Below are 56893 nucleotides of genomic sequence, written 5' to 3'. Positions count from 1 at the left end.
TGCCCATGCTGCAGTCGGGTGTGCTTCGAAGTGATCAGCAAGCCCAAACGTGGCGCTTATCAACTCATCAAAGGCTTGTTCGAGCTTGGCTAATAGCTGGTATTGAAGGTCCACTATGATTCCTTACAATTTTTATACCGTTACCTTAAAACTCAATAAGCCATACTGTATGCATATACAAAAACCGTTGCAAGCCCTGACAGGCTGCAACGGTTATCCAAGCTGATTCCTAATCTTTTTGAAGCGTCTAGCGCCGATCGAGGTAACGTTCGGTCAGGTCGCTGTAAGCATCGATGCGACGATCACGCAGATAAGGCCATATGCGGCGTACGGATTCGCTGCGTGAACGATCTATGCTGACCAGCAGATGGGCTGTTTCCGTATCGCCATGAGCCAGGAGCTCGCCTTGGGGACCGGCAATGAAGCTTCCACCCCAGAACCTGATACCTTCACTTGTACCGCTAGGGTCAGCTTCATGACCGACGCGGTTGGCAACAATGACAGGCAAGCCATTGGCTACCGCATGCGAGCGTTGAATCAATGTCCAAGCCTCTTTTTGGCGAGACTTTTCAGCGTCATCATCGCTGGGGTCCCAGCCAATCGCGGTGGGATATAGCAACACATCAGCCCCAGCCAGCGCCATCAAGCGTGCTGCTTCTGGATACCATTGATCCCAGCAGACCAAAACGCCAAGTTTGCCCACTGAGGTCTCGATGGGCGCGAAGCCGCGCCCAGCACCTTGGCCCGCGTCCCCCGGCGTGAAGTAGAACTTCTCATAAAAGCCGGGATCGTCAGGGATGTGCATCTTGCGATAGGTGCCCACTAGCCCCTTGTCGCGGTCAAGAACCACCGCCGTGTTGTGATAAAGGCCCGGTGCACGACGCTCAAAAATTGATCCGACGATAACAAGATTAAGTTCACGCGCAAGCGTTGCCAGGCGCGTCGTTGTTGGGCCATCGAGTGGCTCGGCCAGGTCGAAGACAGCGGTGTCCTCGGTCTGACAGAAGTATTGGGTTGCGTGCAATTCCTGTAGCAATACAAGCTCGGCGCCACGCTCGGCAAGGGCGCGAATGCCGCGCTCACTTTCGGTGAGGCTCTTGTCCTTGTCCGGCCAGGCGGGCTGCTGAACAAGACCCACATTTAAGGTCATCGACATCAATCTCTCCTTAAGCAAGCGTGCCGCATGGTAGCTGCATGGTCAGACAGTGAAGGCTGCCATGTTGGCGGATCACGCTACGACAATCGATTGGAATAATAGTTCTGTCTGGAAACGCTGCTTCAAGCGCCTTTAACGCTTCGATATCAGCAGGGTCGGCATAAGTGGGTAACAACACGGCATCGTTGATGATCAGGAAGTTGGCATAGGTAGCCGGCAGGCGATGGCCATCTTCCGGGTCGAAGCAGGCGCGAGGCCAAGGCAGCGGTATAAGGGTATACGGCGTGCCATCGTTCTGGCGTAGTGCGTGAAGCTCTGCTTCCATCGCTTTCAAATCAGGGTAGTGCGGATCTGACGGTTCATCGCAGCGCACATAGGCGATGGTATGTTCATTGCAAAAGCGCGCCAACGTATCAATATGACTGTCTGTATCGTCACCTTCAAGATGGCCATGAGAGAGCCACAGTACACGCTTTATTCCCATCGTCTCGCTCAGGTGAGCTTCAATCTGCTCACGAGATAGATGCGGGTTGCGGTTTTTATTGAGAAGGCAGGCTTCTGTCGTCAGCAGGGTGCCCTGACCGTCGCTTTCCAGTGCGCCGCCCTCAAGGACGATCTCGTGGGTTTCGACATCATTCGCAAATATGCTTTGGTCACGTAACGCACGGGTTAATGCGTTGTCACGTTCGGCAGGAAACTTGCCGCCCCAGCCAGTAAAGCGATAGTCAAGCAGGGTGATGTGGCCGTCGCGCTCGACGGCAAGCGGGCCATGGTCGCGTGTCCAGGTGTCGTCACTCGGAGCAACGGCAATAATGAGCTGTCCGTTGTCTACTCCTAAATTGGCGAAGCGAATACGCAACTGCTCTGCTGTGGCCTCATCACCTGCTGCGATCAAGACGCGCTCATGCCTTGCAACGGCCACTACAATCGCTTCAAGGGTCGCCTCGATGCGATCCAGCAAAGGCGCCCAGTCGCTTTGCGGCGTGGGCCATGTCAGTTGCACTCCGTCCTGGCGGTGCCACTCGGGTAATAACGTGGTTGGCATGGTATTCTCCCAAAAGTTGGCGCGCATTCTAGCAGCTGCGGCAGGATTCAAAACGCCTAAACAGAGAGGATTGATAGAGATTTTATGTGAACAGTGCACCGGAGGAGAAAAGTTCGTACCATGGGCGATCCTCTAGACAGGAACAAGACTCAATGCTGGATCGCATACCCTTCCTGATTGGCCTGCGCTATACACGGGCCAAACGACGAAATCACTTTATCTCGTTTATTTCTTTGACCTCAATGCTTGGGCTCACCCTCGGGGTGGCCGTGCTGATTCTCGTTCTTTCCGTCATGAATGGCTTTGATCACGAACTGCGTAGTCGTGTGTTGGGGATGGTGCCGCATACCCGTATCGAGGCTCAGAACGGTATTGATAACTGGCAAGCGCTTGCCGATAAGTTAAAGCGTTATCCTCACGTTCAGGCTGCCGCGCCTTATGTCGAGCAACAGGGCATGTTCTCGGTGGGCGGACGCACCCAGGGCGCTATGGTTGAAGGTATTGAGCCAGCCGCGGAGAGAAACGTCTCGATACTCGGTGATCATATGATTGCCGGGAGCCTGGATGACTTAAAGCCGGGGCAGTGGAACATTGTGCTTGGCGAACTGCTGGCCCGGAACCTCGGCGTTGGTCTGGGTGATCGTGTCACGTTGCTTGTCCCTGAGGCATCGATTACGCCAGGAGGCGTCTTTCCACGCCTCAAGCGTTTTACTGTTTCCGGTATATTCAAGGTAGGCGCGCAGATTGATGGAAGTCTAGCCTATGCCAGTATTGACGATATGCAGGCATTGGCACGAATGGATAGCCCGCAGGGGATTCGTCTCAAGCTCGATGATCTCTTCCAGGCGCATGCGGTTACGCGTGACATCGTTAATGATCTGCCGCCGGGGTATCGCGGTATCGACTGGACTTATACCCAGGGCAACCTGTTCCAGGCGATCCAGATGGAAAAGCGCATGATTGGGCTGCTATTGATGGTGATTGTTGCTGTGGCAGCGTTCAACATCGTTTCTACTTTGGTCATGGTCGTTACCGATAAGCATGCCGACATCGCCATACTGCGCACCCTCGGCGCGAAGCCGCGGACCATCATGGGCATCTTCATTGTTCAGGGTCTGACGATTGGGCTGATTGGCATTGTGCTAGGTATCGTGATTGGCGTCATCCTGGCATTGACAGTAGCCGATATTATTGCCTGGGTTGAAGCCGTGTTCGGTATTCAGTTCCTTGATCCCAATGTTTATTTCATAAGCTACTTGCCTTCACGTCTGGAAGCCTCCGATGTTGGGATAGTCACGGCTGTCGCTTTTGTGCTGAGTTTCCTGTCTACGCTTTATCCGGCATGGCGCGCCGCTCGTGTCCAGCCTGCGGAGGTCCTGCGCTATGAATGATGTCATGTTGCAATGCCACAATCTGGTCAAGGTCTACCGTGAGGGGCCGCAGGATTTGACTGTCCTCGATCAGCTTTCATTGGAGGTGCGTGCTGGTGAGCGTGTTGCCATTGTCGGCACGTCGGGCTCGGGCAAGACGACATTACTGAATTTGCTCGGGGGGCTGGATAGCCCAAGCTCTGGTGATGTTCGTATCGCTGGCAAGTCATTGCTTGGCCTGTCAGAGACCGCAAAAGGCACTTTCCGTAATCGTCATATCGGTTTCGTCTATCAGTTTCATCATCTACTGGCCGAGTTTACTGCGATCGAGAATGTGGCGATGCCTTTGATCATTCGAGGTCAGACGCGTGCACAGGCCAAGGTCCGGGCAGTAGAACTGCTTGGTCAGGTGGGGATGCAGGCGCGCGGTGAGCATAAGCCGGGCGAGCTATCGGGCGGTGAGCGCCAACGCGTTGCCATTGCGCGCGCCTTGGTCACTGATCCGAGCTTGGTGCTGATGGATGAGCCAACCGGTAATCTGGATCAGACCACAGCGGCAAATATTCTTAGGCTGATGGATGGTATTGCTGAAAACAGCAAGAGTGCCTTTGTGATTGTCACCCATGATCCTGCACTCGCGGCTCATCAGGATCGCATCCTGCATCTTGATAATGGTCGACTGACACAAACGCCATAAACTGTGCCGGTGCATGATCATGCACCGGTATCTTTTCTCCCTCCATCTAGTTTATTTCGCCTGGTTACGCTGCCGTCTTTTTTGACGGCGGTGCCAGCTCCACATGATATGCCAGCGCCAGAGCAGACGAATCAAGATGTTACTGGTAAGGCCGATAGTTATTGCACAGACCAGTGAGCCTAGAAACAGCGCTGGCATGATATCTGCCAGTTGGGTGGCGAACCATTGCGCACTCAAATGATCCGGCATGTGTCGTGGCGGGGTGTTGAGCAGCCATGTGCCAGCCATGTACGTCATATAGAACACGACGGGCATTGTCAGCGGATTGGTTACCCATACGAGGGCCACGGCCAGCGGTAAATTGCATCGCAATAGCCAAGCACCGAAAGCGGCGACCAGCATCTGGCCAGGAATCGGCAGCAGCGCACAAAATAGCCCGACCATGAATGCATTGCCCACGCTCTGTCGGGAAACCTGCCATAGCAACGGATTGCCTATCAAGTGACGCATAAAACGCAGCGACTTGTGGCTGTGAAGCGTTTCCGGAGCTGGCAGATAACGTTGAATCAATCGACGAGGCATAGCGAAGGTCGTGGCAAAGTGACAGGGTCCATTATCCATAGTTACCGCTTCAGCGGCTATTCATTGATGTTTCTAGGCGTTTCTGGCTTCTCTACACCGGGAAACGTATGTCCGTTATAGCCCGAGTCGGCATTTTGCCCTTGTTGGCATTATCGGCACTTACAGGTGCCTGGTTGAGCGCCCATGTTCAATCGTCATGGCTCACGTTATGGGCGATGATATGCCTTTTGGCACTTGCCGGTCGCCAGTGGCTGTTTCTTTGTTGCTTGCTCACCCTGGCATGGTGTAGCGGGTCATCCATGATTGCCCAGGATTCCCGACTCGCCGATGGGTTGGCGGGGCAGGATGTGACCTTATCAGGGCGCATAGAGGCGTTATCCGTTCAAGCGCAGAGTACACGCTTAAGTGTTCGCGTCGAGCAGTGCCAGCCTGGCGAGAATGATTTGCGGCCCTGCCATCGTCTGGGACGTGTCCGGCTCAACTGGCATCAGGCACCACCGCTTAATGTAGGCGAGCGTTGGCAACTTGTCGCTCGGCTGAAGCCTCCCCATGGTTATGCCAATCCTCACGCATTCGATTATGCCGCTTGGCTCACCCACGAAGGCTATGGCGCGACAGGCTATGTACGGTTGGCAGAGCAATCGCGTCTGCTATCCAGTCCTGAGGGATGGAGGGTGGCAGCTCGTGCTTATCTTGCACGCCATGTCGATAACGAGAATACGCGGCGCTGGCTGTCCGCGCTGACCCTCGGCGAGGGCGAGGCGTTATCCCGTGATGAGTGGGATCTGCTTGCCGATACCGGAACCACGCATTTAATGGTGATTTCCGGTCTTCACGTTGGACTAGTGGCCTTTGCCGCATTATTTCTGAGTCGTCTGATGGCTCGGCTGGCTTTCCCTCGTCGCTGGCGAGCCATGGATTGGCCCTGGCTCGTTGCAGGTATTGCGGCGTTACTCTATGCCGGGCTAGCGGGTTTTGGTCCGGCTGCCGTGCGGGCTGCGATCATGGTGTCTGTGGCGCTATGGGTCGCCAGCGGTCGCCATGCGCCAGGTGTCTGGCAGGGATGGTGGTTAGCGCTGCTGCTGATCATGGTGCTTACGCCGAATGCTATTCATCGCAGCGGCCTATGGCTCTCCTTCGGTGCCGTCGCTGTCTTGATTCTAGCCTGGCGCTGGCGGCCACCGCCTAGCAAGAGCGTGGCACTTTTACGCACGCAGTGGCTTTTAACGCTGGCGACAGGGGCCGCTGTCCTGCTGATATTTGGTCGTTTAGTCCCGCTATCGTTTGTGATTAATCTGGTTGCTGTGCCCTGGGTCACTTTCGTGCTGGTACCGTTGGGACTACTTGGGTGGGTGCTGGCCGGGTGGCCGTTACTGGCCGAAGCGTGCTGGCAGCTGTTTGGCTGGGCGCTGGAAGGCATGCTCTATGGGCTCGACTTACTGGCGGGTCACATGCCAGCTTGGCAATTGCCGGCATGGCAGGTGCTTCCCTTCGCTTGTGTGCTTGGGTTATGGGCGGTTCTTGCCTTGCTTCCCGGGTTGAGCTTTCGCTGGCGATGTCTCGCCGCCCTTAGTCTCGTTCCCGTTTTGTTTTGGGCGGCACCGCCCAAGGTGGAACCCGGAGTATTTGATGTCACGGTTCATGATGTAGGGCAGGGTGAGCTTGTGGTGGTCGAGACCACTCACTACCGCCTGATGTTCGATACGGGGCCAAAGCTTCGCTCAGGATTCACACCGTTGAGTACGCTATGGGCAGCGCGCCAGCATTTCGATACCGTCGTTGTCAGCCACGCTGACAACGATCACTCCGGTGGTGTGGCTGCACTGCAATCATTACATGATGTCGGACAGTGGCGTGCGCCTACACAGACGACTATTGCCGCTTCTGATGTCAAACCGTGCCGTGCCGGAGAGGCTTGGCGTGTCGATGGCGTCACCTTTCGTTTTCTCTGGCCATTGTCGCCACGCATGTTGCCTGAGGGTGAGAACGATCGCTCATGTGTACTCTTGATTGAGAACAGCCATGCGCGCGTATTGATCACCGGTGATGCTGGCATTGACATCGAAAAGCGACTTTTCGAATTTCTGGATGAACCTGTCGATCTCTTGGTGGCGGGACATCACGGTAGCAATACAAGCTCATCGCGTGCCTTCGTTATCCGCGCCAAGCCGCGTCATGTGATATTTAGTGCAGGCTACCTCAGCGCGTATCACCATCCTCATGATGAAGTGGTGCGTCGCTTCTCGCGTCAGGGAAGCTGTCTGTGGAATACGGCCATTGATGGAGCGGTAAGATTTCACTTCAACGCAGGCGTTATCAGCGTCGATGCGATGCGGTCACAGGCCGGTGTCGAAGGAGGCTGCGTTGGGGTAGAATCCGCGTTCTGACGGTCATTAAAACATGAGGAGCAAGCCTTGCTCGATGCGCTGATTTCTGGTGGCGTCTTGATGCTGCCTATCATTGCCTGCTCTCTGGTGGCCTTGGCTATTATTCTGGAGCGGTTGTGGGCACTGCGTCCTGAGCGTATTGCGCCAAGGGGTTTAGGGCAGGAAGTCTGCGAACAGATTGGTCGTGGTCAGGTCGATCTCGATCAGCTTGAACACCACTCGCCGCTAGGGCGTGTGCTGGCGGCTGGACTGCGCAATACCCGCCTTGGGCACGAACAGGTTCGCTCACGTCTTGAAGATGCTGCACAAGCTGTGATCCATGATATGGAGCGTTTTTTGAGTCCGCTGGGCACGATTGCATCGATTGCTCCGCTGCTTGGGCTTTTAGGTACGGTCGTGGGGATGATCGAGGTCTTCCAAGTCATTGTCGATGCGGGTAGCGCTGAGCGTGCCAGTCAGCTTGCAGGTGGAATATCCCAGGCATTGGTGACCACTGCGGCAGGGTTGTGTGTGGCTATTCCCGCATTGATATTTCATCGCTACTTCGAGCGTCGTGTCGAGTTCATCACGGTACGTATGGAGGAACAGGCAGGCCAGGTTGTGGAGTTTCTGGCCCACCACTCGGGGGAGTTAACCTTGGCTGGGCGGCGGGAGATGAACACGTGAAGTTTGCTAGGCGCCGCCGTACACCGGTTGAACTCAATCTGACGCCACTGATCGATGTCGTCTTCCTGCTGCTGATCTTTTTCATGGTGTCGACCACCTTTGATGCGCGCAAGGCGTTGGAGCTGGAACTTCCTTCTGCTTCCAGTAGCTCTGCCGTTGAAGCGGCACCGATTGTCATCGAGATTACTGCAGATGGCCGCTATCGCTTGAATGAGCAGCCTGTATCTGCCGATACGTTGCGTTCGGCATTGGAAACGAAGCGAGATGCGGCGCGCGCGCATGGCGTAATCATCGAAGCCGATGGACATACTGAACATCAGCGTGTTGTCACGGTAATGGATATTGCCGGTACGCTGGGAATCCAACATATTCGTATCAGCACCCGTTTGGGTGATGACTCCCGCTAGGAGCATTCGTGAAGCAACCCTCTAGCTGGACCCTTTATTTGCGTCTGTTGCGCTATGTCAAACCGCACTGGAAGGCATTTGCAGCTGCGGTAGTGGGATACATTATTTATGCCGCTTCAAGTACCGCGCTGGCAGAAATGATGAAGCGCCTGATCAATGGCATTCAGGAGCCGACGGCTGATTTTCGTCTACTCATGCCGTTGTTCGTGATTTGCATGTTTGGTGCGCGAGGTGTCGGCACATTCCTCGGTACCTATTTCATGGAGTCCGTGGCCCGAAATGTCGTTCATGCGCTGCGTATGTCGCTGTTCGGAAAGATGTTGAAGCTGCCGGGACGTTTCTTCGATGAGCACTCCAGTGGTCATCTGATTTCACGCGTCACCTACCATGTCGAGCAGGTAACCGGCGCCGTAACCAAAGCATTAACGGTTATCTTGCAGGAAGGCTTTTTCGTGCTGGGATTGACGGGTTATCTGTTTTGGACAAACTGGAAGCTGACCCTGATATTCATTGCGGTGACGCCGATTATCGGTGGCGTGGTGGCTTATGCCAGCAGGCGGTTCCGGCGCTTGTCGCGGCGTATTCAAAAATCTGTCGGTGATGTGACCCATGTTGCCTCCGAGGCTATCTCGGGCTACCGCGTGGTTCGTACGCACGGCGCTGAAACGTTCGAGTACGAGCGTTTCAATGCCGCCAGCGAATACAACCGTGCACAAAGCATGAAAGTGGCATTGACCAAGGCGGTCAGTGCGCCCGTTATTCAGACGCTGGTTGCTGTATCGCTGGCTCTGCTGGTCTGGTTGGCCATGGCACCAGAGCTGATGGCTAACATGAGTGCAGGCGCGTTTGTGGCCTTTATCACTGCGGCATCAATGATGGCCAAGCCGATCAAGTCATTGACCGAGATTAACGGCTTGATTCAGAGAGGCCTGGCTGCGTCACAGGAAATATTTTCTCTGCTCGATAGTCAGACGGAACCTGATGAGGGAAGCTACGACCCTGGTCGTGCCAAGGGCGAAGTGACACTGGAGCAGGTCAGCTTCCGCTATGCGCCTGAACAGAGCGATGCTTTGAAAAATATCGACCTCACAGTTTCGCCAGGTGAGATGATTGCGCTGGTAGGACGCTCTGGTGCGGGGAAGTCGACTCTGATTGGGCTAATGCCACGGTTCTATCAGCCTACCTCGGGACGTATTCTGATCGATGGTGTGAAGCTTGATGATTATGATCTCAAGGCGTTGCGGCGTCAGATTTCCCTCGTCACGCAGCAGGTAACGCTTTTCAATACCACAGTGGCTGAAAATATTGCCTATGGGCAGCCGGGCGCATCGCATGAGCGCATTATTGCCGCTGCCAAGGCTGCATATGCCGATGAGTTCATCAGCCGCTTGCCGAAGGGCTATGACACCGTTATCGGCGATAATGGTGTCATGCTCTCCGGAGGGCAGCGCCAGCGCATGGCCATTGCGCGTGCGATTTTCAAAGATGCACCTATCCTGATTCTGGACGAGGCAACATCTGCCCTGGATACGGAATCTGAGCGTTATATTCAGCGTGCCTTGGAGGAGGTATGCAAGGGACGCACAACTTTCGTGATCGCACACCGGCTTTCGACCATTGAGCGCGCCGATCGTATTCTGGTCATGGATCAAGGCGAGATCATCGAATCGGGAACGCATGCCCAGCTGCTTGAAGAGGGCGGAGCATACGCTGCGCTGTACAATATTCAGTTCAGTGAGCAGGGGGCATGAATATCATGGGGCGCCGGGAGAGCAAATGAGCTGGCTGGAAAATGCCTGGTATACTGATGCTGCCTGGCTGAAGGCCTTGACGCCTCTGGAAGCTATATATAGCCGGGTTGTGACGCGGCGGCGCGAAAGCTATGTCAGCGGGCGTCGTCCTATCTGGCAAGCTTCTGTACCGGTCATTGTGGTCGGCAATATTACCGTAGGCGGGACAGGCAAGTCGCCGCTGGTGGCTTGGCTGGGGCGATGGTTGGCTGAGCGAGGCTGGCGGCCGGGCATTATATCGAGAGGATATGGCGGCCGTGCGCCGCGTTATCCTTTTTATGTCGATGCAAGCGCCAATACCGAGTATGCCGGTGATGAACCGGTAATGCTGGCGCAGCAGACCGGGCTGCCGGTTGTGGTTGATCCTGATAGACCTCGGGCGGCGCGCAAGTTGATTGCCGCAGGATGCGATATTTTGCTGTCTGACGATGGTCTACAGCATCTCCAGCTGGGTCGGGATATTGAGCTGGTCGTGGTTGATGGTGAAAGGGGCTTCGGCAACCATCACTGCCTGCCAGTGGGACCTTTAAGGGAGCCTTTGTCTCGGCTGGCGGATGTCGATGCCGTTATCACCAACGGCGCGCTTGACGTTAAAATACCTGCTTCGCAGTATTCGATGTCGCTGGTGCCGCGTGCCTGGCGTCATCTGATCGATAACGTCTGCTACGGTATCGATGAACGGCCGTTTTCAGGACACGTGCATGCCACTGCAGGTATTGGAAATCCGCAGCGCTTTTTCCGCACGCTGGAGCAGTTGGGTATTGATTTTGAGCGGCATCCTTTGCCTGATCATCACCGTTTCACGGCGACAGATCTTAAATTTGCCGATAATCTGCCGGTCATCATGACAGCAAAGGATGCCGTAAAGTGCCGACATTTCGCTAACGAGCGCTGCTGGGCGCTAGATGTCGAAGCGCAGCCTGAAGCGCCTCTGATTGATTGGCTAGTCAAGCGGCTTGATAAGCTCGAAGGCTGATAGCGCGTATACGGTTCGACTACATTAAGGGATGCAAGATGATAGACAAGCAATTACTCGCCATGCTGGTGTGTCCACGCAGCCAAGGCAAGCTCGAATACGACCGTGATGCCAATGAGCTCAAGTGTCGCGAGAGCGGTTTGGCCTATCCCGTGCGCGACGGTATTCCCGTCATGCTGGAAGAGGAAGCACGACTCATGAGCGTTGAAGAAAAGCTTGGTAAAAACAAGGTAGGCAGAGATCATCTGGCATGACGGATGAATTCATCGTCGTGATTCCGGCGCGTTACGCGTCGTCTCGCTTGCCCGGCAAGCCATTGGCTGATATCGCAGGGCGGTCGATGATTGAACACGTCTGGATGCGCGCTACTGAATCGAATGCTTCACGAGTAATCATCGCCACCGACAGTGAGCAGATCGAACGTGTTGCCTGCGGCTTTGGTGCCGAGGTAATGCTGACCAAGTCCGATCATCCCAATGGGACGGCCCGCCTTGCGGAGGTGGCTGCGCGGTTGCAGTTACCCGCCGATGCCCAGGTAGTCAATGTGCAGGGCGATGAACCGCTGTTGCCTCCAGCACTAATCAATCTGGTCGCATCGCGTCTTTCTGCCGATAAGCAGGCCTCGATTGCGACACTGGCAGAAACGATTGACGATTTCGATACCATGATGCGCTCCAGCGTGGTCAAGGTAGTACGGGATGTTGGGGGGCGGGCACTTTATTTTTCTCGTGCACCCATTCCATGGGATCGTGATCGCTTCGCAACTGGACGGCCGACTGCTGGCCTGGGTGAGGGCTGGCTACGTCACATCGGTATCTATGCTTATCGTGCTGGCTTTCTGGCTGAGTATGTTAAATGGACATCAGCGCCAATTGAAGAAATTGAACAGCTTGAGCAGTTGCGGGCGATGTATTACGGCCATCGTATCCAGGTCGCCATTACTCCGCTTGACTATCCGGCTGGTGTTGATACGCCAGAGGATCTTGAACGTATTCGTATACTGATGCAGGACAAACAATGATTAAGGTGTTGTTCGTCTGCCTGGGCAACATCTGTCGCTCTCCGACAGCGGAGGGTGTTTTTCATGCCAAGCTTGCCTCTGCGGGATTGACGCATGTCGTATCAGTCGACTCCTGCGGTACAGGACATTGGCATGTAGGCAAGCCGCCGGATGAGCGAGCCTGCAATGAAGCCATGATGCGCGGTTTATCAATCGATACACTGCGGGCTCGCCAACTTGAAGATAGTGATTTAATGACGTTTGATTACATCTTGGCGATGGATCAAGATAATCTTGATGTATTGATGTCGCGAAGGCCTGCCGATTGCCAAGCCCACATTGGTTTACTGCTCGATTTTGCAGAAACCCCCGCTGTTCGTGAAGTTCCTGACCCTTATTATGGTGGTCGCGAAGGGTTTGCCTATGCTTATGAGTTGATTGAGTCGGCCAGTGATGGGTTGATTGCTCATCTGCGTACACGGCATGAGGTATAAGCGGTGCGAGTACGCCATAATGTCGCGTTGACCGACGCTAATACACTTGGTTTTTCTGCGCTGGCTTCTCGTTACGTTGAAGTGGCAACTCTGGACGAGGCGTGTCAGGCATTGGCGCTGGCGCGTCGTTACTGCTGGCCACTGACAGTGTTGGGCGGTGGCAGCAATGTCATCATGCAACATTATCTTTCCGGCTTGGTATTGCGTCCGGTAGGTCAGGCCCGCTGGATTGAGGCACTTGACGATAAGCGGGCATTATTGCATGTCGAAGCGGGTGTGCCTTGGCATACCTTGGTCGTCGAGCTTGCTCAGGCCGGCTGGTGGGGAACGGAGAATTTGGCGCTGATTCCCGGTTGTACCGGTGCGGCTCCCATCCAGAATATTGGTGCCTACGGTGTCGAGCTTGCTGATGTACTCGAGGCGGTTCATATCGTTCATCTTGAAGACGGCCGCTATGAAATACTCACCCGTGAGGCGTGTTGTTTTGGTTATCGTGACAGTATCTTCAAACATGCCCTGCAGGATCGCGTTGTTATCGTTCGTGTAGTCTTGCGTCTGGAGCGTGAGCCCAAGCCTCGGCTCGAATATGGTGGGCTCAGTCAGCGAGTACCCGTTAAACCAATACCAATTGATATTGTCGACGCTATTTGCGCTCTGCGTCGGGAAAAGTTACCTGACCCGGCGGTGTTGGGTAATGTCGGGAGCTTTTTCAAGAATCCTGTCGTTGCCGAATCATTGGCATCGCGTCTGTACCAGTCATATCCTGATATGCCGATATATCCGACCGTGACGGGAGATGCCAAGCTGGCTGCTGGCTGGCTGATTGAACGCTGCGGTTTCAAGGGATATAGGGAGCAGCACGTTGGTGTACACGACCGTCAGGCACTCGTTTTAGTGCATCATGGCGGAGGAAACGCCAGAGAATTGCTTGATTTAGCCGAGCGGATAAAGCTAGCAGTGTACGAATGTTTCGGGGTGATGCTTGAGCCGGAGCCTCGTGTTATAGGCAATGAAGGCCATTAAAAGCTGTTGAAAGGACTTTAGCGCGATTGGCTGTAGAACATCGATAAAAAGCCCGCCAATTGGCGGGCTTTTTTGTTACTGATGTTCAGGATGAAACTAATGCTTCTTGAACATCAGTCTTTTTTCTCCTGCATTTGGCGACGACGCACTTCGCGTGGATCATTGTATGCCCGGCGGCGACGTGTCGGCGCTTCACTTGCGGCACTGGCATCCGCTTTTTCAGCAGGCGAGGGCTGCTGAGAGCTATCGTCTGCCTGCGTTGTGGACGTATTTTCCTGTGCTGAAGCGGAATTGACGTTTGCAACGGCTGCCTCTTGACCTTGCTCACTCGCCTCGATATTGCGCTCATGAGGCTGCTCCGTCAGCATTGGTTTACTACGCGGCTTCGCCTCTTCAGCGGCACTGCTTTGTTGTGGTGCGGTGTCAGCTGGCGCGGTACCTTCGGCAGCAGCCGTCGTGGTATCTTCACGCTTGGTAGCTCTATTGCCCATCGTTCGAGGTTTGCGGCTTTCACGCGGATGGGGCGCCTTGGGCTGAGCTTCTGGCTGCTTCTCGTTGTGCTGCTCTGGCGAGTCTGGCTTAGCCGGAGCAGAGCTCTCAGTTTCCACCTTGGTCTCACGCTTGCCTGGCATTGCAGCTATGCTGTCGTCCTGCCTGACTAACGCTGTGCCGGTGGCCTTGGGCATTTTCTGCTCGGCGCTCTCGGGCTTTTCTGCTTTTTCAGCCTGCTGCTGGTGGCGTTCACCCATGGCACTCGCCGCGGGTTCAGCGGTGGTATCTAGCGCTGCGGTTTCGGCAGGCTGATCTGGCTGAGTCTGCTTCGGGGCATTCGCTTGCAGGGAAGTATCATTGGCGTTTTCGCTCGGTGTCTGTTTTTCGACATCCTGCGTCACGCTGGCTCCCTGCGCTTCCTGGGGAGTGTCACTGCCTGAGGCTTGGCCGGCCGCACGCTGATCCGTATTGCCTGCTGGGCTTGCACCGTCGCGAGCAGATTCTTCACCATTTGACTGGGGCGCTGAGGCCCCAGTATCGGCTACTGAACGCTTGGATTCAGCCTTGGCATCTTTGGCAGGCCTTGAGGGCTTCTCTTTCTTGGGCGCCGTGGGCTGAGACGTAGCGGATGAGTCGTCTTCCTGAGTGGTAGCTTCCGCTTGCAAACGTTCCTGCTCAGCAATGGCCGCTGGATTTAGTGCCTGAGTGCGGGTCCGCTGGCGCGGATTATTGCGCGTACGCTTGGGCTTCTTGTTACTTTCTTCTCGCGTATCATTTTGCGCGTGTTCACCGCGTTCTGTTGTTGCTCCCTTGGCGTCATCATCCTTGCCTGGCTCAGCCTTGGAGGGAGCATGATCCTGACGAGGCTTGTCCTGCACCTTATCGCTGCGCGTTTCCTGACGGTTGCTGCGCCGTTCGTTACGGCCATTATCGCTATTTTTCTCGCTGCGTTGACGTTCACCGCGCGGGTTTTCGTTGCGCTGGTTATCGCGCTTCTCATCACGGCTCGGCTGTTCGTCACGCTTGCTGCGATTGGGGCGGTCGCTACGCTCATTCCGCTGACGGTTGCCACTCTGGCTACGCGAATTATCATCCTGAGAAGAGGTGTCGCGTTTGGTAGCAGTCTGCGCTGCGCTTTTTGCAGATGACTCCTGAGAGGCACTCGGGCTGGGCGAAGAAGGGGCTTTTTGTTCATCTGGCGTAGCAGCGGACTCACTGCCGCCCAGCAATCGATTCACTCCCTTGAATAGCCGGCTGATAAAGCCACCACCGCCGCTAACCTCATTTGACGGTTCCGTGACAGTATCCTGGGTCAGCGAGGGAGGAACCGGTGCGGTATGAGCAACGGTTTTTACAGCGGCTTCAGCACGTACCGCAGGTTTCTCGAAGGCGGTTTCTTCAGTGGCAATGGCATCAGAGTCAACTGAAAGCTCGAAGCTCGACTTGAGTGCGTCATCTTCATCTACTTGGTCATCACGCAGACGCTGAACGTCATAATGCGGCGTATCCATGTCAGGATTAGGCAGCAGCATGACCTTGACGCCCTGGCGCTTCTCGATAATACCAAGCACTTCACGCTTTTCATTAAGAAGATAGGTCGCTACAGGAACCGGCAGGATGGCGCGAATCTGAGAGCTGCGCTCTTTCATCGCTTCTTCTTCGATCAGACGCATCACGGACAGGGCCAGTGAGCGCACATCACGAATCGTGCCTTGTCCATCGCAGCGTGGGCAGACGACGCCACTGGTTTCGCCAAGCGAGGGACGCAGTCTTTGGCGTGACATTTCCATCAGGCCAAAGCGTGAAATGCGTCCGATCTGAACGCGGGCGCGGTCGAGCTTGAGCGCTTCGCGAACACGATTTTCGACATCGCGCTGATTCTTGGCGGGAGTCATATCGATGAAATCGATCACCACCAGACCACCGATATCACGCAGACGCAGCTGACGCGCTATCTCGTCGGCAGCTTCGAGGTTGGTCTGCAAGGCGGTTTCTTCAATGTCACCGCCACGCGTGGCACGCGCCGAGTTGATGTCGATGGACACCAATGCTTCGGTGTGGTCGATGACAATTGAGCCGCCAGAAGGCAGTTTGACTTCACGCTGATAAGCCGTCTCGATCTGTGATTCAATCTGGAAACGAGAAAACAGCGGTACATCATCCACGTACAGCTTAACTTTCTGCTGATAGGATGGCATTACCTGCTGGATGAAGCCGAGCGCCTCGCCATGCGCGTCGGGATTATCGACCAGTACCTCACCGATATCCTGGCGCAGATAGTCACGCATCGCGCGGATGATAACGTTCGATTCACGATAGATAAGGAAGGGCGCTGCGCGTTTGCTGGCCTCTTCGGTGATCGATTCCCATACCTGAACGAGATAATCCAGATCCCATTGCAACTCTTCAGCGCTGCGGCCAATACCTGCTGTGCGGACGATTACGCCCATCTTTTCAGGCAGGGTGAGCTGATTCATTGCATCTTTGAGCTGAGTGCGTTCCTCACCTTCGATGCGACGTGAAATACCACCGGCACGCGGGTTATTAGGCATCAGGACTAAAAAGCGCCCAGCCAGACTGATGAACGTCGTTAGTGCGGCACCCTTGTTGCCTCGTTCTTCCTTGTCGACCTGGACAATGACTTCCTGGCCTTCCTTGAGGACTTCGCGGATGTTGGGACGTCCGGACTGGGACGGGTCCTTGAGAAAATATTCTCGCGAAATTTCCTTGAGAGGAAGAAAGCCGTGACGCTCGGCACCAAAGTCGACAAAGGCAGCTTCGAGACTCGGTTCGACACGAGTAATCTTGCCGCGGTAAATATTGGCTTTCTTCTGTTCTCTAGCCCCGGATTCAATATCCAGGTCATACAAGCGTTGTCCATCGACTAGCGCGACCCGTAATTCTTCGGGTTGGGTCGCGTTAATGAGCATCCGTTTCATGTCGTCTCGCTGACTGAACGCGCCGGAAGGCGCCGCTCGATAACGTCGGCGACGGCGAACCGCTACTGCTTTGTGTTGTGCTCAGCGCATGTCGAGGATGCGTGTTACACGCTCTCTTTTCCCGTTCGGCAAATGCTGAGAACGTGATGTGATCATGTTGAGTACGCGGCGGTGTCAGGACATGTCACGGTGGCGTTTTGACGCTCTACCGGTCCTTGAAGTCAACCGCCAGACACCTGCATTCGTCGATTCGGCGACGCCGGCCTCCGGCACGGTGGTGGTTTTACCCCGTGATCATTTGGAACCCGGGCGTTGCAATACGTTGTTACTTCTATCCAGCAATACGTGGTCTTGCGCTACTTCTGATACGTGACTGTTTAACGTTTTCAGTATTCGTCGCTTCGGCCTGCATGTCCTTTAAGGGCAGGCGCTGTACTTGGGCATTTATCGCCCATCAAAGCGAGTTTGGAATATAACAGTAAAGCCTACCCCCAGCAATTGGGGTCAAGGCGTCTCGAATCAGCTAGAATGCCGAGTTTTACAAGTTATGTGTCCACTTGCCGAAGGCAGGTGGCTTTTCGCGATAAGTGAAGGTGAAGGTATGGCCGAAGGGCGTGAGGTTCAGTGGCTCGAAGTGACCGAGGGCCAGGTCGGGCAACGGCTCGACAATTTTCTCCATACCCGTTTGAAGGGTGCGCCGCGTGCGTTGGTGTATCGCATCGTTCGCCGGGGCGAAGTGCGCGTCAATGGCAAGCGCGCCAAGGTTGATCAGCGGTTGGCGGTGGGTGACAAGGTGCGCGTCCCCCCGTTGAGGCTGGCACCCGAGGAGGCGGTGCGCGAGGTGAGCGATAATTTGAAGAACTTGCTTGCCGGTAACGTGTTGGCGGAGTCCAAGGATTGGCTGGTCATCAACAAGCCTTCCGGTCTAGCTGTGCACGGTGGCAGTGGCGTCAAGATTGGTTTGATCGAAGCGTTGCGTCAGATTCGTGACGATCTCTCTTTTCTTGAGTTGGTGCATCGGCTTGATCGCGATACATCGGGCTGTCTACTGCTCGCTAAATCGCGTGAGTCATTGTTGTCGCTGAATGCAGCGCTAAAAGAAAAGAAAATGGAGAAAATCTATCTGGCCTTGGTAGCCGGGCGTTGGCCGGAGCGGCGTGACTGGGTTAGTGCACCCTTGTCACGCTACGATGCGGGCAATGGAGAGCGGCGCGTGAAAGTCGATAAGGGAGAGGGCAAGCGTTCACGGACGCGGTTTGCTGTACGTGAAGTCTTCAAGGGAACAACGCTGATCGAGGCTGAGCCGATCACGGGACGTACTCATCAGATTCGTGTGCATGCGCAGCATGCCGGTTATCCGCTGTTGGGTGACGCCAAATATGGTTCGCGTGACACCGAGCGGCTTGCGGCTCAGCTGAAGCTCGAAAGGCTGTTTCTACATGCCTATACGCTGACGTTTCCTGATCCGAAGAGCCAACGACCGATTACCGTCAAGGCTTCGCTTGATGGCGCACTGGAAGGGGTGTTGGCAAGGGCGAGAAGCTTGAGTTGATGGTGAGCTTGTTCATCACGCCATGTAGCCGCGCGTTAGATTGATCTGACATGCTGCCCGCTTGCATATGAATGTAATCATTAAGGAAGCCACTGTGCGCTATCGACTCGTCATTTTTGACTGGGATGGAACGTTAATGGATTCCGAGGCGCGTATCGTTGCCTGCATGCAGGCTGCTGCACGCGATATCGAGTGGCCAGCGCTTTCACATGAGGCCGTACGTGACATCATTGGGCTGGGCTTGCCGGAAGCCATCGCACGTTTGTGTCCAGGTATCGATAGCAGACGTGCTGAATTGATGCGCCAACATTATGCAAATCATTTCGTTACGGCTGAAGAAGCGTTGCCTTCAATGCCTTTCTTTGCAGGCGTTGAGTCAGGCATTGCGAGGCTGCGTCAGAATCCCTCGCAGTTGCTTGCTGTGGCAACGGGCAAGAGTCGACGCGGGCTTGATCGCATCTTTAACAAGACAGCGTGTGGCCCCTGGTTTCATGCCAGTAGGACAGCGGACATGACGCTCTCCAAACCGGACCCGCTAATGCTTGTTGAACTGATCAGTGAACTTGATGTGGCGGCGGATGAGGCGCTGATGGTGGGTGACAGCGAATATGATATGGGGATGGCTGTCGCGCTGGGTATGGATTGCGCTGCAGTGACTTACGGCGTTCATAGTCGGAAGAGACTGGAAGCTTTCAAACCTGTCATGGTGGCGGATCATTTTACGGAGCTGGTCGATTGGCTGGTGGCTGATAAAAGAGTCATTGGTCCCATGGAGAGTGAGTTAATAGAAGGAAGTGGCAAGCATGAGTGATGAACGTTCGCATGATCCCTGGACTGATGAGCGCATAGAAGGTGCGCATGGCAATGCAGCATCTGATGGGACGGGACAGGAACGGGAATCTCCCGCCGTGTTGCGTGAACGTCAAATGCTTGCCCAGACCGAGATGATGGATCGCTGGCTGGGGGAAATGGTCAAGGAACGTCGGCGCAGTCGGCGCTGGAAGATATTCTTTCGACTGTTTCGTTGCCTGGTGATTCTTTTCATTGTCGCCGTGATCGCCTTTGGCGTTTGGACGGCGGATGGTGAAGACATGCCATCCACGCCACACGTGGGCGTGATCGAGGTGAAGGGAGTCATTGATGGCGATGCTCAGGCCAGTGCTGAACGCATTATCGAAGGGTTGGATCAGGCCTGGAATAATCCAGCAGCCAAGGCGGTGGTATTGCACATCAATAGCCCCGGTGGATCACCTGTACAGTCGCAACGTGTCTATGACGAGATCCGTCGCCTTCATGACCAGGGCGGCAAGCCGATCGTTGCGGTGATCGAGGATATCGGTGCCAGCGGTGCTTACTATATTGCATCTGCGGCTGATGATATCTATGCGGCCCCCGCCAGTTTAGTTGGCTCGATTGGCGTGATCTACTCAGGCTTTGGCCTGCAGGGAGCTATCGATAAGCTGGGTGTTGAGCGCCGAGTGTTTACTTCCGGAGAGAACAAGGATTTTCTTGATCCCTTCACGCCTATCGGGGATGAGCAGCGCCAGTTCTGGCAGGAAGTCCTCGATACGACCCATCGTCAGTTTATTGACGACGTCAAGAAAGGACGTGGTGACCGTCTAAGTAACGATCCGCAACTGTTCTCAGGTCTGATCTGGACGGGAGAGCAGGCGCTGCCACTGGGCCTTATTGACGGCTTGAAGGGGCTTGATCAGTTTGCTCGTGAAACGGTGGGTTCCGATGAAACCGTTGACTATACGCCCGATATCGATCCATTCGAAAAGCTTTCACGCCAGTTCGGTCGCGTTGCTGCCGAATGGCTCGGGCTCGACACGATCAATCATGCCTCACCGCTTAGATACCAGGCGCCATGATAAATACGTTGACCCTCGGGCTATGCCTTAGCTAATAGAGGGTCTAGACCTGCCTCTCTGAGCATCGCACACAGGCGTATGAGCGGCAGGCCAATCAGCGTATTAGGGTCATTGCCTTCAAGGCTTTCAAACAGGGTGATGCCTAACCCTTCCATGCGGAAACTGCCTGCGCTATCGAGAGGTTGCTCTCGGGCGACATAAGCTTCTATCTCGGCGTGACTTAAGCAGCGAAAGACTACATCGTAGGATTCCACGCTGACCTGATGGGTGTTTTTAGTGCTGTCAATCACGGCCAGGCCGGTTAAAAAGCGTACCCGTTGTCCCGAAAAACGCGCTAGTGTCCTGCGCGCGGTTTCTGCGTCGTGCGGTTTGCCAAGAATAGTATTTTCGAATACGGCAACCTGATCAGAGCCGATAACTAGATGGTTTTTGTGCTGCTCGGCCACTGCAGTGGCCTTGGATAGCGCCAGGCGGTGGACCAGTGCGTGTGGTGTCTCGCCTGGGCGAGCTGTTTCATCGATATCCGGACTGACGCATAAGAAGGGGAGGCCCAGCCGTTCAAGAAGCTGACGTCTCCAGCGAGACCCTGAAGCAAGTATGAGCTGTGGCATGCGCTACCCTTAAATTAACGATGAGTTTGAAATACGTGGCTGAGTAATATGCGTTATGAATGGTTTTCCAATACGAAAACCAAGATGAAAGCCAGTAAATGATGTAAATGACCGGCTTGATACTGCAAGTACTTTGACACGAACACTGACAATCCCTATTATTGCGCGCCTATGTCAACCACGCGATTACCGAATACCGTCGAGCCTTACCGACTCGCCGCCAGTGCCGAACGTCTGGAGGGAAGCGTCAAGCTTACCGACATGCCTAGGCTTGTCGAGGCGATTGGTGCTCAGGAGGGTGACTGCCTTGCCAGGCTCTCATTTGATATTGATGCGCAGCGTCAATATTTCATTGAGGGCGATCTGACGGCTGATGTCATGCTGCCTTGTCAGCGTTGTCTTCAGCCTATGCCTGTCAGTCTCAAGAGCGACTTCCTGCTCGGGATGGTAACCAGCGATGCTCTGGCTGCCAACCTGCCCGGACGCTACGAGCCGGTGCTCGTGGAGGACGAGAAGCTTGATCTTCTGCCGGTTGTCGAGGATGAAATTCTTCTGACGCTACCGCAGGTGGTTTACCACGATGAGGCGGATTGTGCTGTCTCTCGCGATCAGCTGCAAAGCGGTGAAGACGTAGATGGCTCAGACGATACCGCTCCCAACCCGTTCAGTGTGCTGCGTACGCTGAAGGATAAAACCTGATTCCTTTCGACCTACGACTGGAGAAGAAACATGGCTGTTCAACAGAATCGTAAAACCCGTTCCAAACGCGGCATGCGCCGTTCCCATGATGCCCTGACTGCGCCTGCGCTATCTCAGGACAAGGAAACCGGTACTACTCATCGCCGCCATCATGTGGCTCCGGATGGCTACTATCGCGGTCGTAAAGTCATCGATACTGAAGCCTGATTCGGCTTTAGAGCGTACGCACTTTGCGTATCGCCGTCGATGCAATGGGCGGGGACTACGGTCCCCGCGCTACTATGCAGGGAGCAGCGCATGCATTGCAGCTTCATCAAGATATTGAAGTGTTGTTGTATGGTCCGCGCTCGTTGCTTGATGATGCTTTAAAGTGTTTACCTAAGCGATACTGGTCTGTTCGCTCACGTATCGTGCTTGTAGATGCCAAGTCGGTTATTTCTGCTTCGGCGCGTCCCTCCAGTGTTCTGCGATCCCCTGAAAATTCAAGTCTGCATTGTAGCCTTCGCGCCCTGCGTGATGGCGAGGCAAGCGCATGTGTTAGCGCTGGTAATACCGGGGCGCTGATGGCTATAGCACGCCGGTATCTGGGTATGACCGAAGGGATTACTCGACCCGCCATCAGTACAGCCGTGCCGACGGTTTCCGATGGTCGCTGTTATATGCTTGATTTGGGCGCAAATGTTGATTGTCAGCCTTTTCATCTCGTGCAGTTTGCACGGATGGGGGCTGTCATGGCCCGTGTTGTTGACGGCCTCGAAATGCCGCGTGTCGCACTTTTGAATATCGGTATCGAAGATGTCAAGGGTGAGCGACGCGTTCGTGAAACGGATCATTTGTTGCGTGAGAGTCTTTCTTCGATGTTCCACTATGTAGGGTATATCGAAGGCGATGATATTTTTGCTGGCACTACGGATGTAGTAGTGTGCGATGGTTTCGTGGGTAACGTGGCGCTCAAAAGCAGTGAGGGCCTTGCACGTATGCTGGGGCAGCGCCTGCAGATGACGTTCGAAGCGAATTGGCGTACGCGGCTGGTGAGCTTGTTGGCTCGACCGGCATTGTCGCGTTTTAAGCAGGAACTCGACCCGGTACGTTACAATGGCGCAAGCCTGCTTGGTTTGGCGGAGACTGTAGTGAAAAGCCATGGTGGAGCTGATGCTCTGGGATTTTCATTTGCGATTTCTCGAGCATACAGCGAGGCTTTACAGGCATTACCGGTGCGGTTGGCACAAGGTCTCCGCCAAGAGGCAGGATGAGTAGGGTTCGTGCATTCTTTCTTGAGCCGCGTGCGGTTTAATGAAGAATGGGCATGCGCCCCGATTCGATCAACCTAATATGGATAGGTGACCGTCATGACCGATACCCTGGCCCTCGTATTTCCTGGTCAGGGCTCTCAGCAGATAGGGATGCTGCGAGAGCTGGCCGAGCGTTACAGCGTGGTGCGCACGACTTTTGAAGAAGCCTCTGGTGCGCTGGGTTACGACCTGTGGAACGTCGTTCAGGAAGGCCCTGCTGAAGCATTGAACGCGACGGCATGTACACAGCCGGCCCTTTTGGCGTCAAGCGTTGCTATCTGGCGCGTGTGGCAGGAACTGGAAGGCCCTCGCCCAGCGGTAATGGCAGGCCATAGCCTGGGTGAATATAGTGCATTGGTATGCTCTGGCGCGATCGGCTTTGCCGAGGGGCTACGCCTGGTTCGCCTGCGTGGCGAAGCGATGCAGGCAGCCGTGCCTGAGGGTGAAGGCGCCATGGCCGCTATTTTGGGATTAGACGATAGTGCAGTCGAGAAGGCCTGCCGTGATGCGGCACAGAATGATATTGTCGCGGCGGTAAATTATAACGCGCCAGGGCAAGTCGTGATTGCCGGGCAAAAGGGTGCCGTTGATCGTGCGATTGCGCTATGTCAGGAGGCTGGCGCCAAGCGAGCCATGCCACTGCCTGTATCCGTGCCGTCCCATTGTGATTTGATGAAGCCTGCTGCGGAACGGTTGCTTGAAGGCATTCATGCCATTGAGATCAAAACGCCGCGCTATCGTGTTGTGCAAAATGTCGATGCAAGTGCGCATGAGGACACTGAGGCGTTAACCGAGCGGCTGGTGGCGCAGCTTTATTGCCCCGTGCGCTGGACGCAATGCGTCGAAAGTATGGTGAGCAGCGGGGCGCGTGTATTTATTGAGTGCGGGCCGGGCAAGGTATTGACTGGCTTGGGTAAGCGTATCGACCGTCAGATAAGAGGGCTTGCAGTGAATGATCCTGAAAGCCTGAGCGCTGCGCTGGAGCTAGCACGCGAAACTATCGCCGAAGACAATAAGTGAGTCTTATCATGACAAGCGAAGCTAAAGTTGCATTGGTAACCGGTGCAAGTCGAGGTATCGGCCGCGCAATTGCGCGTGAGCTGGGACGCCAGGGCCATGTGGTCATTGGTACTGCAACCAGTGAAAGTGGCGCCGAGCGTATCAGTGAAGATCTTGAGGCGCAGGGTGTCACCGGTGCCGGACGCATGTTGAATGTCAATGATAGCGCGGCGATCGATGCTTTATTGAAGTCAATCGAGGCTGATTTTGGGGTGCCGACTATCGTCGTCAACAATGCAGGCATTACTCGTGATAACCTGCTGCTGCGCATGAAAGATGGTGAATGGGACGAAGTGTTGGATACTAACCTGAAATCCGTCTACCGTGTATCAAAGGCCTGCTTGCGTGGTATGACGCGTGCAAGATTCGGACGCATCATCAATATCAGCTCAGTTGTGGCTACGCTGGGAAATGCCGGCCAAGCCAACTATGCTGCTGCCAAAGCGGGTATGGAGGGATTTACGCGTTCTTTGGCACGTGAGGTCGGGTCGCGTGGCATTACAGTCAATGCTGTGGCGCCGGGCTTTATTGCCACTGATATGACCGAGAATTTGCCTGAAACGCAGCAAGCGGCACTGAAAGCGCAAATTCCTCTGTCTCGCCTAGGTCAGCCGGAAGAAATCGCTGCAGCAGTGGCTTTTTTAGCAAGTGATGCGGCGGCTTATATCACAGGCGAAACGTTGCATGTCAATGGTGGCATGAACATGCGTTGATAAGCATGTGATGTGCGGTTGCGTCGTTTAAAAGCGGCCTATAAACTACCCGCAGCTTTTGGAGCAAGCGGATTCGTACCACTAGGAGTAACGAGATAATGAGTACCATCGAAGAGCGCGTAAAGAAGGTTGTGGCTGAGCGCCTTAATGTTAAGGAAGAAGAGATCCAGAACAGCTCTTCCTTCACTGAAGACCTCGGCGCTGATTCGCTCGACACCGTCGAATTGGTAATGGCGCTTGAAGAGGAATTCGATACTGAAATCCCCGACGAGGAAGCAGAAAAGATCACTACCGTACAGGAAGCGATCGACTACATCGTCGCTCATCAGTAATAGCGTTTGAGCGGCTTTTACGCCGCTTGCGCGTTATAAAGCCGCTCTGGAAACAGAGCGGCTTTCGTTTTGTATGCAGAGAAAATGATGAGTATTTCATCATTCAACTCATGCGATAAGCAGTATAATGTTGCATTCTTAATCGTGCGTAATCATCAGTTGATGGGCGCGCATTGAACTTACGGCGACGCCGTATTCATCTGGTTGTTTGGAGGAGTGCCAATGCCTCGCAGAAGGGTCGTGGTAACCGGACTTGGCCTGGTGACCCCGGTTGGTAATACCGTCGAGGAAAGCTGGAGCAATATAAAGGCCGGCAAGAGCGGTATTACTCCGATCGAGCATTTTGACGCTAGCGGCTTTAATACCCGGTTCAGCGGCTCGGTGAAGCATTTCGAACCTGGCCTTTATTTCAATCCCAAAGAGGCCCGCAAGATGGACCTCTTTATCCAGTATGGTGTAGCTGCGGCGGCGCAGGCGATCAAGGATGCTGGAATTGAGTGCACCGAAGAGAACGCTGAACGTATCGGTGTAGCGATAGGGTCAGGAATCGGCGGGTTGCCGATGATCGAAAACAACCACGAGTCCTTGAATCGTGGTGGACCACGAAAGATTTCACCGTTTTTCGTGCCTGGTTCGATCATTAATATGATCTCTGGCAATCTGGCGATTCAACATGGCTTTAAAGGGCCTAATATCGCTATCACTACAGCATGCACGACCGGAACCCACAATATCGGCTACTCGGCGCGTACCATTGCTTATGGCGATGCCGATATCATGGTGTGCGGTGGCGCGGAGATGGCGACAACGCCCCTGGGGTTGGGTGGGTTTTCTGCAGCACGCGCGCTTTCAACACGCAATGACAGTCCAGAAACGGCCAGTCGCCCTTGGGATCGCGATCGTGACGGCTTTGTGCTGTCCGATGGGGCCGGTATCGTCGTGTTGGAAGAGTATGAGCATGCCAAAGCTCGAGGCGCACAGATTTATGCGGAGTTGATAGGTTTCGGCATGAGTGACGATGCTTATCATATGACTGCGCCCAATGGTCATGGTGCCGAACTTGCCATGCGCAATGCGATCAAAGATGCCAAGATCGATCCCGACCAGCTTGATTACATTAACGCTCACGGTACATCAACCCAGGCGGGTGATGTTGCCGAGAGTCAGGCGATCGAGCGTGTTATGGGAGAGGCATCCAGGCATGTTGCGGTCAGCTCGACCAAGTCGATGATTGGTCATCTGCTTGGCGCTGCCGGTGCTGTTGAGGCCATCTTCTGCATACTGGCGCTGCGCGATCAGGTTGCACCACCGACGATTAATCTTGATAACCCCGACGAAGGCTGTGTACTTGACTATGTTCCGCACAATGCACGGGATATGAAGATCGAGTATACGTTGTCGAACTCGTTCGGTTTTGGTGGAACCAATGGCTCGTTGATCTTTTCCAAGGTCTGAGTCGCAGCGCATCAGGGGCCCGAGATGCTTGATGCATTTCCTTTCGATGACCGTGGCGTTGCCTACGGCGACGGTGTGTTCGAAACGGTGTTGGTCCGTGATGGCCGTCCCATGTTATGGGAGGAGCATATCGCGCGTCTGATTCGAGGCGCCGAAAGGTTGGGGTTTCCTCCGCCATCACACGATAGCCTTGATGCGTTGCCTTGCCAGGCTGGGCCGGGTCTCTCTGTCTTGAAAATCATTGTGACTCGTGGCAGCGGGGGACGTGGCTATCTCGTTCCTCGCCCCGCCGAGCCGCGCCTGCGTTGGAAGGCAATGCCTTTCATACCTCAGACGATACGATGGGAACACGGCGTAGTAGTGCGTCATTGTCGGCTCAGACTGGCTATTCAGCCGATCCTTGCCGGTATTAAACATCTTAATCGGCTTGAGAATGTTCTGGCGCGTGACGAGTGGCATGATAACGATATTTCCGAGGGTCTGCTCAGTGATAGCGCAGGCAGAGTAGTCGAGGCAACGGCAATGAATCTGGCCTGGTGCCATAAACAGCGCTGGTATACGCCGCGTATGGACCAGTGCGGCGTGGCGGGCACTTTGCGTCAGGCGTTGCTTGAGCTGGATTGCCTGGAAGAGGCCGAAGCCCGTGCTGCAGATATAGCGGGAGCTGATGCGCTTTGTGTTTTCAACTCCGTACAAGGCGTATGGCCTGTCGTTCGGTTACTCGAACCTACGGGTGACCTGATCGCGAACTGGGCCGTTGCCGAGAATCAGCGTCGTTTTCAAGCCCAAGCCCATGCGCTGCTGGGCTATCCCGCCACTGTCTGAACCCGTATCGCCATAGGAGTTTGCATGCGCTGGTTGAAGCGGATGTTTATCGTGTTGATTGTGCTAGGTGTAGCAGTAGGCGGTGGCTATGTTTACTGGCATGCCCAACTGACAGCTCCGATTGCGCTTAAGCAGGATACCTTTTATGAAGTCGAGCGCGGTGATAGCGTTCACCATGTACTTGATGAGCTTGCCTCACGTAACGTTATTGATCATGTCTGGCCCTATCAGCTCTTGGGCATATTAGAACCTGAACATCTTAGTAAGCTGCGTGCTGGTGAGTTCAAGCTTACGCCTGATATGAATGCCTATCAGCTTTTGGCCAAGCTTTCGAGTAATGATGTGGTGACCTACCAGCTCACTATTCCCGAAGGGCGCACCTTTGCTGAAATGCGACACCTGATCGATGAAGCGCCGAAATTGAAGCATGAAACGGCGGGCCTCAGTGATGAAGCGCTGATGACAAGGCTTGGCCATGGCGATGAAGCGCCTGAAGGCCGTTTCTTTCCTTCGACGTATCGTTATCACAAGGGAACGAGCGATCTCGTGCTCTACCGCCAAGCTTACCAGCATATGCATGATGCGCTGGCAAAGACCTGGGAGAAACGCCAGGAAGGTTTACCGCTGGATAACGCTTACCAAGCATTGATTCTTGCTTCTCTGATCGAAAAGGAAACCGGAGCGCCTGAAGAGCGTCGTGAGATTGCTGGCGTTTTCGTACGTCGTCTTGAGCGTGGCATGCGTTTGCAAACCGATCCCACCGTTATTTACGGCTTGGGTAATGCGTATGATGGGTCACTGACGCGTGCTGATCTTACCAAGGCGACGGCGTACAATACGTATGTCATTGATGGTTTGCCTCCCACGCCTATTGCATTACCGGGCCTGGCCGCACTCGAAGCGGCTGTCGATCCCAAGCAGGGTGACAGCCTCTATTTCGTTTCGAAAGGTGATGGGCACCATCATTTTTCCAGCACCCTTGCTGAACATAACGCGGCTGTGCGTCGCTACATATTGAATCGTTGATAAACATGATTGCCGATAGGAACGCCTAACATGACTCAACCCCGCGGGCGCTTCATTACGCTGGAAGGCAGCGAGGGGGTGGGTAAAAGCACCAATGTCACCTTCGTCAAGGATTACCTAAACGCGCGCGGCATCAATGTCGTGACGACTCGTGAGCCGGGGGGGACCGAACGAGCAGAAGCCATACGGACATTGCTGCTTGATCCGCGCCCGCAGGAGAAGCTCGCTGACGATGCCGAGCTACTGCTGGTCTTTGCCGCTCGCGCGCAGCACTTGGCAACGTTGATTCACCCAGCGCTGGCGCGTGGAGACTGGGTCGTCTGTGACCGTTTCACGGATGCAACGTTTGCCTATCAGGGCACCGCACGGGGGATAGCGTTGGAACGTATCGCTGCGCTGGAAGCGTTTGTGCAACAAGGACTTTCGCCCGATCTAACCTTACTGCTCGATATGCCAGTTAGTGTTGCAAAAGAACGTTTGCTGGCGCGTGGTGGTGTGCCTGATCGCTTCGAAAAAGAGAATGGCGTCTTTTTCGATGCTGTGCGGCGCGGTTATCTCATGCGTGCTGAAGAGGCACCTGAGCGTTTTGAAATCATCGATGCATGTGCGCCACTTGAGGGTGTGCAGGCTCGTCTTGCCGATGTGCTCAATGACCGGCTTGCCGCATGGATATGAAGCCGTTTCCCTGGCAGCACGCTTTATGGCGTCAGATAATCGATCTGGCAGACCGTAACCGCTTTCCGCATGCGCTGATGCTTTCCGGTGCCGGTGGGCTAGGCAAGGAGCAGTTTGCCAAGGCATTGACGGCACGTATGCTGTGTCGTACTCCGGGTGAGTTCGCCTGCGGTGAATGCCGTAGCTGTCGTATGCTGACAGCCGGTCATCATCCTAACCTGCTGACGATTGAGCCAGCGGAAAAAGGTCGATTGATCCGTGTGGATAGTGTGCGCGAGGCTAACGATTTTGTTGCTCAAACGGCGCAACAAGGCGGCTATCGCGTTATCTATCTGCAGCCCGCCGAGGGCATGACTATCGCGGCAGCAAATGCGTTGTTAAAAAGTCTTGAAGAGCCAGGCAGCAATACGCTCTTCATTTTGTTGGCCGATATCCCTTCGCGGGCTTTGCCCACCATACGCAGTCGTTGCCAGCGCTGGACCTTTGCTATTCCCGATGAGGCAGAGTGTTTGCCCTGGCTTCGTGAGAAGCTTGGCAATGACGAGGATGCCAGATTCTGGTGGCGCGTGGCTGGAGGTCAGCCGCTTCTGGCGGTTGAACTTGGTCAGGGGGAGTCTCGACAACTGCGCCAGACATTGCGCGAGGTGTTTGAAGCGCTGGTTCGCGGTGCTGAACCGGTTGCCGAAGCGGCTCGAATCGATCGCCAAGCGCTAAGCTCAGTGCTGTGGTACGGTATTGCTTGGCTTGAGGATTTGATTCGATTGGGCCTGTCGGGGGAGACGGCACAAATACGCAACTCCGATTTGCTTCCTCTCTATCGGCAGGCGGTAAAGAACGGCCGAGTGCGTGACTGGTTCAGGTTGCTCGATTACGCCCGGGAGCAGCGCCGTCTTCTTGCCGCTGGCAGCAATCCTAATGCGCAATTGGTGCTTGAATCTTGGTTAGTGCGCTGGGCGGCACTGTTGCGCTCCTGAAGTAAGCCAATCCGTCAGGGTTCATCCAGTCGTGGTGGGCATGGACCAAACGATGAGAATAGATTGATGACTGCTCAAAAATCCTTGGCACTGACATTCGACAACAGCAAGACATTGCTGGCCGCCTACATGCCTGTGTTTGAGCGAGGTGGTATTTTCGTGCCGACTCGTGAGCGCTTCGAGCTTGGCCAGCGGGTTAATTTGCGATTACGCCTGCCAGGCGAGCAGGAGTACATCTCTGCCGTTGGCGAGGTGGCGTGGGTATCACCGGCAGGTGCTTCGGGGCAGCGCGCGCCAGGCATTGGCGTGCATTTCGATGCCGGAGAGCAAGCACTGCGCACACGTATCGAAAATCATCTGGCAGGAATGCTGGGCGGTGATCACGCGTCGTACACGCTTTGACGCGGATTGCCTGGCCAGCGTGTCATCTAATGCTTCCAATATGAACTCGCAATGAACAACTCCTTTAACGTATCCAGCGCATCAGCGGTAACGCTGGTCGATTCGCACTGTCATCTCGATCAGCTTGATCTTTCCGGTTATGCCGGTGGGCTCAGCGAGGCGCTTGACGCAGCACGTGCTCAGGGCGTACGTCAATTTATGGCCATCGCTACTGACATGGGTCATCTTGATGAACTGGTGCGTATGGCGCGCCAGCATGATGACGTTGTTTATTCTGCGGGCGTGCATCCCATGACGCGGTTGGAGGTGGAGTATTCGCTTGATGAAATCCGCGAATATATCGAGCGCTTCGAGCCTGTAGCAGTAGGTGAAGTAGGGCTCGATTATATCGTCGCGTCAGGTGAACAAACGCCTTATGTGTTACGCGATGTGCAGTATGAGCGTTTCCGTAATCATCTGATTGCGGCCAATGAAGGGGAACTGCCGGTCATTGTGCATACCCGTGGTGCCAAGGAAGATACGCTGGCCTTGATTCGTGAATACACCGACCCCGCGATCGGCGGGGTACTGCATTGCTTTACTGAAGACATCGATATGGCGCGCGAGGCGATTCGTCACGGTTTCTATATTTCACTGTCGGGCATTGTCACTTTCCATAGCGCTGAAAATGTACGCGAGCTGGCGCGTCAGATTCCGCTTGATCGCCTGCTGATCGAAACTGATAGCCCTTATCTGGCTCCGGTGCCTCATCGTGGTAAACCCAATGAGCCACGGCACGTCATTGAAGTGGCCAGAACCATTGCTAATGTACGTGGTATCAGTCTCGATGAAGTTGCCATGCAGACGACCGCAAACTTCTATCGCCTGTTCAGAAATGCTGCCCCGCAGGCGCCACAGGCGGTGCTTGATCAGTTGGGTAACCTGAGCTGAGCCGATATTTTAGTACCTGTCAGGAGACCGGAGCCTCGCCATGTCGCTTGATACGCTGCTGACCCAGGTTGATTCCATAAGCCGTATTCCGCCTGTCGATAAGTGGTCACCCGCTTGTTGTGGTGAGCTTGATCTTACCATTTCACGCGATGGGCGCTGGTATCATGAAGGCTCGCCTTTTACTAACGAGAAGGTTCGCCGTCTGCTTTCCAGACTGTTACGTCGTGAAGCGGATGGTGAGCATTATCTTGTGCTGCCCCAGGAAAAATGGCGCATCCACGTTGAAGACTGCGCTTTTCTCATCGTTGATGCCGATCCTCAAGATGGAAACTGGTTATTAATCACCGATGTCGGTGATCAGTTCCTGTTAGATGAGACTCATCGCCTTCAGCTAAGTGAGGCGGTAATCCCCAGCGTGGAGGTACGCTTCGGACTTAAAGCACGTCTGCATCGTAATGTGTTTTATCGTCTTGCCGAAGTGGCGCAGGCTGGAGGCGATGAAAGTATTGACGAGATGGGCATCATCAGTGCGGGCATCTGGCAACCGTTGGGACGTTTATCTGCGGAGCAGTTGTGACTGCTCATTCAATATCTGTCCCACTGACTCAGGAACAACAGGCTGTTGTTCATCATGATGGAGGGCATGCCCGTGTCGCAGCAGTGGCAGGGGCGGGCAAAACATCGACGCTAGTGGCGCGTGTGCTTCACTTGTTGGCAAATGGCGTAGCGCCCGAGCGTATTCTTGTCTTGATGTTCAATCGCGCGGCTCGCGAAGACTTTACCGCCAAGCTCCTTGCGCGAGCGCCACAAGGGCAGCGTCTGCCGCAAGTGCGTACCTTTCATTCCATTGGTCATCGTCTGACGGGCACGCTGACGCGTTGGGGGCGGCTTGCGCCACGAAGATTGCTGGAAGCCGATTGGCAGCGAGAACGTCTTCTCAAACAGGCTATTTATCAGGTCATAGGCGATGACCGAGCGGTGCTCGATGCGGCGTTCGAACCGGATCGCCTTGAAGCTTTTGGTAATTTCTGTGATCTGGTCAAAAGTGAGCTGGCAACCCCGGAGCGTCTGTTAGAAACGCTGGATTTTGGCGCGGATACGCGTTATTTCGCTGCTGCCTATCATCAGGTCGAAACGCTGCTGGAAATGCAGGGCGTAATGACCTACGCCGATCAGCTTTACCGGCCGTTGCGTTGTCTGGAGCGGGAGACGGATACGCGGGCCCGGGTCGAGGGATTTCTTGATCATGTTATTGTGGATGAATATCAGGATATCAATGAAGTACAGCTGCGCCTGCTGGCGATACTGGCCGGTACACGGGCAGCCGTGATGGCCGTGGGTGACGCCAATCAGTGCATTTACGAATGGCGCGGGGCGCGTCCCGATGCCATGCTGGAGCGTTTTACTCGTATGTTCGGCGCGCCGCATGACTATCCGCTGTCATACACGTTTCGGCATGGTCATGCCGTGGCGCTGTTGGCTAATCACGCGATTCGCGCCAATCGTAAGCGTCCTGATCAGATTGCCTTGGCCGCACCTTCCAATCCTGTGACCCAGCTTGATGCCGGTACTGGCACGTCGTATCTGGTTAAGGCGCTCCACGACTGGCAACATCAAGGCCGGCGCTTCGATGAGGCTGCAGTACTAATGCGAAGCTGGGCATTGACTGTTTCTGTGCAGCTGCATTTTCTGCGCCAGGGTATTCCTTTCAGGCTGGGGCGCGACGACCGCTTTGTATTCAAGCTGCCGCTGGTACAGGCATTGGCCGGCTACCTTGAGCTTGCCCGTCACGGTTCAAAACTCACCGACCCTGGCCATCTTCTACTGCTGTTCAGTCACCCCGCATCGTTTGTCACTCGCGAGCGGCTCGAGCGTCTCTGCCTGCATCTCGCTGAAAATCAGCGTTGGCCCGACAAGTCATCACCGCTGCTGGAGGGGCTTAAGCCTATTCAGAGTCGCAACCTGAAAAAACGCTGGGAGTTGCTTTGCGAGCTGCCGCGGCTGGTAGGCTGGGCACCTGCCCAATTGCTTGAACACGTTGTCGATACGCTTGATGCCGAAAAACTGCTGCGCCGCGCTGCTGCCCGACGTGAAAAGGGAGAAGAAGATATTCGCCTGCTTGATGTGTTGATCGAGCAGGCCGGTGAGCTGGCCGATGATCCCGAGGCGTTCATTGCCTTGTTGAAAAACCCTGTCGAAACGCGCCAGGACGGCGTTTTGATTACTACGGTACACAGCGCCAAGGGGCTTGAATGGCCCTTTGTGGCGCTGTGGGGGCTTAATGAAGAAGACTTCCCGTTATATAGCCGCGATGCACCGCTGAGTGACGATCTGCTCGAAGAAGAGCGTCGATTGTTTTATGTTGGGGTCACTCGTGCGCGGGAGCGCTTGGTCATGTTGAATGAAGGCGGACAGCGCCGCCCGAGCCGCTTTCTGACCGAAAGCGCTTGGCAGGATTGTGTCCGCGTTGCTAAAGCGCTCTACACTGGGCCCTCTGACTCACCGCAGAGTGATCAAGCTCCCCTTGAGGTGACGTCACCTGAATTGGTCGGGCGCTATTTAAGTGCCATCGATCATGTGCTGCCATTACTGCAGAAGCCCCATGCTTCACCTAAACTATCTGCTGGCATGGAGATGGCCAATGAGTGGCAGGTAGGTGAATGGGTCCATCATGCGGTCTTTGGGCAGGGAAGGATTGAAGTCGTCGAGGGCGCCGGAGAGCGCTGTGTCCTTGACGTTCGTTTTCGCCAGGCAGGAAGGCGACGCTTGATCGCGGCGCGTGCGCCGCTCAAGCGGTTGACTACACGTAAGGAGAATCTTTTATGACCACTGCGCTGGTTGATGTGAACACTCTAGCGAGCTGGATGGATGCTGATGAGCCGCTCGTTGTGCTCGACTGCCGTGCGCGGTTGATGGATGCCTCGGCGGGGCGCGCAATGTGGCAGGAGGGCCATATTCCTGGTGCTATTCATGCGGATATGGCCAAGGATCTGGCGTCACCTGCCAATCATGAAAACGGTGGTGGGCGTCACCCTTTGCCGAAAAAGGATACCTTTGCAGAGCAGCTACGCCAGTGGGGCATCTCACCGCAGACGCGAGTCGTTGTCTATGATGATGCAGGCGGTCAGCTTGCCGCAGCTCGGGCCTGGTGGTTACTGCTCTGGGCAGGTCAAGGCAATGTCCATGTATTGGATGGCGGATGGCAAGCCTGGCAAGAAGAAGATGGCCGGGTCGAACAGGGCGAAACGTTGCCGCAGATAACACCGAGCAATTGGCAGCCTAGCTTCAACGACAACATGATCGCTACGGCGGATGATGTAGCCCGTGGCGATGCGCTGCTGCTTGATGGCCGAGCCGGCGAGCGTTATCGCGGCGAAAATGAGCCCATAGATCCTGTGGCCGGCCATATTCCCGGGGCAGTCAATCTACCGAGCAGCGATACCTTGGATGCCAGTACGCATCATCTACTCGCTGCCGAAGAACTCGATAGCATGATGCCGCAAAGCGATGAAACCATTGCCTACTGCGGCTCGGGTGTCAGTGCTTGTCAGCTTATTCTGGCACACGCTGTGGCTGGGCGTGAACTGCCTAGACTGTATCCCGGCTCATGGAGCGAGTGGAGTCGTGACCCGGATCGTCCGGTCGAAACGAATGAAACAGCGAACTAAATAAAACCTTATGAAATAGTCCGCTTAATACGCCGGGCATACAAAAGCGCCATTGCTCAGCAATGGCGCTTTTTATTGCTGCTTTACATGTTGGGGTAGTTGGGACCACCGCCGCCCTCTGGTGCGACCCAGGTGATGTTCTGTGCAGGATCCTTGATGTCACACGTCTTGCAATGTATGCAGTTCTGGAAGTTGATCTGAAAGCGCGGCTCACCCGCCTCATCGTTAACGACTTCATAAACACCTACCGGGCAATAGCGCTGAGCCGGCTCGGCGTATTTCGGCAGGTTGACGCGGATCGGAATCGACGGATCGACCAGCTTCAGATGACAAGGCTGATCTTCCTCGTGGTTGGTATTGGATAAAAATACCGACGAAGACTTGTCAAATGAGAGTATGCCATCGGGCTTGGGATAGTCGATCCGCTTGCTGTCATCAGCCATTGCAAGCTGCGCATGATCCTGAGGCGTATTGTGTAGAGTCGGCAGCTTCCCGCCCACGGCTTGATCGATGGTATTCCAGATGCCACCCCCGAGCATGCCAAACTTATGAATGGCAGGGCCAAAGTTGCGCGCCGCACGCAACTCATCAAATAGCCAGCTCGCTTCGAAATGCGCGGTGAAGTTGATTAACTCATCGCCGCCTTCACTGCCGTTGGATAGTGCCGCAAAAACACTTTCGGCAGCGAGCATGCCTGATTTCATGGCGGTATGCAGGCCCTTGATCTTGGCAAAGTTAAGTGTGCCCGCATCACAGCCGATCAACAGTCCACCTGGGAACGTCATTTTTGGCAGGCTGTTGTAGCCGCCCTTGACGATAGCACGTGCGCCATAGGCGACACGGGTGCCGCCTTCAAGATGCCGTTTGAAATCGGGGTGATGCTTGAGGCGTTGAAACTCATCGAAAGGCGACAGCCATGGATTGCTATAGTCCAGATCGACGATCAGGCCGACCATGACTTGCTGATTATCGCCATGATAAAGAAACGAACCCCCATGCGTGTGCCGATCGAGTGGCCAGCCTGTCGCGTGAACGACCAACCCCGGCTGATGTTTTTCGGCCGGTACGTCCCATAGCTCCTTGAGCCCGATGGCGTAATGCTGCGGATCGCGACCTTCAGACAAGGCGTAGTGTTCAATCAAGCGTTTGCCCAGATGGCCGCGTGCACCTTCAGCGAATAAGGTGTACTTGCCGCGCAGCTCCATACCGGGCATGAACATCTCTTTTTCACTGCCGTCGCGGGCCACGCCCATGTCGCCGGTGATTACGCCACGTACTTCTCCTGTCTCGCCGTAGAGAATCTCTTGAGCGGCGAAGCCCGGGAATATGTCGACCCCTAATGCCTCGGCCTGCTCGGCCAGCCAGCGGCACAGGTTACCGGCGCTGATAATGTAGTTACCCGAATTATGCATTGTGCGAGGTATCAGCGCGTCGGCAATGCGGAGGCTACTTGCTTCATCGCGCAGCACATAGACTTCATCATGACTGACCGGCGTCTCTAATGGCGCACCGCGCTCCCGCCAATCCGGGAACAGCTCATCAAGGGCACGAGGCACGAAGACAGCGCCAGAGAGAATATGTGCGCCTACCTCGGCGCCTTTTTCGAGTACGCAAACAGAGAGCTCGTGATCGGCTTCGAGCGCCTGCTGGCGGAGCCGGCACGCTGCCGCTAAGCCAGCGACACCGGCGCCAACGATGACAACATCGAAGTCCATGAATTCTCGTTCCACTGATTGCTCCTCTAGATGATGCTCTCGTCAGGCCGCGCCCACGGTTGGCCGACCTACTGTTTGTTCGCTGCCACCAAGGCTGCCAAGGCGAGGCACATGTCCGTCGTGTTACACTTTGCATGCTTGATTGAAGGCAAAGCGCGCGATAGCAGGCACATATGGCGCTATATGACCATGAAAGTTGCTATTGTGGCATTTCTTTGTCTGCTGGGCATAATTCGAAAACGGCAGTGCCGAGGAAGGTGGGTGCTGGGCGTCAATATTCCAGGCGCAACATGCCTGGCCATAGGCAATAAGCCTTTATTAGCCCTGTTTTTATGATTGCTTCGGCTATTTTACAGCGCTCGGCTGAGCAATAGACAACCTAACGAGGACGTCATGAAGGTACTCGTCGCGATAAAGCGTGTGATCGATTACAACGTTAAGGTGCGCGTCAAGGCGGACCATTCCGATGTGGATTTGACCAACGTCAAGATGGCCATGAATCCTTTTTGCGAGATCGCCGTCGAAGAGGCCGTTCGGCTGAAAGAGCGCGGTGTCGCTACTGAAATTGTCGTAGTAACGGTAGGGCCCAAAGCGGCTCAGGAACAATTGCGTACTGCACTGGCATTGGGGGCGGATCGGGCCATTCATGTCGAGACCGAGGAGCAGCTTGAATCGCTGGCGGTGGCCAAGGTCTTGAAGCGGATTGTCGAGGAAGAGCAGCCTGGGCTGGTACTGCTCGGTAAGCAGGCCATCGATACCGACAATAACCAGACCGGCCAGATGCTTGCTGCACTGACAGGGATGGCACAGGGCACATTTGCTTCAGAAGTCGCTGTCGAGGAGCAAAAGCTCAAGGTTGTTCGAGAGATCGATGGGGGATTGCAAACGCTCGAACTCACATTGCCGGCGATCATCACTGCCGATCTGCGCCTCAATGAGCCGCGCTACGCTAAATTGCCGGATATCATGAAGGCCAAGAAAAAGCCGATCGATACGCGTAGCGTTGCAGATCTTGGCATCGATATAGCGCCACGTACGCGACTGCTCAAGGTGCAGACGCCTGCTGAACGTCAGGCGGGTGTGCGTGTTGCCAGTGTCGACGAGCTGATCGATAAACTGAAGAATGAAGCGAAGGTGATCTAATGGGCATCTTGGTGGTAGCAGAACATCACAATGGTCAGCTGGCCACGTCTACCGCACGTGTGGTTTCAGCGGCGCGCGTCATTGGCGGTGATATCGATGTGCTGGTGGCTGGCAGTGGAGCGAGTACCGTTGCAGAAGCGGCCGCGACGTTGAGTGGTGTCACTCGAGTACGAGTAGCTGACGACGCAGCTTATGAGCATGAGCTGGCCGAAAATATGGCAGCGCTGATTGCCATACTGGCGGGGGAATACAGCCACGTTTTCGCTGCCGCTTCCACGGCGGGCAAGAATTTCATGCCCCGTGTCGCCGCGTTGAAGGATGTTGCACAGATTTCTGACATTATTGCTGTCGAAAGCGCAGACACGTTTGTTCGTCCCGTCTATGCCGGTAGTGCTATCGCTACCGTGCAAGCGCTCGATGCGCTCAAGGTCGTGACCGTACGCACCAGCGCCTTCGATCCGGTCGAGATGGCAGGTAGCGCAGCAATCGAGGCGCTTGCCATCGTTGAGAATATTGGCGTGTCGCGTTTTGTCGAGGAGCAGCTCGCTTCTGGCGAACGTCCGGAATTGAGTGCGGCACGTATTGTCATTTCCGGAGGGCGTGGGCTGGGCAGCGGTGAGAATTTCAAGCTGATCGAGGCGGTTGCCGACAAGCTTGGTGCGGCAGTGGGTGCGTCCCGGGCGGCGGTCGATGCAGGCTTTGTGCCTAATGACTTCCAGGTCGGGCAGACGGGAAAAATCGTGGCGCCCGAACTTTATATTGCCGTGGGTATTTCAGGCGCTATCCAGCATCTGGCGGGTATGAAGGATTCCAGAGTCATCGTGGCGATCAATAAAGACGAGGACGCGCCGATTTTCCAGGTGGCCGACTACGGCTTGGTGGCGGATCTTTTCGAGGCGCTGCCGGAACTGGCTAACAAGCTTTAATAAGCCTTTCACGGATATGAGCAGTATAAACGCTGAGCCTATTGGCTCGGCGTTTTCATATCTGTAGCACTATGAGGATTGACTAGATGCTATCTAGACGTAGACGTAAACGTGCGTCTGCACGAGCGTGATGTTTCAATTATTAATTGATAATTGTTCTTGTTTGTATTAGCGTTAAAGTCGTCATTGCGAGAGATGGATGGCTTTGCGATGGTTTTGCCCGATAGATAATTCGGCCGAAATGCAGTGTAGGGATGCTGAGCCTGGCCATGGATAGCCCTCATTATGTCGAAGGTGCGTATTTTTCTGCCGAGCCATTTTTATAGGTAGGTTGTCTGCAAGCGTTTTTGTACCTGCTGGCCATTGCGTCATTCCCCCTCGTCTGAAGAGCCTGTCCCAATAGGATCATCGCCTATTGGGACAGGTTCCGATGTAGCCAATGAATAGCTTGGTATCGGTACCGTGAATTTTATGATCCTTATCTCTGGGAGAGCTTCGTGAGGTCACGATTTCCACATCGTATAGCAAGTGCGTGCCTTCTAGCGGTTGCCTTGCCTGCCCTGGCGGCGCCAACGCTACGCGATGAAACCGCTGAGCATCAGGCACGTCAGCAAGTATTACAAGAAAGCATCAATGCCGCTGATGATGAAACCAAAGCGTTACTGCTTCACCTGCGGGACGCGCGGGAAACAGCCAAGCGCCTCGAGAGCTATAACGCGGAACTCGCACCGCTGGTACGTGATCAACAGTCCCGTATCGAGCGCCAGCGTCATGCGCTCGATACGCTCGATGCGACACGCGAAGCGCTGCCGGGCACGATGCGCCAGATGGTGGAGCGATTGCGAGCAATCGTCGAGGCGGATTTGCCGTTCCGGCACGAGCAACGCATGGCGCGGGTTGAAAGCCTTGAGACGATGTTGGCTGACGCCTCCTTGTCGTCTGCTGACAAGCTTGAGCGTATTCTCAGCGCCTGGCAGATGGAACTCGACTACGGGCAAAAGATGGAAGCCTGGCGCGATACCTTGGTCGGTTCAGATGACACTGAAGTGCAGTATCTGCGTATGGGGCGCATGGGCTTTTATTACATGACGCCTGATGGTCGTCAAGGCGGTGTTTGGAACGCAGCACAGCACACGTGGCAGCCCATTGATGGCGAGGTGCTGGAGGCCGTACGCAACGGTGTCAAGATTGCCGCCGATCAGCGCAGCCCGGAATTGTTGTCTCTGCCGCTCTCCGTTGAGGTGCAACGCGGTGATCAGCCGAGCCAGGACGTGAACGACAGTGAACGTAATCCACAGGAGGCCAGTTCATGAGACGCCTAATTACTGTGGCACTGGCGGGTACGTTAAGTGTTGCCAGCTTACCGGGGCATGCCGAAACCTCTCTGGCAGAGACTATCAGCAGTTATCAGCAGGATGCTCAGGCGGCAGAAGGACGCGATCGTCAGCGTCTCGATCAATTGCTCAATAACCGACAGGCGCTTGAACAAGCGGTCAATGAAGCGGAAGCGCGCCTGAAGAAAGCGCAGGCTGAACGAGAGCAACTGGACAAGCGCCAGGCTGAGCAACAGAAAGCACTTACCGAGCTTAATCAGGCGCGTAGCAGCCAAGGGCAAGACCTTACGCCGGTCTTTGATGTGTTAAGACGCAGCATCAACAAGACGCGTAACGACGTTCAGGATAGCTGGCTCACGCTGGGCAATGAGGCGGTTGTGCCTGATGCAATTGACGATAATGCTATTCCTTCGAACGAGCAGTTCTCGACGTACATCGACCAGCTTTCCCAATTGATTGCGCGCAGCGCTGAGGCCGTACGTTTACAGGTGCCGGTGGCTGGGCATGACGGTAGCGTTAGCGTCCGTGAGGTCACTCGGCTCGGAGCGATGAGCGCTGTAGGCGCCGAGAATTTGCTGCGTCCACCGCATGGTGATACGCCAGTCAATGTCGCTGAACGTACGCCAGACGATGTGCAGTCGCAATTACGTGCGTTTGCTCAAGGTGACAGTAATCGGGTGCCATTTGATCCCTCAGGGGGTAACGTCCTTGATGCCTTTGCGCAGCAGCCAACGCTTGGCCAGCGCATTGCTCAAGGCGGCGTGGTTGGCTACGTAACGATTGCATTAGGCGTGATTGGCTTGCTGGTCGGGCTTGCTCAATTGGGTTACCTGTTGACTGTCAGCGGGCGGATTCGTCGTCAGGTTGGCACGCTTACCACGTTGCATGAAGACAATCCTTTGGGACGCGTATTGAAGCGCTTTCAGGGAATCCGTCGCTATCACCAGCCCGAAGTGCTTGAGGCCCGGCTTGACGAGATGCTTCTGGCTGAGCAGCCGAAGCTTGAGCGCGGCCAGTCCTTTGTCAAGCTAGTGGCGGCGGTTGCCCCGTTGATGGGGCTTTTGGGTACCGTCACGGGCATGATCGGTACGTTTCAGTCCATCACTGTGTTTGGCAGCGGCGACCCTAAACTGATGGCGGGCGGTATCAGTCAGGCACTGGTGACGACAGTGCTCGGCTTGATCGTGGCCATTCCGGTACTTTTCACCCATACCGCCATTGCCAGCCGCAGCAAGAAGCTGATGACGGTGCTGGAAGGACAAGCCAGCGCTGCGTTAGCGAATCACTTGGATGTTCAGGAAAGCGAGCTGGCGGAAGATGTATTACAGCACAGCCAGCGCAGAGGAGGACGCGATGGACGCGCTGTTTGATCCCGTCGACCGTCTCATTACCGCAGGCGGCCCCGTGCTGGTGGCCATCGCGTTGACCGCCATGCTGCTATTTGCCCTCAGTTTTGAGCGGATGATCTTCTGGCAGTTCGGTTACCCCAAGAGCCGACAGGCACTGATCGAGCGCTGGATCGGCCGGCGTGAACACATCAGCTGGAGTGCCCGGACACTCCGGGAGAGTTGGTGTCAGGAGCTTCTTTTATCCCTACGCGCACCGCTGCCGTGGCTAAAGCTGCTGATAGCCATTTGCCCCTTGCTGGGCCTGCTGGGCACGGTGACTGGCATGATTCAGGTATTCGATGGATTATCGCTGTCCGGTGTTGGTCAGGCGCGCTCGCTATCTGATGGGGTTGCACGTGCGACCCTGCCGACACTTGCTGGTATGGCTGTGGCCGTTGTGGGGCTTCTCTTTACCAGTCGTTATGAACACGTTATTCGGCGCGAGGACCAGCGACTTCACGATCAGCTGACACGTGCAGCGGAGGATGCTCATGCGTAGAAGACGTCTGCGTCAGGACGAAGACGCCAGTGGCATCGATCTGACACCGATGCTTGATGTGGTTTTTATCATGCTGATCTTCTTTATCGTGACGACCAGCTTCGTGCGAGAGAGTGGCGTAGAGATTGAACGGCCCGAAGCGAGTTCGGCAACGCCTCGGCCTGATGCTCAAGTCATGGTGGCGATCACTTCCGAAGGGGCCATCTGGGTCAATGGCGAGGCTGTCGATGAGGATCGCGTCGGTCAGGTTGTTGCGCGTGCGGCACGTAGCGCCGGTGGCGGTGTCGTTGTTCAGGCAGATCGTCAATCACAGACGGGGCTATTAATCGAGACAATGGATAGCATTCGTCAAGCCGGGATCGAGGATATTGCCGTTGCAGCCTCACGAGGGCGTGGCTAATGCGCCGTCTGGTCGCCATTACAGCTGGGGCATTGCTGGCCTTGGCGCTGTTTTTTGGACTGGCCTTGCTGGTTGCTCCGCCCGAGGCGTTGCGTGAACCTGCGCATAAGCTTACGTTTGCCATGACTGAGGCGCCTGCGCAGCAGGCTGAACAGCCCACAGCGCAACCTGCCGAGGCTACACTGCCAGAACCGGCTGCTGCGCCGATGCGTCCAGCGGCAGCGCCTCAGCCGGTGCCTGATATTCAAAGTGCCGTCGCCTTGCCGCTCTCTGAAGCGCCGCCTCCTGAACAGCCCGATATCTCGCTGGATAGCACATTACCTGAGCTTGATGTTGCGAAGCCGCAGCCTGTGCCCAAGCCTAAACCGCAACCCACGCCGCGCCCGCAACCGCGTCCTGAGCCGACGCCTCAAACTACGCCACAAGCGTCATCTTCGGCCAGGCAACAATCGGCCCAGAGTTCTGCAGCGTCAGGAGGGGCACAGTCCGCTCAGGATATCGTGAGCGCCCAGCAGAAGGGGCTGATTCAGCCAGTGAAGATGGAGAAACCTGACTATCCACGTCGGGCGCGAAGGCGGGGTACGGAGGGCTTCGTTGAAATTCAGTTCGAGATACAAACGAATGGTCGAGTCGATCGTAATTCAATCACTATCGTCGATTCTCGTCCGGGGAACATATTTAACGATGCGGCAAGAGAGGCCGTGTCAGGTTGGGTATTCGAACGCTTGGATAACCCCGTGCATATCATTCAGCGGCTTGAGTTCAAGTTGAGAGGCGGATAATGAAACGTCTACTGACGCGTCTATTGCTGGTCATGTGGTGTGTGTTTTCCCTGCCGGCGCTGGCGGCAGGGCCTGCCTTGCCGCCGGCGACGGTTGAGCGATTGCAGCATCTTGAGCAGCAGCTTGCTACCGGCGATATGGCTGATGTTGCCGCCGAGGCGCAGCGCCAGGCTGAGCGTTTGGGAAGCAGCGGCGCCAGCGGCTGGGCTAAGGCGCTTTATCTTCAGCTTGGTGCTAATGCAGAAGCCAAGCGTGGCCGTGATGCTCATGCCGCTGATCTCTTTGCCCAGGCGCGTGATATCAGTGTGGCCCCGCTGGCACAGCGCGTGAGTTGGCTGGAAAGGGAAGCCAAGCTGAGATTAAGGGCGGGACAGATGGAAAACGGTGTGGCCTTGCTCGAACGCTGGGCAGAACAAGCATATCCAGCGCCATCTGATCTTTGGCTGCTGGCTCAGGTGCAGGCTCATCAGGGTAATTGGTCATCAGCGGCACGCTGGCTTAAACGTGCCCGTCATGCAACTTCTGCGCTTTCATCACGCCAGACTGAACTGGCAGCGGTCATCTATCAGCACGCTGGTCAAAATGACGCAGCGGTGAAAATGATCGAGGCGCAAATCGATCGTGACGCTCAGGATGCGCAGATCTGGCAACGTGCGGCGGCGCTTTATCAGCGTATTGGACAACCAGGACGCGCGGCTGCGTTATGGGAAGCCGGCTGGCGTCGCGGTATCTTAAAAGGATCAGAGGCACTGGAACGGCGCATTGCCTTGCATATGGCCGGCGGGACGCCGGCGCGTGGAGCGGAAATTCTTGCCCAGGCGCTTATGAAAGGTGAACTTGAGCCTACGCCGGAACGTCAGCGTCAGCTCGCCCAGGCATGGACAATGGCGCGTGATCGTGATCATGCGTTAAACGCCTGGCAAACGTTGGCTGATCAAACCCATGAGGCGCGTGACTGGCGGCAGCTAGGCGAACTGGCCTATGGCTGGGGCAATTGGCCGCTGGCGATCAAAGGGTTGAGCAATGCGCGTCAGGCAGGGGATAGTGCGCGTGGTCGACTCTGGTTATTGCAGGGAGTAGCGGCCTACGAGCAAGGGGATCGGGAGGCTGCACGCCGTGCCTTCAGGCAGGCAGCGAACAGCCAGGAAGTTGCCGAACAGGCTGAGGCCTGGCAGAACATGCTTGCTCAGTCGAATTCAGAATCATCAGGTGAGACTGAGCCGCAACGGGGCAATACCTAGCCTTTTACAAGGCTAGGTCGGTCCAGACCGGAGCATGATCCGATGGGCGTGTCATGGCGCGTAACTCATAGTCGATACCGGCATCCTGTACAGCAGGAACCAGGGCATCACTGACCAGAATCAAGTCGATGCGCAATCCACGCTTGGGCTCACGCTCGAATCCTTTTGAGCGGTAATCGAACCAGCTAAATAGTTCACTTTCTTCGGGGTGGCAGCAGCGGAAGCTGTCTTTCAGACCCCACGTCATTAGTCGATTTAACCACTCGCGTTCTTCAGGCTGAAAGCTGGTCTTGCCATCACGCAGCCAGCGCTTGCGGTTGGCCTCGCCAATCCCGATATCGATATCGGCAGGCGAAATATTGAAATCCCCCATCACGACAAGCCGCTCACTTGCACGGTGTGATGTTTCCAACAGTGTCGAAAGCTGGGTATAGAAGTGACGCTTGTTGGGATACTTGCTTGGATGGTGAATGCTTTCGCCCTGAGGGAAATAGCCATTCCAGACGGTAAGGGGCTCGCCATCCGTTCCTGCCATGCGTACGCCGATCATGCGTTTCTGGGCATCTTCGCCATCATCGGGAAAGCCCAGGAATACGGCTTCCGGCGCCTGACGCGTCAACATCGCTACGCCGTAATGCCCTTTCTGGCCATGAAAGTGAACGTGATAACCGAGTTTCTGGACTTCCTCGAGGGGAAACTCGCTATCCTGAACCTTGGTTTCCTGCAGACCTATGATATCTGGCGCATGGCTTTCGATCATGGCTTCGAGTTGATGCAGGCGGGCGCGAATACTGTTGATGTTAAAAGATACCAGCCTCATCATCACTGCTCCTGACCAGCAGCCGAATCCTCGGGGTGCTGGGGGTGGACAGGTAATGGCGTGGCTTCACGGCGTTGGCGGTCCTGCTTTCGCGCTGCCTGTTCCTTGCGCTGCTTCGCTTTCTTGCTGATGGTTCGCTTGCTTGATCCGGTGGCATCAGGCGTTTCATTGCGCCATTGGCGATAATCCTTGCGGCGGCCGGTACGGATCATGACCTTGTCGGCCAATGAGCGTGTTTTCTTGCGTCGAGTCATGGCAGTTACTTCCTTTCAATAAGGCGGGGATTCTAGCAAGAGTGAAGAGGTTTAACCTCCTTGGTAGTGTAACGACGTTGATTTGAAAATTTAATCAGCGGCTAGCTTTCCACCCTACAGGCGCAGTCAGCGTCTAGGGCTGGTACAATAGTAATGTAATCAAGCCATTTATACCGATATTGTGCGAATACACGAACAGTGAGGCGTCTGTGGCATGGCTCTATCCCGGCGGAAAGTTCCGGCGTAGACTGCGCCCGGTTGTAAGCCTTCGGTATTTTGCACTTCTCAATCCACCCTAACCAAATGATCCTAATGTTATGAGCGAGTCGGAAAAGACATCTCCACCGACCCAGAATCAGAGTCGCAAACCCAAGCGTCGGCGGCGTAAACCGCGTAAGGGTGAACCCAATCAGCAGAAGGCTCAGCGTCAGGACTGGGATATCTCGAAGTTCGAGGTGCCTGCCGTCGCAGGTAAGTGGCGTTTCCACGATTTTAACCTGCCGATGCCACTGATGCAGGCCATCCATGAGCAGGGGTTTGAGTACTGCACGCCCATTCAGGCTGAGGCGCTCAAGCACACATTGCTTGGCGGTGATGTCGTCGGCAAGGCGCAGACTGGAACCGGTAAAACGGCAGCATTTCTGATCTCGATTCTGACCTACTTCCTTGAGGAAGAGACACCTGATGGTCAGAAAAATGGAGCGCCACGCGCGCTGATCATTGCGCCAACCCGTGAGCTGGCCTTGCAGATCGAGAAAGATGCCAAGGCGTTGACTCGCTATACGCGCTTGAAAGTTGCCAGCGCCGTTGGTGGCATGGACTATCAAAAGCAGCAGCAACAGCTAGCCAAGCCGCTTGATATCCTGATCGCCACGCCTGGTCGTTTGCTCGATTTCTTTCAAAAGCGTGATGCTGATCTGTCTCAGGTCGAAGTGTTGGTGCTTGATGAGGCTGACCGCATGCTGTCGATGGGCTTTATTCCCGACGTCAAGCGCATCATTCGAGCGACGCCCAAGCGCGAGGAACGTCAGACCTTCCTGTTTTCAGCGACGTTTACTCAGGACATCCTCAATCTGGCCAGCCAATGGACGCATGAGGCTGCCTTTGTCGAAATCGCCATTAATACCGAGACGGCTGCGAATATAGATCAGCGCGTCTACATGGTCAGTGACAGCGACAAGCTCAGGCTCTTGACCAATCTGGTCAGGTTGGAGGCGCTTGATCGGGTCATGGTGTTCGCCAACCGTCGCGATCATGTCCGTGAACTTGACAAGAAACTGCGTGAAGCGGGTGTCAACGTGGCGATGCTGTCCGGGGACGTGCCTCAGCGCCAGCGTATCAAGACGCTGGAGCGGTTTCGCTCGGGTGAAGTCTCGGTGCTGGTGGCGACCGATGTCGCTGGACGGGGCATCCATATCAATGATGTCAGCCACGTGATCAACTACACCTTGCCGGAAGATCCTGAGGACTATGTGCATCGTATCGGCCGTACAGGACGTGCCGGCGCCAAGGGCACATCGATCAGTTTCGTTGGTGAAGAAGACGCCTTCGCGCTGCCTGAAATCGAGTCGTTACTTAATGACAAACTGCCTTGCGAACATCCGCCTGAAGGCTTGCTGTAAGGGTAAGTGCCAGTATTGATAATAAAGGACGGGAGCGGAGACGGGCGATGCTCGAAGCGGCGCTGAAAACGCAGATTCAGGAGGCTTACCGGCAGGTGCTCGAAGGGCTTGAGCTGACGCCACGATACGGTCAGCGCCTGATGATTGCCGAGATCGCCAGAACGCTGGGTGAGATCGAGGTTGATGATGAAGGCCGTCGCGTCGGTAACGAGCACGTCTGTGTGTTGGAGGCAGGCACAGGGACGGGTAAAACGCTGGCGTATCTGCTTGCGGCATTGCCGATTGCCAAAGCGCGCGGCAAGCGCCTGGTCGTGGCCACGGCGACGGTAGCGCTGCAGGAGCAGGTGCTTTACCACGATCTACCCGCTCTCAAGCGCCACAGCGGATTGTCATTTGAGTATGGCTTGGCCAAGGGGCGAAGGCGCTACTTGTGCGTTGCGCGGCTTGAACAAGTGCTTGACGGTGTCGAAGCCAATCCGACCATGTCGCTATTCGAGCAGCAACTGACGAGCGGCAATGAGGCTTTAGCCGGTCTCGCACAAGAGCTGGCTGAATCCTATGCCGCAGGGCAGTGGGCTGGTGATCGCGACAGTTGGCCTGTGTCGATTGAAGATAACCACTGGCGGCAGCTGACTACCGATCACCGCCAGTGTACCAACCGACGCTGCGGTCATTTTGGTGCCTGTGCGTTCTTCCGCGCGCGGCGTCAACTCGATGAAGCCGATATCATCGTGGCCAATCACGATCTGGTCCTTGCTGATCTGTCGTTGGGCGGCGGCATGGTGCTACCACCGCCGAAAGATTGCATCTATATCTTCGATGAAGGGCATCATCTGCCCGATAAGGCGCTTGAGCATTTTTATCATCGCCTGCCGATAAACGGTGCGCTGCGCTGGCTAGGTCAACTCAAGAAATCATTGACGGAACTCAATACTGCTCTGGCGGTACAGCCTACGGTAGCGCGCTTGCTGGGTTCACTGCCTGAGGCGTTGGCGGCGCTGGAACCAAGGCTCGGTGAAGCATTCCGGCTGGGTTATCAATTTGCCGATTCGATACCTCCTGCCACTGGCGGCGGGCGCCGTGATGGCGAGAACGATGCACAACACTATCGTTTCCCGATGGGCCGGGTGCCAGAGGGTTTGATGGAGCATGCGGTGGCCTTGGTTGCGCCTTTCGCTGAGCTATCGCGCACGCTTGAGACGATCGGCGATATTCTGCGTGAAAGCCTTGATCCGGATAAGAATACCGGCCTGGCGCGTGAGCAGGCTGAGGCTTGGCTGCCGCTAGTGGCGCTGCTGCATGGTCGTGCCCTGGAGGCGCATGGGCTCTGGCAGGCATTTGCCGAGCAGGATGACAAGGATAGTGCTCCGAGAGCGCGCTGGCTGACATTTGAAACGATAAGCGGCGATGCTGAGCTTATCTTTTCGGCAAGCCCGGTCAGTGCGGCAGAAACATTGGCGCGCCATTTATGGGGAAACTGCTTTGGCGCGGTATTGACTTCGGCCACCCTGACAGCGTTGGGCCGCTTCGATCGAATACAGGAGCGTGCAGGACTCGCCAACCGCTATCGCTATCAACGCCTGCCAAGCCCGTTCGATTATTCACGTGCCGTGCTCAGCGTGCCGAAAGAAGCCGTTGACCCGGGCGATCGTGATGGCCATGAACGCGCCATTCGCGACTTTATCGTCTCACTGCAGGCAGGTGAGGCGGCGTTGGTGTTGTTCTCGTCACGCAAGCAGTTACGCGCAGTGGAGAAAGCGTTACCCGAGTCGCTTGCTGACCGGGTGCTATCGCAGGATCGGCTTCCCAAACGTGAACTTCTAGACCGCCATCGGCAACGGGTAGATGCCGGGCAGGGCAGTATCATTTTCGGCATGGCAAGCTTTGCTGAAGGTATTGATCTGCCGGGTAAATATTTGACCCATGTCATCATTACCCGCTTACCCTTTTCGGTGCCGGACGATCCGGTAGGCGCTACGCTGGCTGAGTGGATTGAGTCACGCGGTGGCAATGCCTTCATGCGCATTTCGGTGCCGGATGCCTCGATCAAATTGATTCAGGCATGCGGGCGCTTGATCCGTAAGGAGATCGATACCGGACGGATTACCTTGCTCGACCGACGAGTATTGACCCGCCGTTATGGTCAGGCGCTGCTTGATTCTCTACCGCCATTTCGCCGCGAGATTGAAGGCGTTGAGGTGCCATTGGCATCGTGAGGATGATGCATTGAGCAATGGACAGGCTTTTATAGCTAATGCCTGGAAAGAAAAAGCCGGATCGTGCGATCCGGCTTTTTTTGTCTCGACTATGCGTATTCGAGCGACATTTCTGAAGCAGAGCGCTGATTTATTTAGCGATGCGCTCGCGGAGTTTATCACGCAGCTTGCTATCCATCTCAGTGAGGACCCTTTCGGTCGTTGGCCAGTCGATACAGGCATCGGTAATCGAGACGCCGTATTGCAGCTGGCTACGATCTTCAGGGATCTTCTGCGCCCCCCAACCCAGGTGGGACTCAATCATCAGTCCCATGATCGAGCGATTACCCTCAAGGATCTGCTGGGTAATATTTTCCAGTACCAGCGGTTGTAATGCCGGATCCTTATTGGAGTTGGCATGTGAGCAGTCGACCATGATGTTGGTCTTGAGCCCCGCTTTCTGAAGCTCCTGCTCCGCTAGAGTGACGCTGACACTGTCATAATTGGGTTTGCCGTTACCGCCGCGCAGCACCACATGGGCGTAGCGGTTGCCCCGTGTACGGATGATGGCTACCTGTCCCTTCTGGTCGATACCAAGGAAGTTATGCGGATGAGCGACCGAGTTCAACGCATTGACGGCGACATCAAGACTGCCATCAGTGCCATTTTTGAAGCCGACGGGGCCGGAAAGACCAGAGGCCATTTCACGGTGTGTCTGTGATTCAGTAGTGCGCGCGCCGATGGCCGACCAACTGATACAGTCTTGAAGATACTGCGGGGAAATCGGATCGAGCGCTTCGGTAGCAAGTGGCAAACCCATTTCAGGCAGATCGACAAGCAGTTGACGGGCAATATGTAGGCCATCTTCGATGGCAAAGGAATCATCAATGTAAGGGTCATTGATCAGTCCTTTCCATCCCACTGTCGTGCGCGGTTTTTCGAAATAGACGCGCATGACGATAAAGAGGCTTTCTTTTACTTGGTCCGCTAGAGCGAGGAGACGTTTGGCATAGTCCTTGGCCGCTTCGACATCGTGAATCGAGCAAGGCCCGATCACGACGAGTAGCCGCGGGTCCTCCCCATCGAGAATGCGCTGAATTGTCTGGCGGCTCTCGATGACGGTACGTTCTGCTACGGCGCTAAGCGGGATATCACGCTTTAGCTCATCGGGGGTGATCAATACGTCCTGGGAGAGGACATTTAAATTGTTGACCTGCTGTTCAGACATTATCGACCTGCATATTAATCGATTGGATCCGTGGGTGTGCTGCGACGAAGATAAAGGCATGTCGAAGCGATCGGGGTACTTACTATTGAATGTGAAACGATGAAAAGCAATGCTAGCACGGAACTCGCCGTCGATAGAGCAGTCTTATCTTCACCCTTGGCGATCTATGGTCCTTGATGAAGCGAGGATAAACGGGAACACTAATGGGACACTACCAAGGCCCGAAGGGCGTCAGGTTCAAAAATATATGATCCCGGTTTTAATCATGCATGTTGACGGGGCAGGCTGCAGTGTTTTAACACGCCATTTACCTCCTGGGTCAGGAGAATGTGAATGGCTGTAAAAGAAACTGATCAGCAGCTCGTTGAACGCGCCCAGAAGGGCGACAACCAAGCATTTGATCTGCTGGTCAAGAAATACCAACACAAGATTATTGGCTTGATCGGACGCTACGTTCATGATCAGGCTGAAGTATATGATGTGGCACAGGAAGCCTTCATCAAGGCTTATCGTGCGCTGGATAAGTTTCGCAGCGAGAGTGCCTTCTATACATGGATGTATCGTATTGCCATTAATACGGCCAAGAATCATCTGGTTGCACGTAGTCGCCGGCCGCCGGGCAGCGATCTTGATATCAGCGATGCGGAAATACTTGATAACAGCGGCCGTCTTTCGGATATCGATACTCCTGAGGCAGCCATCGCACGTGATCAGCTCGAAGCGGTGATTTTTGACGCTATTGAAAGCCTTCCGGAAGATTTGAGAACAGCGATTACATTACGTGAATTTGATGGCCTGTCGTATGAAGATATCGCCAGTGTCATGCAATGTCCGGTAGGGACGGTGCGCTCACGCATCTTTCGTGCCCGTGAAGTAGTCGATAGCTGTGTAAGGCCATTACTGTATCCCGAAGATGCCGATGACGTGGTACTCGAATAGTGGTCAATCAGGCAATTTTCTTCAGCAGCAAAACTAACTCGCTTTTCGGGTGTCAATTGATTAGTAGCGATCAGCTACGTCGAGTATGAGGGTGGTGGAATGAATCAAAAGGTACGGGAACCCTTATCTGCGTTGATGGATGGAGAGAGTGATGAACTAGAGGTTCGTCGCATTCTCAAGACATTGCGTGAGCAGCCGAAGGAAGCCGACACCTGGAGGCGTTATCATCTTGCCCGCAGCGTGATGCAGCGTGATCGTGATATTGATCTCAGCATCGATCTTTCTGCCATGGTGCGTGCGCGTATAGAAATGGAAGCGCGTCCTGAGCAGTTTGCACACGATGATTTGACGCCACGTCGCGCCACGTCATTCTCGTTCATGGGCAGTGCGGCCATTGCAGCAGCTGTCAGCCTGATGGTCATTACCGGTGTTCAGGTCTACCGTGGCGGGATAGGGACAGGCGTAGTACCTCTTAATGATGGCGCTGAGCTTGCCAGCCAACCACGAGCCGGTCTTGATGCAGGTGCAGCCTCCAATGAGGGAGCGTCACTGGTCGATTTGCCGATGTTTTCCAACGGGAGCGCCAGCCCCCAGAGCGGCATCATGCAGGTAGGCGCTCAGATGCCCTGGTTCATGTCACCAGAACAGCAGAACCAGAATCATCAGGTTGATATTCAACAGGCTCAGATGCTGCAGGGATATCTAAATCGGCATGTTGAGCAGGCAAGTTATCAGACCGGTGGTAGTTGGATGCCTATGCTGCAGGCTTCTGCACAGAGTAATGGCGAGTTGTCGAGTCAGCGTTGATGGGTAAGCTTTTAACACTTTCATTATTGGGATCTGTGGCATTCAGTCTGACCGTAGTGTCTAGTGTCAGAGCGGATGATGAAATGAATTGCGCCAAGCTGACTCAACAGCAGCCACCTGCTACGGCTTTGCAATGGTTCGAGCGGGGGGTACTGGCTGGACATTGTTATCGCTTCGACGCGCTTGCGGTTCGTTTTGGTCCAGGTGGTTTTAAAACCCTTGATATTGATCATGGGGTGAATGAGGACGGAGAGCATGAGCTTATCCGCTTTCTCGATGGTCCCTCTGTACAGCTTGAACGTAAAGGACATGTTCTATCGGACTGGAGGAGCGAGCAGCAATCTCAATCGGCGGGTGGCTCCCTATCACCTTCAGCGAGTGATCTTCAAAAATACTATCGCTTTGATATTGCGGGTACTGATCGAGTAGCCAATCGTGAGGTGGTAGTACTGAACGTTATCTCTCATGATGGCATGCGCTATTCGCATCAGTTCTGGTTCGATAAATCGACGGGTTTGCCTTTAAAGCAGCTGATGTTGGATGAGTCGGGTCATATTCTTGAAGCTTTTCAGGTGGCTCAGCTTAATGCCTTGGAACTCTATCCGGGATCATTGAGTACTATAGATAGTACCTCTTCTTCGAATGATATGGGCTGGCAGCCCTCTTGGTTGCCAGGAGGCTATCGACGCGTCTTGGCCGAGTCCGATGTCGAGATCAATGGCGTACCCATGGCGCGACGTTTATACAGCGATGGATTGTCCAGCTTGAGCATATTCACAGGCTCGCTGAATAATAAGCATGCACTACGCGAAGGAATTCATGGGCTAGGTATTTTTCAGGCCGCGGTTCGACATGTCGAACACGAAGGTCAGGTTTATCAGATTGTTGTCGTCGGTGAAGTGCCTACCGCTGTGTTATCGAAGGTTATTTCCAATCTGCATTGGTCAGATACTGTACCAATCCCCTGATGGCGTCCTGCCAGAAATATGAAAATTAAACGTAACGATAAGTGAACTCATTAGGTTTTTCGGCGTCAATGTTTGCGAAGCGGTCGGTAGTGGGCATCTGTTTCGCCGTCGCCCTTCGGTCGAGTTGTTAGAGAAAATAACTGTCAGGAGTCTTCCTATGGAGTCGATGAAACGCCAACTTTCGGTCTGGTTGGTGATGCTGGTGGCCTTGGTCGGTGCCCACAGCGCACAGGCGGCAGTCGATGCTCAAAAGCTGCCCGATTTTACTTCTCTCGTTGAACGGGCCGCGCCGGCTGTTGTTAATATCTCAACGACGCGTGAAGTGCAAAGCGGCATGTCTTCCCAGATGGGCCCTAATGCCCAGATCCCCGATTTCTTCCGCCACTTTTTCGGCGACCAGTTGCCGCCCGGCTTTGGTAGCCCCGATGGTGGTCAAGGGGGCGGTGAACTCCACTCTCTAGGGTCTGGGTTCATTATCAGTAAAGACGGTTACATTCTTACCAATGCGCACGTCGTTGATGGTGCCGATGAAATCAAGGTGCGTCTTAATGACCGCCGTGAACTCGACGGTAAATTGATTGGTGAAGACACCAAGACAGACGTCGCGTTGGTCAAGGTTGATGCCAAGGATCTGCCAACGCTCCATCTGGGAGATTCCGATAGCTTGAAAGTCGGTGAATGGGTCGCTGCGATTGGCTCGCCATTTGGTTTTGATCACTCGGTAACGGCTGGTATTGTCAGCGCTATCAACCGCACACTGCCAAGTGATACCTATGTGCCTTTCATTCAGACAGACGTGGCAATCAATCCGGGTAATTCGGGTGGTCCTCTGTTTAATCTTGATGGCGAGGTAGTGGGGATCAATTCGCAGATCTTTACACGCAGCGGTGGCTTCATGGGACTGTCATTTGCCATTCCCATCAATGTTGCGATGGATATTGCCGATCAGCTCAAGAAGGATGGCACCGTTCATCGTGGTTGGCTGGGTGTCGTGATTCAACCCGTTTCGAAGGATCTCGCCGACTCTTTTGGTCTTGAGGAGGCTAAAGGGGCCTTGGTCGCTGAAGTCGCGCCTGATGGGCCGGCGAAGAAGGCTGGGCTTAAATCGGGTGACATCATTCTGAGCGCCAATGGTGAAGATATTGATCGTTCAGATGTGCTGCCGCGTTTGGTCGGGCGGGTAAGTCCTGGCGATGAGATTAAGCTTGAAGTGTTGCGCAACGGTAAACGCCAGACGATCAACGCAACCGTTGGCGATTGGCCGCAGGAAGAAGGCACTGTACAGGCCAGCGATGACAAGGGGAGTGCCAATATTGGTATCGCAGTATCCTCTCTTTCTGCTCAAGAGCTAAGCCAGCTTGGCGTTGATAATGGCGTACTGGTTCAGCAGGTCGACCCACGCGGTGTGGCCGCCAAGGCGGGGATTCAGCCTGGCGATGTCATTGTTGAAGTCAATCGCAAGTCGATCGATTCGGTGAAGACGCTACGTGACGTGGTGAAAAGTCTGCCCAAGGGCAAGGCGGCGCCAGTACGCCTTTCTCGTGAGGGAAGCCCTCTGTTTGTAGCCATTCGGATTCCTGAGAAATAGGTACAAACACCACATGATGTAGAACAGGCGGAGTCTTTGTGGCTCCGCTTTTTTTATTCGTGAGAAGTCATTTTATATATGTGAAGTCATGTTCATGGTGCTGCCCATGCGCCGACGAGCCACGTATGAATTCGCTATGTTGATGTAGACGACTCCGTTGAAGCTTTTGTTGCCATGCCTCTGGCAAGGGGAGTTTCGCTTGTATCTGCGTAAGGGCGCGAATAGCCCCCACGAACCTAACCGGGTACAATGCTGCACAATCGGGCGATGGTTAGCCCCTATCAATCAAAAACGTATGCGTTATTGTGTACGCAAAGGCTATAGAGCAGATATGTCAAAAGACGTAGGTAACGGAAAGTTAAACCATATCCGGAACTTCTCTATTATCGCCCATATCGACCACGGTAAGTCGACGTTGGCCGATCGTATTATCCAGATTTGTGGTGGTTTGACCGAGCGCGAACTCAAGGAGCAAGTGCTCGATTCAATGGATATCGAGCGTGAGCGGGGTATTACCATCAAGGCGCAGTCGGTGACGCTGGATTACCATGCCCAGGACGGTAACGTTTACCAGCTGAACTTCATTGACACGCCTGGACACGTCGATTTTTCCTACGAAGTATCGCGTTCGCTATATGCCTGTGAAGGTGCGCTGCTTGTCGTTGATGCGGCTCAAGGGGTTGAAGCGCAATCGGTAGCCAACTGCTATACCGCCATTGAGCAAGGGCTTGAAGTTGTGCCCGTACTTAACAAGATGGATCTGCCTCAAGCCGATCCGGTTAAAGTAGCTCATGAGATAGAAGAAATTATCGGCCTGGAGGCTCAGAACGCCATACAGGTCTCGGCCAAGAGTGGTCTCGGTATGGAGGAGCTGCTCGAACGTCTGGTGCGGGATATTCCGCCGCCCCAGGGCGATCCCGAAGGTGACCTTCAGGCGTTAATCATTGACTCCTGGTTTGATAATTACTTAGGCGTCGTCTCGCTGGTGCGTCTTTTTGATGGCACGCTCAAGAAGGGCGATAAGATCATCATGAAGTCGATCGGTCGTGACTGGGAGGCGTCTGCGGTCGGTATCTTTACACCCAAGCGTACCGAGACCAATGTGCTGCGCGCCGGCGAGGTTGGCTTTATAGTCGCTGGGATCAAGGATATTCATGGTGCGCCGGTAGGCGATACGATTACCCACGCCAAGACTCCGAAAGTGGAACGTCTTCCCGGCTTTAAGAAGGTCAAGCCGCAGGTTTATGCCGGCATGTTCCCGATCAGTGCCGATGATTATGAAGACTTTCGTGATGCGCTAGAAAAACTGGCCTTGAACGATGCTTCTCTGGACTATGTGCCGGAAAATTCGGACGCGCTAGGTTTCGGCTTCCGGGTAGGCTTTCTGGGTACTCTCCATATGGAGATTATCCAGGAGCGCCTTGAGCGTGAATATAATCTTGACCTGCTGACCACGGCACCTACGGTCGTTTATGAACTTGCCATGGATAATGGTGAGGTTCACTACATTTCCAACCCGTCGAAACTTCCGGACATGGCATCTGTCAATGAGATGCGTGAACCGATTGTGCGTGCCAGCATTCTGGTGCCGCAGGAGTTTGTCGGCAACGTTATCAATGAATGTGTAACGCGGCGCGGCGTGCAGCTTGATATGCAGGTGTTGGGTAATCAAATGCAGTTGACCTACGAGCTGCCGATGGCGGAAGTCGTCATGGATTTCTTCGATCGCCTGAAGTCGATTTCCAAGGGCTACGCCTCGCTTGATTATAGCTTCGAGCGTTTTGAGCCGGCCAAGCTTGTTCGTCTCGACGTGCTGATCAATGGTGACCGCGTCGATGCGCTGGCGGTCATCATTCACCGCGATCATGCCCACAATCGAGGCCGCATTCTAGTCGATAAGATGAAAGATCTTATTCCGCGGCAGATGTTCGAT

The 56893-nt window shown here is 54.9% G+C and carries 56 protein-coding genes (2 of these 56 cut by a window edge); 46 read left to right on the top strand and 10 right to left on the bottom strand.

Annotated features, from left to right (window positions below; genetic code table 11):
* The 3 genes from C3Z11_RS06315 to C3Z11_RS06305 all read right to left on the bottom strand — a co-directional run.
* Positions 1-114, bottom strand: partial view of a DNA replication terminus site-binding protein gene (locus tag C3Z11_RS06315; RefSeq protein ID WP_106477109.1) — the 5' portion only. 765 nt of this gene lie to the left of the window's left edge; only the first 114 of its 879 coding nucleotides appear in the window; the start codon lies at positions 112-114; its stop codon lies off the left edge, out of view.
* A gap of 133 nt (positions 115-247) precedes the next feature.
* Positions 248-1156, bottom strand: coding sequence for a carbon-nitrogen hydrolase (locus tag C3Z11_RS06310; RefSeq protein WP_106477108.1), 909 nt, complete (start codon positions 1154-1156; stop codon positions 248-250).
* A 10-nt stretch (positions 1157-1166) separates the two neighbouring features.
* The gene (locus C3Z11_RS06305; RefSeq protein WP_106477107.1) at positions 1167-2201 is read right to left on the bottom strand and encodes an agmatine deiminase family protein; all 1035 of its coding nucleotides are present in this window, start codon (positions 2199-2201) and stop codon (positions 1167-1169) included.
* Positions 2202-2353: 152 nt separating this feature from the next.
* Between C3Z11_RS06305 and C3Z11_RS06300 the strand changes: the two genes are divergently transcribed.
* A complete protein-coding gene (locus C3Z11_RS06300) occupies positions 2354-3592 on the top strand; it encodes a lipoprotein-releasing ABC transporter permease subunit (protein ID WP_106477106.1) in 1239 nt (412 codons plus the stop codon).
* Positions 3585-4268, top strand: a complete 684-nt coding sequence (locus C3Z11_RS06295; protein ID WP_106477105.1) for an ABC transporter ATP-binding protein — start codon at positions 3585-3587, stop codon at positions 4266-4268. Before C3Z11_RS06300 ends, C3Z11_RS06295 begins: the two co-directional genes overlap by 8 nt.
* Before the next feature lie 51 nt (positions 4269-4319).
* Here C3Z11_RS06295 and C3Z11_RS06290 read toward each other — a convergent pair whose 3' ends face one another.
* Positions 4320-4850 carry a DUF2062 domain-containing protein gene (locus C3Z11_RS06290; protein WP_106477733.1) on the bottom strand — a complete coding sequence of 177 codons (531 nt, stop codon included), beginning with the start codon at positions 4848-4850 and terminating at the stop codon, positions 4320-4322.
* Between the two features lie 107 nt (positions 4851-4957).
* On the opposite strand from C3Z11_RS06290, the gene C3Z11_RS06285 reads away from it, so the two are divergent.
* From C3Z11_RS06285 to murB, 9 genes are read left to right on the top strand one after another with little or no spacing between them, the layout of a single operon-like run.
* Positions 4958-7237 (top strand): DNA internalization-related competence protein ComEC/Rec2, encoded by a 2280-nt coding sequence (locus C3Z11_RS06285; RefSeq protein WP_106477104.1) that lies wholly within the window; start codon positions 4958-4960, stop codon positions 7235-7237.
* A 27-nt stretch (positions 7238-7264) separates the two neighbouring features.
* Entirely contained in the window at positions 7265-7903 is a 639-nt protein-coding gene (locus tag C3Z11_RS06280; protein ID WP_106477103.1) for a MotA/TolQ/ExbB proton channel family protein, read from the top strand.
* Entirely contained in the window at positions 7900-8310 is a 411-nt protein-coding gene (locus tag C3Z11_RS06275) for an ExbD/TolR family protein (protein WP_106477102.1), read from the top strand. Before C3Z11_RS06280 ends, C3Z11_RS06275 begins: the two co-directional genes overlap by 4 nt.
* An 8-nt stretch (positions 8311-8318) precedes the next feature.
* A complete protein-coding gene (gene msbA, locus C3Z11_RS06270) occupies positions 8319-10061 on the top strand; it encodes a lipid A export permease/ATP-binding protein MsbA (protein WP_106477101.1) in 1743 nt (580 codons plus the stop codon).
* Between the two features lie 25 nt (positions 10062-10086).
* A complete protein-coding gene (lpxK, locus tag C3Z11_RS06265; protein ID WP_106477100.1) occupies positions 10087-11076 on the top strand; it encodes a tetraacyldisaccharide 4'-kinase in 990 nt (329 codons plus the stop codon).
* A gap of 41 nt (positions 11077-11117) precedes the next feature.
* Complete coding sequence (locus C3Z11_RS06260) at positions 11118-11330, top strand: Trm112 family protein (RefSeq protein ID WP_262927325.1); 213 nt, start codon at positions 11118-11120, stop codon at positions 11328-11330.
* Complete coding sequence (gene kdsB, locus C3Z11_RS06255) at positions 11327-12097, top strand: 3-deoxy-manno-octulosonate cytidylyltransferase (RefSeq protein ID WP_106477098.1); 771 nt, start codon at positions 11327-11329, stop codon at positions 12095-12097. The genes C3Z11_RS06260 and kdsB overlap by 4 nt, the downstream gene beginning before the upstream one ends.
* The gene (locus tag C3Z11_RS06250) at positions 12094-12570 is read left to right on the top strand and encodes a low molecular weight protein-tyrosine-phosphatase (RefSeq protein WP_262927273.1); all 477 of its coding nucleotides are present in this window, start codon (positions 12094-12096) and stop codon (positions 12568-12570) included. The genes kdsB and C3Z11_RS06250 overlap by 4 nt, the downstream gene beginning before the upstream one ends.
* A gap of 3 nt (positions 12571-12573) precedes the next feature.
* Positions 12574-13593: a UDP-N-acetylmuramate dehydrogenase gene (gene murB / locus C3Z11_RS06245; protein ID WP_106477097.1), complete on the top strand. Its 1020-nt coding sequence runs from the start codon at positions 12574-12576 to the stop codon at positions 13591-13593.
* A 113-nt stretch (positions 13594-13706) separates the two neighbouring features.
* Here murB and rne read toward each other — a convergent pair whose 3' ends face one another.
* Positions 13707-17024, bottom strand: a complete 3318-nt coding sequence (rne, locus tag C3Z11_RS06240; protein ID WP_106477096.1) for a ribonuclease E — start codon at positions 17022-17024, stop codon at positions 13707-13709.
* Positions 17025-17625: 601 nt separating this feature from the next.
* Here rne and C3Z11_RS06235 point away from each other — a divergent pair.
* The 3 genes from C3Z11_RS06235 to sppA all read left to right on the top strand — a co-directional run bounded on the left by C3Z11_RS06235 (position 17626) and on the right by sppA (position 20450).
* Positions 17626-18576 carry an RluA family pseudouridine synthase gene (locus tag C3Z11_RS06235; protein WP_106477095.1) on the top strand — a complete coding sequence of 317 codons (951 nt, stop codon included), beginning with the start codon at positions 17626-17628 and terminating at the stop codon, positions 18574-18576.
* Positions 18577-18670: 94 nt separating this feature from the next.
* A complete protein-coding gene (locus tag C3Z11_RS06230) occupies positions 18671-19387 on the top strand; it encodes an HAD family hydrolase (protein WP_106477094.1) in 717 nt (238 codons plus the stop codon).
* Entirely contained in the window at positions 19380-20450 is a 1071-nt protein-coding gene (gene sppA, locus C3Z11_RS06225) for a signal peptide peptidase SppA (RefSeq protein WP_106477093.1), read from the top strand. Before C3Z11_RS06230 ends, sppA begins: the two co-directional genes overlap by 8 nt.
* Positions 20451-20470: 20 nt before the next feature.
* Here the strand turns inward: sppA and C3Z11_RS06220 are convergent, their stop codons facing one another.
* Positions 20471-21061 (bottom strand): Maf family protein, encoded by a 591-nt coding sequence (locus tag C3Z11_RS06220; RefSeq protein ID WP_106477092.1) that lies wholly within the window; start codon positions 21059-21061, stop codon positions 20471-20473.
* Between the two features lie 171 nt (positions 21062-21232).
* On the opposite strand from C3Z11_RS06220, the gene C3Z11_RS06215 reads away from it, so the two are divergent.
* The 16 genes from C3Z11_RS06215 (at position 21233) to C3Z11_RS06140 (ending at position 35111) form a co-directional block, all read left to right on the top strand.
* Positions 21233-21760 carry a YceD family protein gene (locus tag C3Z11_RS06215; RefSeq protein WP_106477091.1) on the top strand — a complete coding sequence of 176 codons (528 nt, stop codon included), beginning with the start codon at positions 21233-21235 and terminating at the stop codon, positions 21758-21760.
* A gap of 30 nt (positions 21761-21790) precedes the next feature.
* On the top strand, positions 21791-21967 hold the full coding sequence (gene rpmF, locus C3Z11_RS06210) for a 50S ribosomal protein L32 (protein ID WP_106477090.1): 177 nt from the start codon (positions 21791-21793) through the stop codon (positions 21965-21967).
* Positions 21968-21990: 23 nt separating this feature from the next.
* Positions 21991-23013: a phosphate acyltransferase PlsX gene (gene plsX / locus C3Z11_RS06205; protein ID WP_106477089.1), complete on the top strand. Its 1023-nt coding sequence runs from the start codon at positions 21991-21993 to the stop codon at positions 23011-23013.
* A 96-nt stretch (positions 23014-23109) separates the two neighbouring features.
* Positions 23110-24072, top strand: a complete 963-nt coding sequence (gene fabD / locus C3Z11_RS06200; RefSeq protein WP_106477088.1) for an ACP S-malonyltransferase — start codon at positions 23110-23112, stop codon at positions 24070-24072.
* Positions 24073-24080: 8 nt separating this feature from the next.
* Positions 24081-24824 (top strand): 3-oxoacyl-ACP reductase FabG, encoded by a 744-nt coding sequence (gene fabG, locus C3Z11_RS06195; protein WP_106477087.1) that lies wholly within the window; start codon positions 24081-24083, stop codon positions 24822-24824.
* A gap of 98 nt (positions 24825-24922) precedes the next feature.
* A complete protein-coding gene (gene acpP / locus C3Z11_RS06190; RefSeq protein ID WP_019951639.1) occupies positions 24923-25156 on the top strand; it encodes an acyl carrier protein in 234 nt (77 codons plus the stop codon).
* A 222-nt stretch (positions 25157-25378) separates the two neighbouring features.
* Positions 25379-26611 carry a beta-ketoacyl-ACP synthase II gene (fabF, locus tag C3Z11_RS06185; protein WP_106477086.1) on the top strand — a complete coding sequence of 411 codons (1233 nt, stop codon included), beginning with the start codon at positions 25379-25381 and terminating at the stop codon, positions 26609-26611.
* A gap of 24 nt (positions 26612-26635) precedes the next feature.
* On the top strand, positions 26636-27436 hold the full coding sequence (gene pabC, locus C3Z11_RS06180; protein ID WP_106477085.1) for an aminodeoxychorismate lyase: 801 nt from the start codon (positions 26636-26638) through the stop codon (positions 27434-27436).
* Positions 27437-27460: 24 nt separating this feature from the next.
* Entirely contained in the window at positions 27461-28462 is a 1002-nt protein-coding gene (mltG, locus tag C3Z11_RS06175; protein WP_106477084.1) for an endolytic transglycosylase MltG, read from the top strand.
* Between the two features lie 30 nt (positions 28463-28492).
* Positions 28493-29137, top strand: coding sequence for a dTMP kinase (gene tmk, locus C3Z11_RS06170; protein ID WP_106477083.1), 645 nt, complete (start codon positions 28493-28495; stop codon positions 29135-29137).
* Positions 29128-30111, top strand: a complete 984-nt coding sequence (locus C3Z11_RS06165; protein WP_106477082.1) for a DNA polymerase III subunit delta' — start codon at positions 29128-29130, stop codon at positions 30109-30111. The genes tmk and C3Z11_RS06165 overlap by 10 nt, the downstream gene beginning before the upstream one ends.
* 66 nt (positions 30112-30177) lie before the next feature.
* Positions 30178-30513 (top strand): PilZ domain-containing protein, encoded by a 336-nt coding sequence (locus tag C3Z11_RS06160; protein WP_106477081.1) that lies wholly within the window; start codon positions 30178-30180, stop codon positions 30511-30513.
* 51 nt (positions 30514-30564) lie between these two features.
* Positions 30565-31443, top strand: coding sequence for a TatD family hydrolase (locus C3Z11_RS06155; RefSeq protein WP_106477080.1), 879 nt, complete (start codon positions 30565-30567; stop codon positions 31441-31443).
* Between the two features lie 40 nt (positions 31444-31483).
* A complete protein-coding gene (locus C3Z11_RS06150) occupies positions 31484-32020 on the top strand; it encodes a DUF1285 domain-containing protein (RefSeq protein WP_106477079.1) in 537 nt (178 codons plus the stop codon).
* Positions 32017-34269 carry an ATP-dependent helicase gene (locus C3Z11_RS06145; protein ID WP_262927272.1) on the top strand — a complete coding sequence of 751 codons (2253 nt, stop codon included), beginning with the start codon at positions 32017-32019 and terminating at the stop codon, positions 34267-34269. The genes C3Z11_RS06150 and C3Z11_RS06145 overlap by 4 nt, the downstream gene beginning before the upstream one ends.
* A complete protein-coding gene (locus tag C3Z11_RS06140; protein ID WP_106477078.1) occupies positions 34266-35111 on the top strand; it encodes a sulfurtransferase in 846 nt (281 codons plus the stop codon). The genes C3Z11_RS06145 and C3Z11_RS06140 overlap by 4 nt, the downstream gene beginning before the upstream one ends.
* A gap of 83 nt (positions 35112-35194) precedes the next feature.
* Here C3Z11_RS06140 and C3Z11_RS06135 read toward each other — a convergent pair whose 3' ends face one another.
* Complete coding sequence (locus C3Z11_RS06135; RefSeq protein WP_106477077.1) at positions 35195-36826, bottom strand: electron transfer flavoprotein-ubiquinone oxidoreductase; 1632 nt, start codon at positions 36824-36826, stop codon at positions 35195-35197.
* A gap of 111 nt (positions 36827-36937) precedes the next feature.
* Between C3Z11_RS06135 and C3Z11_RS06130 the strand changes: the two genes are divergently transcribed.
* From C3Z11_RS06130 to C3Z11_RS06090, 9 genes are all read left to right on the top strand, one after another.
* Positions 36938-37162, top strand: coding sequence for a hypothetical protein (locus C3Z11_RS06130; RefSeq protein WP_158700933.1), 225 nt, complete (start codon positions 36938-36940; stop codon positions 37160-37162).
* 57 nt (positions 37163-37219) lie between these two features.
* Positions 37220-37969, top strand: coding sequence for an electron transfer flavoprotein subunit beta/FixA family protein (locus C3Z11_RS06125; RefSeq protein WP_106477075.1), 750 nt, complete (start codon positions 37220-37222; stop codon positions 37967-37969).
* Entirely contained in the window at positions 37969-38895 is a 927-nt protein-coding gene (locus C3Z11_RS06120) for an electron transfer flavoprotein subunit alpha/FixB family protein (RefSeq protein WP_106477074.1), read from the top strand. The genes C3Z11_RS06125 and C3Z11_RS06120 overlap by 1 nt, the downstream gene beginning before the upstream one ends.
* A gap of 497 nt (positions 38896-39392) precedes the next feature.
* Positions 39393-40208 (top strand): DUF3450 domain-containing protein, encoded by an 816-nt coding sequence (locus C3Z11_RS06115; protein WP_262927271.1) that lies wholly within the window; start codon positions 39393-39395, stop codon positions 40206-40208.
* Positions 40205-41599, top strand: coding sequence for a MotA/TolQ/ExbB proton channel family protein (locus C3Z11_RS06110; protein ID WP_106477073.1), 1395 nt, complete (start codon positions 40205-40207; stop codon positions 41597-41599). Before C3Z11_RS06115 ends, C3Z11_RS06110 begins: the two co-directional genes overlap by 4 nt.
* Entirely contained in the window at positions 41583-42116 is a 534-nt protein-coding gene (locus C3Z11_RS06105) for a MotA/TolQ/ExbB proton channel family protein (RefSeq protein WP_106477072.1), read from the top strand. The genes C3Z11_RS06110 and C3Z11_RS06105 overlap by 17 nt, the downstream gene beginning before the upstream one ends.
* On the top strand, positions 42109-42516 hold the full coding sequence (locus tag C3Z11_RS06100) for an ExbD/TolR family protein (RefSeq protein ID WP_106477071.1): 408 nt from the start codon (positions 42109-42111) through the stop codon (positions 42514-42516). Before C3Z11_RS06105 ends, C3Z11_RS06100 begins: the two co-directional genes overlap by 8 nt.
* Positions 42516-43298 (top strand): energy transducer TonB, encoded by a 783-nt coding sequence (locus C3Z11_RS06095; protein WP_106477070.1) that lies wholly within the window; start codon positions 42516-42518, stop codon positions 43296-43298. The genes C3Z11_RS06100 and C3Z11_RS06095 overlap by 1 nt, the downstream gene beginning before the upstream one ends.
* Positions 43298-44539 (top strand): tetratricopeptide repeat protein, encoded by a 1242-nt coding sequence (locus C3Z11_RS06090; protein WP_106477069.1) that lies wholly within the window; start codon positions 43298-43300, stop codon positions 44537-44539. The genes C3Z11_RS06095 and C3Z11_RS06090 overlap by 1 nt, the downstream gene beginning before the upstream one ends.
* Positions 44540-44543: 4 nt before the next feature.
* Here C3Z11_RS06090 and xthA read toward each other — a convergent pair whose 3' ends face one another.
* Positions 44544-45359: an exodeoxyribonuclease III gene (xthA, locus tag C3Z11_RS06085; RefSeq protein ID WP_106477729.1), complete on the bottom strand. Its 816-nt coding sequence runs from the start codon at positions 45357-45359 to the stop codon at positions 44544-44546.
* 2 nt (positions 45360-45361) lie between these two features.
* On the bottom strand, positions 45362-45613 hold the full coding sequence (locus C3Z11_RS06080; protein WP_106477068.1) for a hypothetical protein: 252 nt from the start codon (positions 45611-45613) through the stop codon (positions 45362-45364).
* Between the two features lie 317 nt (positions 45614-45930).
* Here C3Z11_RS06080 and rhlB point away from each other — a divergent pair, with 317 nt between their 5' ends.
* Both rhlB and dinG read left to right on the top strand, forming a co-directional pair.
* Positions 45931-47235 (top strand): ATP-dependent RNA helicase RhlB, encoded by a 1305-nt coding sequence (gene rhlB / locus C3Z11_RS06075; protein WP_106477067.1) that lies wholly within the window; start codon positions 45931-45933, stop codon positions 47233-47235.
* Between the two features lie 47 nt (positions 47236-47282).
* Positions 47283-49451 (top strand): ATP-dependent DNA helicase DinG, encoded by a 2169-nt coding sequence (dinG, locus tag C3Z11_RS06070; RefSeq protein WP_106477066.1) that lies wholly within the window; start codon positions 47283-47285, stop codon positions 49449-49451.
* A 130-nt stretch (positions 49452-49581) separates the two neighbouring features.
* Here dinG and C3Z11_RS06065 read toward each other — a convergent pair whose 3' ends face one another.
* The gene (locus C3Z11_RS06065) at positions 49582-50658 is read right to left on the bottom strand and encodes a 3-deoxy-7-phosphoheptulonate synthase (protein ID WP_106477065.1); all 1077 of its coding nucleotides are present in this window, start codon (positions 50656-50658) and stop codon (positions 49582-49584) included.
* A 333-nt stretch (positions 50659-50991) separates the two neighbouring features.
* Here C3Z11_RS06065 and rpoE point away from each other — a divergent pair, with 333 nt between their 5' ends.
* The 5 genes from rpoE to lepA all read left to right on the top strand — a co-directional run.
* Positions 50992-51597: an RNA polymerase sigma factor RpoE gene (gene rpoE, locus C3Z11_RS06060; RefSeq protein ID WP_106477064.1), complete on the top strand. Its 606-nt coding sequence runs from the start codon at positions 50992-50994 to the stop codon at positions 51595-51597.
* A 99-nt stretch (positions 51598-51696) separates the two neighbouring features.
* Positions 51697-52404 carry a sigma-E factor negative regulatory protein gene (locus C3Z11_RS06055; RefSeq protein WP_106477063.1) on the top strand — a complete coding sequence of 236 codons (708 nt, stop codon included), beginning with the start codon at positions 51697-51699 and terminating at the stop codon, positions 52402-52404.
* The gene (locus C3Z11_RS06050) at positions 52404-53372 is read left to right on the top strand and encodes a MucB/RseB C-terminal domain-containing protein (protein WP_106477062.1); all 969 of its coding nucleotides are present in this window, start codon (positions 52404-52406) and stop codon (positions 53370-53372) included. Before C3Z11_RS06055 ends, C3Z11_RS06050 begins: the two co-directional genes overlap by 1 nt.
* Before the next feature lie 157 nt (positions 53373-53529).
* Positions 53530-54960, top strand: a complete 1431-nt coding sequence (locus C3Z11_RS06045) for a DegQ family serine endoprotease (RefSeq protein WP_106477061.1) — start codon at positions 53530-53532, stop codon at positions 54958-54960.
* 331 nt (positions 54961-55291) lie between these two features.
* Positions 55292-56893: the 5' portion of a translation elongation factor 4 gene (gene lepA, locus C3Z11_RS06040; RefSeq protein ID WP_106477060.1), read on the top strand. It continues 216 nt past the right edge of the window; 1602 of the gene's 1818 nt are visible here — the first part of the coding sequence; its start codon is at positions 55292-55294; its stop codon lies off the right edge, out of view.

The sequence above is a fragment of the Phytohalomonas tamaricis genome (assembly GCF_003012345.1).
Lineage (GTDB): Bacteria > Pseudomonadota > Gammaproteobacteria > Pseudomonadales > Halomonadaceae > Phytohalomonas > Phytohalomonas tamaricis.
This window is presented reverse-complemented; position numbering and strand designations above follow the sequence as displayed.

Coding starts and splice junctions, on each gene's coding strand:
- C3Z11_RS06310 (WP_106477108.1), bottom strand. CDS start 1,156: ATGTCGATGACCTTAAATGTGGGTCTTGTTCAGCAGCCCGCCTGGCCG.
- C3Z11_RS06305 (WP_106477107.1), bottom strand. CDS start 2,201: ATGCCAACCACGTTATTACCCGAGTGGCACCGCCAGGACGGAGTGCAA.
- C3Z11_RS06300 (WP_106477106.1), top strand. CDS start 2,354: ATGCTGGATCGCATACCCTTCCTGATTGGCCTGCGCTATACACGGGCC.
- C3Z11_RS06295 (WP_106477105.1), top strand. CDS start 3,585: ATGAATGATGTCATGTTGCAATGCCACAATCTGGTCAAGGTCTACCGT.
- C3Z11_RS06290 (WP_106477733.1), bottom strand. CDS start 4,850: ATGCCTCGTCGATTGATTCAACGTTATCTGCCAGCTCCGGAAACGCTT.
- C3Z11_RS06285 (WP_106477104.1), top strand. CDS start 4,958: ATGTCCGTTATAGCCCGAGTCGGCATTTTGCCCTTGTTGGCATTATCG.
- lpxK (WP_106477100.1), top strand. CDS start 10,087: ATGAGCTGGCTGGAAAATGCCTGGTATACTGATGCTGCCTGGCTGAAG.
- kdsB (WP_106477098.1), top strand. CDS start 11,327: ATGACGGATGAATTCATCGTCGTGATTCCGGCGCGTTACGCGTCGTCT.
- C3Z11_RS06250 (WP_262927273.1), top strand. CDS start 12,094: ATGATTAAGGTGTTGTTCGTCTGCCTGGGCAACATCTGTCGCTCTCCG.
- rne (WP_106477096.1), bottom strand. CDS start 17,024: ATGAAACGGATGCTCATTAACGCGACCCAACCCGAAGAATTACGGGTC.
- C3Z11_RS06235 (WP_106477095.1), top strand. CDS start 17,626: ATGGCCGAAGGGCGTGAGGTTCAGTGGCTCGAAGTGACCGAGGGCCAG.
- sppA (WP_106477093.1), top strand. CDS start 19,380: ATGAGTGATGAACGTTCGCATGATCCCTGGACTGATGAGCGCATAGAA.
- C3Z11_RS06220 (WP_106477092.1), bottom strand. CDS start 21,061: ATGCCACAGCTCATACTTGCTTCAGGGTCTCGCTGGAGACGTCAGCTT.
- C3Z11_RS06215 (WP_106477091.1), top strand. CDS start 21,233: ATGTCAACCACGCGATTACCGAATACCGTCGAGCCTTACCGACTCGCC.
- rpmF (WP_106477090.1), top strand. CDS start 21,791: ATGGCTGTTCAACAGAATCGTAAAACCCGTTCCAAACGCGGCATGCGC.
- fabD (WP_106477088.1), top strand. CDS start 23,110: ATGACCGATACCCTGGCCCTCGTATTTCCTGGTCAGGGCTCTCAGCAG.
- fabG (WP_106477087.1), top strand. CDS start 24,081: ATGACAAGCGAAGCTAAAGTTGCATTGGTAACCGGTGCAAGTCGAGGT.
- acpP (WP_019951639.1), top strand. CDS start 24,923: ATGAGTACCATCGAAGAGCGCGTAAAGAAGGTTGTGGCTGAGCGCCTT.
- fabF (WP_106477086.1), top strand. CDS start 25,379: ATGCCTCGCAGAAGGGTCGTGGTAACCGGACTTGGCCTGGTGACCCCG.
- pabC (WP_106477085.1), top strand. CDS start 26,636: ATGCTTGATGCATTTCCTTTCGATGACCGTGGCGTTGCCTACGGCGAC.
- mltG (WP_106477084.1), top strand. CDS start 27,461: ATGCGCTGGTTGAAGCGGATGTTTATCGTGTTGATTGTGCTAGGTGTA.
- tmk (WP_106477083.1), top strand. CDS start 28,493: ATGACTCAACCCCGCGGGCGCTTCATTACGCTGGAAGGCAGCGAGGGG.
- C3Z11_RS06165 (WP_106477082.1), top strand. CDS start 29,128: ATGGATATGAAGCCGTTTCCCTGGCAGCACGCTTTATGGCGTCAGATA.
- C3Z11_RS06160 (WP_106477081.1), top strand. CDS start 30,178: ATGACTGCTCAAAAATCCTTGGCACTGACATTCGACAACAGCAAGACA.
- C3Z11_RS06155 (WP_106477080.1), top strand. CDS start 30,565: ATGAACAACTCCTTTAACGTATCCAGCGCATCAGCGGTAACGCTGGTC.
- C3Z11_RS06150 (WP_106477079.1), top strand. CDS start 31,484: ATGTCGCTTGATACGCTGCTGACCCAGGTTGATTCCATAAGCCGTATT.
- C3Z11_RS06140 (WP_106477078.1), top strand. CDS start 34,266: ATGACCACTGCGCTGGTTGATGTGAACACTCTAGCGAGCTGGATGGAT.
- C3Z11_RS06135 (WP_106477077.1), bottom strand. CDS start 36,826: ATGGACTTCGATGTTGTCATCGTTGGCGCCGGTGTCGCTGGCTTAGCG.
- C3Z11_RS06130 (WP_158700933.1), top strand. CDS start 36,938: ATGTCCGTCGTGTTACACTTTGCATGCTTGATTGAAGGCAAAGCGCGC.
- C3Z11_RS06125 (WP_106477075.1), top strand. CDS start 37,220: ATGAAGGTACTCGTCGCGATAAAGCGTGTGATCGATTACAACGTTAAG.
- C3Z11_RS06120 (WP_106477074.1), top strand. CDS start 37,969: ATGGGCATCTTGGTGGTAGCAGAACATCACAATGGTCAGCTGGCCACG.
- C3Z11_RS06110 (WP_106477073.1), top strand. CDS start 40,205: ATGAGACGCCTAATTACTGTGGCACTGGCGGGTACGTTAAGTGTTGCC.
- C3Z11_RS06105 (WP_106477072.1), top strand. CDS start 41,583: ATGGACGCGCTGTTTGATCCCGTCGACCGTCTCATTACCGCAGGCGGC.
- C3Z11_RS06100 (WP_106477071.1), top strand. CDS start 42,109: ATGCGTAGAAGACGTCTGCGTCAGGACGAAGACGCCAGTGGCATCGAT.
- C3Z11_RS06095 (WP_106477070.1), top strand. CDS start 42,516: ATGCGCCGTCTGGTCGCCATTACAGCTGGGGCATTGCTGGCCTTGGCG.
- C3Z11_RS06090 (WP_106477069.1), top strand. CDS start 43,298: ATGAAACGTCTACTGACGCGTCTATTGCTGGTCATGTGGTGTGTGTTT.
- xthA (WP_106477729.1), bottom strand. CDS start 45,359: ATGAGGCTGGTATCTTTTAACATCAACAGTATTCGCGCCCGCCTGCAT.
- C3Z11_RS06080 (WP_106477068.1), bottom strand. CDS start 45,613: ATGACTCGACGCAAGAAAACACGCTCATTGGCCGACAAGGTCATGATC.
- rhlB (WP_106477067.1), top strand. CDS start 45,931: ATGAGCGAGTCGGAAAAGACATCTCCACCGACCCAGAATCAGAGTCGC.
- dinG (WP_106477066.1), top strand. CDS start 47,283: ATGCTCGAAGCGGCGCTGAAAACGCAGATTCAGGAGGCTTACCGGCAG.
- C3Z11_RS06065 (WP_106477065.1), bottom strand. CDS start 50,658: ATGTCTGAACAGCAGGTCAACAATTTAAATGTCCTCTCCCAGGACGTA.
- rpoE (WP_106477064.1), top strand. CDS start 50,992: ATGGCTGTAAAAGAAACTGATCAGCAGCTCGTTGAACGCGCCCAGAAG.
- C3Z11_RS06055 (WP_106477063.1), top strand. CDS start 51,697: ATGAATCAAAAGGTACGGGAACCCTTATCTGCGTTGATGGATGGAGAG.
- C3Z11_RS06050 (WP_106477062.1), top strand. CDS start 52,404: ATGGGTAAGCTTTTAACACTTTCATTATTGGGATCTGTGGCATTCAGT.
- C3Z11_RS06045 (WP_106477061.1), top strand. CDS start 53,530: ATGGAGTCGATGAAACGCCAACTTTCGGTCTGGTTGGTGATGCTGGTG.